This window comes from Bradyrhizobium sp., assembly GCF_027307225.1.
In the GTDB taxonomy this organism is placed as follows: Bacteria; Pseudomonadota; Alphaproteobacteria; order Rhizobiales; family Xanthobacteraceae; genus Bradyrhizobium.
In genome coordinates this window covers 1-57671 of the sequence record NZ_DAHUXJ010000073.1, presented here as the reverse complement: position 1 = coordinate 57671, position 57671 = coordinate 1, and the positions used below count along the sequence as shown (strand labels likewise).

Below are 57671 nucleotides of genomic sequence, written 5' to 3'. Positions count from 1 at the left end.
GGCCCTGTTTCGGTTGCCTTCGAACGTATCAGCGGCGCTCATTCCGCGCGGTCATGGCCTCTTGCTGCGTGCTCCCCAGATGTCGGATTTCCTGCAATGGGCGCACTTGCGGGAAATCAGCCGCGACTATCTCACGCCCTGGGAACCGATCTGGCCGTCCGATGACCTGACCCGATCGGGCTTCCGGCGGCGGCTGCGCCGATATGCCGAGGATATCGCCGCCGACAGGGCCTACCCCTTCATCGTCTTTCGCGAGGCCGATGGCGTCATGATCGGCGGCATCACACTCGCCAATGTCCGGCGTGGCATCGTCCAGGCCGGTACGATCGGCTATTGGGTCGGACAGCCCTATTCGCATCGCGGCTACATGACGATCGCATTGCGCGTGCTATTGCCGTCGCTATTCGGCGAGCTCAATTTGCACCGCATCGAAGCCGCCTGCATTCCGACCAACGCGCCCTCGATCCGGGTGCTGGAGAAGTGCGGCTTTACCCGCGAGGGCGTGGCGCGGCGCTACCTCTGCATCAACGGCGTCTGGCAGGATCACCTGCTATTCGGCTTGCTGCACGAGGATTTCCGCGGCTGACGGAGTGACGTTAATTTGACATTCGCTGCGGATGGTTGGAATCGGACCACTTGTTTCCAAATTGTGACGGACGCCTTGGGTTTGCCGCCATTGCGCTGTTATAAGCGCCGGGCCGTCGTTCGGCGGCGGATTTTATTGGGGATTTTCGACTGATGCGGCATGGGCGGATTTGGCAGGCGACGGCGGGCTTGGCAGGCCACAAGCGCACCGTGCTGGCATTTGCGGCCGCCGCGGCCTTGCTGACGGGATGCGGCGGCACCACTTTCAACAACCCCTTCAGCTCGACGGCAGTGCCGCAGGAAGATCTCCCGACCATCAGCGATCGCTTCGATCAGCTCTTCGGCGGGCGCGGAAAGGTTTCCGAAGTCGCGCCGGACGGCACGGAGGTCGACTGTCCTCCGGTGAGAATTCGCGCCGGCGCATCCACCTACGGGGTGGCGCCTCCCGGCAAGCAACCGGTGGCGAGCGAGTTGAATTTTCAGGCGACGATTACACGAACCGCGCGTGATTGCCGGCGCAGTGGCAATGGCCAGATTGCGGCACGGATCGGCATTCAGGGCCGCGTGATCGCCGGGCCTGCCGGCGCACCGGCGACGGTCGAGGTTCCGGTTCGTGTTGCGGTCGTGCAGACCGGCGTTCAGGAGAAGGTGCTGATGACGAAGGTGTACCGGACCACGGTCGCGATGAGCGAGGAAGGCGGCCTGTTCAGCCTGGTCGGTGAGGACCTAGTCTACAACATGCCGGCAAACCTCACGAGCGACTCCTTTGTCTTTTACGTCGGCTTCGACCCGCAGGCGATCACACCGCCGGCCAAACCGTCGCGACGCAGATAGCATCGGTTGTCAGGCGCAAAGAAAAAGCCGGCGCTAAATTAGTTCAGCTTTGCGCGAACCTCGGTAATTCCCCTGGCGAGGAGATCGTCGGCGACCCCGCCCTTCACCGTCTGCGACAGGATGGTGGAAGCCGCCGTCACCGCGGCATCGGCGGCCGCGGCGCGCACATCGGCGAGCGCCTGCGCTTCGGCAAGCGCGATCTTGCTCTCGGCCGTCTTGGTTCGCCGGGCCACAAAATCTTCCATCTTGACCTTGGCTTCGGAAGCGATCCGCTCGGCGTCGACCTTCGCAGTCGCGACGATATCCTGCGCTTCACGCTCGGCGCTGGAGCGCCGGGCCTTGTACTCTTCGAGCACGCTTGCCGCTTCCTGCTTGAGGCGGCGGGCGTCGTCGAGTTCGGCCTTGATGCGTTCGCTGCGGTGATCAAGCGCCGTCAGCACGGTGCGATGCGCGCCGACATAGGCAAATATGCCCATCAGGATGACGAAGCCAACGGCGACCCAGAATTCCGGTTCGGCGAACATCGAACTTATCCTTTCAGCGACGCATCAACGGCCTGTCCGACCGATGTGCCGTCGGGGACAACGCCGGTCAGCCGCTGGACGATCGCGGCGGCCGTATCGGTGGCGATGCCGCGCACGTTGCTCATCGCGGCCTGACGCGTCGAGGCGATGGCCTTCTCTGCATCCGCCAGCTTTTGCGACAGGCGCTCTTCCAGAGTTTTGCGCTCGGCTTCCGACTGTGCGTTCAGCTTCTCGCGGGTCTCCGCGCCGATCGCCTGAGCACGGGAACGGGCGGCGGCCAATTCGCTCTCATAGGCCTTGATCGCGCTGTCGGATTGCTCCTTCAGCTTCTGGGCTTCCGTCAGGTCGCCCTCGATCGTGTTCTGGCGGACGTCGATCACGCCCCTGACGCGCGGGAGCGCAATTCGTGAGACGATCAGATACAGTGCGACAAAGGCGATCGCCAGCGATACCAGCTGTGAAGCAAAGGTGCTCGTCTGGAACGGCGGAAACGGGCGCGCTCCGCCTTCGGCCTCGGTATGGGACGAGGTGCCGCCGGCCGGCCCCTTGGCCCCGCCATGACCTTCAGCCATGGGCTACTCCTTCAAGCCAGGGATGGCCTTACAGCGCGAACAGCAAGAGAAGCGCGATCAGCAGCGAGAAGATGCCGAGCGCTTCGGTCACCGCGAAGCCGAAAATCAGGTTGCCGAACTGGCCCTGAGCAGCCGAGGGGTTACGCACCGCAGCGGCGAGGTAGTTGCCGAAGATGATGCCCACGCCGGCGCCAGCGCCGCCCAGGCCCATGCAGGCAAGACCGGCACCAATGTACTTCGCAGCAATCGGATCCATGAAACGAACTCCTTCTTGAGGTTTGGTTGAGGGGCTACTTAGTGGCCCGGATGGATAGCGTCGTTGAGATAGATGACGGTGAGGATGGCGAAGACATAAGCCTGCAGGAGCGCAATCAGGAGCTCGAGTGCGGTCAGGGCGATCGTCAGCCCGAGCGGCAGGGTGGCGCCGAGCCAGCCAACAAAGCCGAAGGTGCCGAGCGTGACGATGAAGCTCGCGAACACCTTCAGTGTGATGTGACCGGCCAGCATGTTGGCGAACAGACGCACGCTGTGCGAGACCGGACGCACGAAAAACGAGAAGACCTCGATCGCCACGACCGCCGGCAGGATTGCGATCGGAACGCCCTTGGGCACGAAGATCTTCAGGAATTTCAGGCCGTTCTTGTAGAAGCCGTAGATGATGACCGTGAGGAACACGAGCAGCGCCAGGGCCGCCGTTACAACGATGTGGCTGGCGATCGTGAAGGTGTAGGGAATGATTCCGATGACGTTGGAGACCGCGAGCAGCATGAAGATCGAAAACACCAGCGGGAAGAACTTCATGCCTTCCTGTCCGGCGTTCGACCGTATGGTCGTGGCGACGAACTCGAAGCACAACTCGGCTATCGACTGGATGCGGCCTGGCACAAGGCGCTTCTGCGACACACCGCCGATCATCAGCAACGAGATGATCGCGACCGTGCCGAACATGTAAGCCGACGAATTGGTGAAGGCGATCTCTTGATGGCCGATGTGGCCGATCGTGAAGATCTTTTCGATATTGAATTGTTCGATCGGATCGATCATCCGCGCAGGGTCTCTAGTCTATCGCCGGCCACGCCGGCGTTCTCAAATTGGATCGTTCGGCTTTCCTTAACGGCCGCTCTTGTTTGGAGCAACACCTGCCGACCTGATCACGTTCACCACACCGGCCGTGAAGCCGAGCAGCACAAACACGATAAGCCCGAAGGGCGACGTCGAAAGCAGACGGTCGAAAGCCCAGCCAAGCAGCGCTCCGAGGCCAACGCCGGCGACCAGCTCCGATGAGAGGCGGAAACCCATTGCCATGGCTGACGCCCTGGCATTGCTGTCTCCACTTCCAGCTTCGGGTTGGTCAGTCCTGATGCCTCGGCTGTCCCGAAGTGCGGACAACCGGTGCTCCAGACTTCCGAGCCTTGCGGAAAGCGCGGCCTCGTCGGGGGACGATTTGCTTTCATCTTCGCGGTCATTCGTGCCTTGCGCCATGCTTAAGACCCGAAACGATGATGCGATGAATAAAAACGACGCCCCGTCACCCCTCAAAAGCCGCGCGGACCATACTGATCGCGTTTAATCAAGTCAAGATTGCGTCACAGCCATATATCAGTTTGATATTATTGTATTATTTGGCTTATCCCAAGCTGGATTGGGTACCCGGTCGCCGCACTGCAATAGGTGACTGGCGGATTGGCGATGAATCCGTGTCAGAAACCGTCTTGCATGGGCTTGGGCCGTCTGTTGGGATGATCGGCACCTCGCCCGAATCCAACAAGGCTTGTTGCTGGAACACCGCATGCCACGTCAGATCGATTATTATTTTTCGCTGCAATCCCCGTGGGCCTATATCGGTCATCGATTGTTTCGCGACGTCGTCGCCGCCCACAATCTCGACGTCAACCACAAGCCGGTGGTGCTGGTCGACCTGTTCTCGGAGACCGGGGGTCTGCCGCTGCTCAAGCGCCACCCGGTCCGGCAGCGCTACCGGATGGTGGAATTGCAGCGCTGGCGCGACAAACGCGGCCTGGAGTTCAAGGTTCAGCCGGCCAATTGGCCGTTCAACGCGCGGCTCGCCGACGGCGTTGTGATCGCCGCGATCGAAGCCGGCCACGATGTCGATCCATTCCTGCGCCGCGCCTTTGCAGGTATTTGGGAAGACGAACTCAATCTGGCCGATGCCGCAACGCTGGTTCGGCTCGCCGACGATTGCGGCCTGCCCGGCAAGACGCTGGTGGAGCGATCGGGAACCGACGAGATGGGTCAGAAGTACGAACAGAATCGTCAGGATGCGCTCACGGCGGACGTGTTTGGATCGCCGGCCTATGTGCTGGACGGCGAGGTCTTCTGGGGTCAGGATCGGATCGAACTGCTGGTGGACGCATTGAAATCGGGCCGCGCGCCCTATCGTTCGGTTTGAGGGCAGGGGCGATCAAGAGCAGATAAAGGCTGCGGAGTATCCCATGACCAGATCGGCATTTCCGGCACCGAGCATTGTCCTCGTGTCGCTTCTGGTCGCAGCGAGCAGCGCTGCGGCCGACCCCATGCCTGAAAACGAAAAAGGCCGCTATGCGATGTCGCAGGTAAGCGACGGCGTGGTCCGGCTCGACACGCGCACCGGCGCGGTTTCGAACTGCAACAACAATGGTACCGGCTGGGCCTGTTACGCCGTGCCCGACGAGCGCGCGGCGTATGACGCGGAGATCGGCCGGTTGCAGGCGGAGAACGAGAAATCCAGGGCGGAAATCGAAAAACTGAAAGCCGAACTGGCGTCGCGCGCGCCGACCGTCGAGGGCAAGACGGAGGAGGCGTTGCCGAAATCGGACTCGCTGAAAAAGGCTGAACCGAAGGCCGCGGAGAACCCGCGCAAGATCGAGATCCCGTTGCCCAGCGACCAGGACATGGATCGGGTGATGTCGTTTCTTGAACGTGCGTGGCAACGGTTGGTCGAGATGGCCAATCGCATGCAAAAAGACGTCAGCGGCAAGATTTGAGGCCGCGCCGATTCATGGCTGGCTCATCGTCAATTTCCCGGTCGGCGCTGTCGGCGGTTTCTGCTGGTACCGCCGATCTGAAGTCCCTGAAGTACGAGCGGCGAATTCGACCAGGGACTTCAGATCGATAAAGCGGTACCAGAATCGATAAGTTTGCTGGTGCCCATGACCTTCCGAAGTTCGTGAAAGGTGATTGCTGCGATGGAGCACGAACTTCGGAAGGTGGGCACTAGTTCGATCGTGTCGACGTTGCTCACGGTGCAGACTTCGGGCCGCGGTTTTGTCGATCTTTCCACTGACGTCGCGCAATTCGTCAAGGAGGCGAACGCGTTAGAGGGCCAGGTGACGCTGTTCATTCGTCATACCTCGGCCTCGCTGACGATTCAGGAAAATGCCGATCCGACCGTGCTTGTGGATCTGACCGCTGCGCTCGATCGCCTCGCGCCGGAGGATTTCGGATGGAGCCACGATACCGAAGGCCCCGACGACATGCCGGCGCACGTCAAGACGATGCTGACGGCTACCTCGCTGCAAATTCCGGTCGTGAAGAACCGCCTGATGCTTGGAACGTGGCAGGCGATCTACCTGATCGAGCATCGACTGCGCGCGCATCGCCGCGAGATTGTCTTGCAGTTCGCCGGGGCGGTCGGCCCGGAATAGACGTCGCGGGCAAAACCGGCCGCGAATTGGTCACGTCAACGTGAACTATGGTAAATTGCAACTTTGGGATCGAACGGGAACGCGCGCCCCTGTGGAAAGGGCCTTGCTATGCCGGAAGTCAGCGACATTGCCATTGCGACGCACAAGGACCGGAATTAACCGCCATTTCGGGTAGCGGCATTGATATCTTGCATGCGGTCCTTGGCCGCAGGACAATCGAGCCGCAAAACCGGCTATGCCGGTATCGTCCGCAAGTAACCCATTGCAAGCAATAGATGACCAGCGCCCCCGCCACCCGTCTCGTGATTGCCGACGACCACCCCCTGTTCCGCGACGCTTTGCGCCAGGCGGTGGGAAGCGTCGTGACATCGGCCAGGATCGATGAGGCCGGCAGTTTCGAAGAACTGACCGCGTTGCTCGATCAGGATCCCGATGTCGATCTTGTCCTGCTCGATCTCTCCATGCCCGGAATCTCCGGCTTCTCCGGGTTGATTTACCTGCGCGCGCAGTTCCCGGCCATTCCGGTCGTGATCGTCTCCGCCAGCGACGATGGCGGCACCATTCGCCAGTCGCTGGATTTCGGTGCTTCCGGGTTTATCCCGAAGCGGTTTGGCGTCGACACGTTGCGCGACGCGATCATGAAGGTGCTGGACGGCGATGTCTGGGTCCCGGCGGACACGGATCTGTCGTCGGCGACCGATCCGGAAATGGCGCGTCTGCGCGACCGCCTGGTGACGTTGACCCCGCAGCAGGTGCGCGTGCTGATGATGCTGTCGGAAGGCCTGCTCAACAAGCAGATTGCCTATGAGCTCGGCGTGTCGGAAGCGACCATCAAGGCGCACGTCTCCGCGATCCTGCAGAAGCTCGGCGTCGAAAGCCGGACGCAGGCCGTGATCGCCGCGGCCAAGATCTCCGGCGGCCAGTGGCGGCACGTGGAGTAGATTTGACATTCGCTAATCGCCAGCCGCAGATCGGAACGCGAATGTCAAATCTTAAACTCCAAGTGAATTCGATATTTGCTAGTGGTCTTTCGATTCTAACATTCGAAAATTGTCTGCCGCGAGAGGATACGAATGTTAGAATCGGACCACTAGTGCTCCGATTCCGAAGTTCGTATCATATCGCGGCTCCACGTTTACGAACTTCGGTATCAAAGGAGCACTAGCCAATTATGTGATTCTAGTGCGGTTTAGAATTTGAAGTTCCTATGACGAGGTTACTGCGAAACTGATAGGAACTTCAAATTCACCGCACTAGGCGCGCCGCCGCAACCGTAAAACTACTCCGCCGCGACCGTCTGTTGCGTGCGCCATTGACCCAGCAAGGCGCGCAAGGACGCCGGTTTCACCGGCTTGTTCAGCACCGCGATATTCTCCTCTCGCGCGGCGGCGCGGACATGCGGGCTGCGATCGGCTGTGATGAGAATGGCCGGAATCGTCTCGCCGAATTTCTTGCGGATATCGCGGATCGCGGCAATGCCGTTGCCGCGATCGAGATGATAGTCGACCAGAAGCCCGGTAAGCGGCTTGCCTGCGGCCTCGATCGCGTCGATCGCGGATTCGGGGTCGTTCACCGCGATCACCTGGGTGTCCCAACCTCCGAGCAGCGTTTTCATGCCGTCGAGGATGGCGGCGTCGTTTTCGATGCAGGTGATCAGCGCGCCCGACATCGGCGTCCGTGACAACGGCGTCGCGCTGGTGACGGCCGCTGTGTAGTTGACGGCTTCCGCGGTCGGCACCGTCACCGAAAATGTTGAACCGCCGCTCGTGACGGAGTCGAGGGCGATGCCATGACCGAGAACACGGGCAAGCCGTTCGACAATCGACAGGCCAAGCCCCAGGCCGCGGGCAATGCGCGCGCCCTGTTCGAGCCGGTGAAATTCCTTGAAGATCTCGCCGCGCTTGAGCACGGGAATGCCGACGCCGGTATCGTAGATGCCGATCCGCACGGTTTCGCCGCGGCGCCGGCAGCCGACCAGAACCCGGCCGCGCGGGGTGTATTTGATCGCGTTGGAGATCAGGTTCTGCAACAGCCGCCGCAGCAGCAGGCGGTCGGATTGCACGGGCAGCGAGCAGGACACAAAGGTCAGCTTCAGCCCCTTGGCGCGCGCGATCGGTGCGAATTCGATTTCAAGCGAGCGCATCAGGTCGCCGATCTTGAAACTCGTCACCGACGTCGTCATCGCGCCGGCATCCAGCCGCGAGATGTCCAGCAACGCCCCGAGGATTTCTTCGATCGCCTCCAATGAATCGTCGATGTTCTCGACAAGCCTTGAATCCTCGCCGCCGCTCTGGCGTTCGACGAGGCTTGTAACATAGAGCCGGGCCGCGTTCAGCGGCTGGAGAATGTCGTGGCTGGCGGCGGCCAGAAAGCGCGTTTTGGAAATGCTGGCGTCTTCGGCGGTGCTCTTGGCGAGCGCCAGTTCCGAGTTCAGCCGCGTCAGTTCCTCGGTGCGGTCGCGGACGCGCTTTTCCAGCGTGGCGTTGGCGCGCTCCAGCGCTTCGGCGGCTTCAAAGGACGGCGTGACGTCCGAGAAAGTGATGACCAGACCGCCGCCCGGCATCCGGTTGGAGCGGATCTCGATCACCATGTGCCGGTCGGGCAGGCGCTCGAGATAAGGTTCACCTTCGGCAATATAGGCCTTCAGCCGCTTCTCGACCAGAATGTCCTTGTCAGCCGACTCCGATGACCTGGGCGCCGCCGTAATCGCCGTGATATATTCAAGGATTTCGCGCAGCGGAATCCCGATCTGCACGAGATGCGGCGCCAGCCCCAAAACGTCTCCGAACTGGCGGTTCGAGCAGATCAATTGCAGGTCGGCGTCGAACACCGCGATGCCCTGGCGCACGTGATTGAGCGCGGTCTGCAGGATCTCGCGGTTGAAATGCAGCGCGGCGTGGGAGTCGTCGAGCAGCTTCAGCGCGGCCTTGGCCGAGACCGTGCGCTTGCGCAAGAGCAGCGACATTACGAGCCGCGAGGAGGCCGCGCCGATCGATGAGGCGATCAGGTGTTCGGCATGCTGCAGCAGCTCGAAATCTGCCGGCGCCGATGACGCGAGACGAATGTTTCGTGTCGCCGCAAAGGCTTCGAAGGAATCCTGGGCGCGATCGGGTCCCAGATACTGCGCGACCGTGCTTTGGATGTCCTGCACCGTGACCGTGGTCCGCCAGCGCCGGAAAGTCGGCGTCATCGGTTTCAATACGCTGGGGGCGAACAGGTCCGCCTGCATCCGTTCGATCGAGGACGGTTGGCGCGAGAGCGACAGCAGCACATAGCTGAGGATATTGAGCGAGAGCGACCACAGCACGCCATGGATGAGCTGCGGCAGATCGGAACCGAACAGCGCCTGCGGCCGCAGGGGGGTGATTCCGAGCGGGCCGTTTTGCAGCAATGCCAACCCGCCCGGCGAACTATCCAGGAAGCTCGGCAGGAACAGCGTGTACGCCCACACCGCAAAGCCGACCAGCATGCCGCCCATGGCGCCGCGCGCGGTCGCGCGCTGCCAGAACAGCCCGCCGAAAAAGGCCGGCGCGAGCTGAGCGATGGCCGCAAACGACAACAGCCCGATCGAGACGAGCTCGGCATGGCCCAGCGCGCGATAATAGCAATAGGCCATCGCCATGATGGCGAAGATCGCAAAGCGGCGGGCGCCGAGCAGGAAACGGCCGAAATCCTGCTGCCCATCGGGCGTTTCGCGGCGGCGCTGCAGCACCAGCGGCATGATGATGTCGTTCGAGACCATGACGGAAAGCGCGACGCATTCCACGATCACCATCGCGGTCGCGGCCGATAGACCCCCGACAAAGACGGCGAGGCTGAGGAGCGGCGCGTTACCTTCCAGTGGCAGCGCCAGCACGTACATGTCGGGATCGACCGCGCCAAACGGGAAGGTGATGAGGCCGGCGAGCGCGATCGGGATCACGAACAGGTTGATCGCCACGAGATAAAGCGGGAACAGCCAGCGCGCGCGGCCGACTTCCGATGGCGTGGAGTTCTCGACCACGCTGACATGAAACTGGCGCGGCAGCAGCATGATCGCGCAGAACGACAACAGGATCATGATCACGAAATTGCCGACCGACGGCACATATTCGATGGCGCGCACGGCTTCCGGCGTCTTCATCGCACGCTCGATCAGTTCGTGCGGCGAGAACATCCAGAAGGTGACGAAGGCTCCCGCGGCGATGAAAGCGACGAGCTTGACGATGGATTCGGACGCGATCGCCAGCATCAGCCCGTGCTGGTGTTCGGTCGCGTCGGTCTGCCGGGTTCCGAACAGCACCGCGAAGGCCGCCATCGTCACGGTCGCGATGAGCGCGATATCGCCGATCACCGGAATGGCGGCGACGGTCTGTTCGTCGTTCAGGATCGTCTCGAGCGAGGCAGCGACGGCCTTGAGCTGAAGCGCGATGTAGGGAACCGAGCCGATGATGGCGATCAGCGCCACCGTCGCGGCGACCGCCTGGCTCTTGCCATAGCGTGCGGCGATGAAGTCGGCGATCGAGGTGATGTTCTGCGCTTTGGCGAGCTGGATCACCCGGCGCAGAAGCGGCGTGCAGAATCCGATCATCAGGATCGGGCCGATATAGATCGCCAGGAAGTCGACGCTGGTGCGGGTGGCGAAGCCGACCGAGCCGAAGAAAGTCCAGGACGTGCAGTAGATCGCGAGCGACAGCGGATAGATCAGCGCGCTGGCGCGGCCGCGTTGCGCCGGCGCCGGGCGGTTGCCATAGCTTGCCACCAGGAACAGGAGGCCGATGTAGCCGAAGGCGGCTGCGATCACGCCCCAGTCATGCAGCATCGCTGCTCACTCCCTAAGGTTTCGGCGCGTTCCACGCCGTCGCTCGAGGCGATCGTTCAGGGAAGACTATAGACGGACTGGCCCGGCAAAGCACCGCGCATGATGGCCGCTGGGCCGCCGAGGGGGCTTCATCGGCGGATTAACGTTATTCCGCCGCCAGCGATTTCTGCTTGAGCGGCAGCCCAAGCTGGTCCCAGACCTGCAACAGGGCTTCGGCCAGCTGATCGATCAGCGCGTCCTCGTGGTAGGGCGAGGGCGTGATCCGCAGCCGTTCGGTGCCCTTGGCCACCGTCGGATAATTGATCGGCTGGATGTAGATGCCGTGTTCCTCCAGTAGCAGGTCCGACGCCCGCTTGCACTTTTCGGGATCGCCGACGAACAGCGGAACGATGTGGGTGTCGCTCGACATGACCGGCAGGCCCGCGGCGTTCAGGATCGCCTTGGTGCGGGCCGCGCGTTCCTGGTGGCGCTCACGCTCCCAGTTCGAGGCCTTCAGATGGCGGATTGCCGCGGTGGCGGCCGAGCAGATCGCCGGCGGCAGCGCGGTGGTGAAGATGAAGCCCGGCGCATAGGAGCGCACCGCATCGATGATTTGCGCCGAGGCCGCGATGTAGCCGCCGAGACAGCCGAACGCCTTGGCGAGCGTGCCCTCGATAATGTCGATGCGGTGCATGACGCCGTCGCGCTCGGCAACGCCGCCGCCGCGCGGGCCGTACATGCCGACCGCGTGCACTTCGTCGAGATAGGTCATCGCGCCATATTTCTCGGCGAGATCGCAGATTTTCAACAGCGGCGCGATATCGCCGTCCATCGAATAAAGGCTCTCGCAGACGATCAGCTTCGGCCGGTCGGGACCCGCCGCCCGCAGCAATTCCTCCAGATGCGCCATGTCGCTGTGGCGGAAGATCTGCCGTTCGCAGCCGGCCTGGCGAACGCCTTCGATCATCGAATTGTGGTTGAGCGCATCCGACAGGATCAGGCAGTTCGGAATGAGCTTGGCGATGGTCGAGATGCCGGTCTCGTTCGACACGTAGCCGGAAGTGAAGAGCAGCGCGCCTTCCTTGCCGTGCAGGTCGGCGAGTTCATGCTCGAGCTGTATCAGTGGATGATGGGTGCCGGCGATATTGCGCGTGCCGCCGGCCCCGGTGCCGACGCGGGTTGCGGTCTCGACCATCGCGCCGACCACCTTCGGATGCTGGCCCATGCCGAGATAGTCGTTGGAGCACCAGATCACGACGTTGCGCACGCCTTTCGGCGAATGCCAGACGGCGTGGGGAAAGCGGCCGGCCACGCGTTCAAGATCGGCGAAAACCCGGTATCGCCGTTCGTCATGGAGGCGATTGAGGGCGGTGCGGAAAAACTGGCTGTAATCCATCGCGGAACCTGGAACTTGGGCTGAGAACGAAAGTGAGAGCACCTTTTTAGAGGGTTTCTATAACCGCTGTCGAGCCGCAATCGAATGCCACCTTTGGCCAGAAGACCTTGATTTCCGTCACGTTTCGGTGCGCGTGTGGTTCGGCTTTGCCATGCACCGGCGTTAAGCCACGGCGCTTCCTCGAGCTTTTCCAACATTGGGATGCGGCTGCGCTCCGGACGGCCCGCGATTCAATTGAATTGGTTTAGCGAGAATTGAAACAATTGTTGCAATGGCGGCCGGCCGGGGCCTAGGATTGACAATGGACCACGGCCCGCTGACCGAACGCATCATCCAGACGTTCGACGACATGCCCTCTCAATTGCAGGCGGGCGCGCGCTACGTGCTCGATCGTCCGCGTGACGTGGCACTGCTGTCGATGCGCGAGCAGGCGCGGCAGGCCGGCGTGCAGCCCGCGACGATGACGCGGCTCGCCAAACGTCTCGGCATGGATGGTTATGACGAGGTGCGCGAGCTTTATGCCGCTGCCGTGCGCGACGGCGGTCTTGGCTTTGCCGGCAAGGCCGGCGTGCAGGTCATCAGTCAGAAATTGAAGGGCGACAAGGCGCTGGCCGCCGACATGCTGGCGTCGATCGGTCATCAAATCCAAAAACTGGCGACGCCCGCTGGCTTGGACCGGCTGGTGAACGCCGCCAGGGCGCTGGCGTCAGCCCGTCGGATCTATTGCCTTGGATTGCGGTCGAGCCACTCGATCGCCTGGCATCTCCATTATGTGCTGAGCCTGGTTGGCGACCGCTCGGTTCACATCGAGGGTATCGGCGCTACCGGTTCAGATGTGCTGGCGCGCGCAACGCCCAGGGATGTCCTGCTGGTCGCAAGCGTGATGCCCTATACGCGGCTGACCATCGAGCTTGCGGAATATGCGGTCGCGCAAGACATCCCCCTGATCGCGGTCACCGACAGCGAGGTCGCGCCGCTGGCGCAGATTGCGCAGCACACCATCATCGTTTCGACCGAGAGCCCGTCGTTCTTTCATGCGATGTCGCCGGCCTTTGCCGCGGCCGAGGTGCTTGGCGCGATCATTGCCGGTCGCGGCGGCGACGCAGCGCTCGCTTCGCTGCGGCACTCCGACGGGCATCTCGCCGCACTCAACACCCACCTCAAATCGAGAAACAACAAGAAGCCGTCATGACCCACATCCTTCATCGCTCCGCCAATGCCAAAATGCCGGTCGCCGTCGGCGGCAAAGGCATCGAATTGTTCGACCAGAACGGCAAGAGCTATATCGATGCATCCGGCGGCGCCGCGGTGTCCTGTCTCGGCCACGGCCATCCCGACGTGATCGCAGCGCTTCACAAGCAACTCGACGGACTGGCTTACGCCCATACCGGCTTTTTCACGACCGAAGTCGCCGAACGCCTCGCCGACCGTCTGGTCGAGACCGCGCCCAAAGGCATCGACCATGTCTATCTCGTCAGCGGCGGATCGGAGGCCATCGAAGCAGCGCTGAAAATGGCGCGGCAATATTTCGTCGAGAAGGGCGAACCGCAGCGGCGGCACATCATCGCGCGGCGTCAGAGCTACCATGGCAACACGCTGGGGGCGCTTGCCACCGGCGGCAATGAATGGCGCCGCTCGCAATTCCGGCCGCTTCTGATCGAGACCCATCATATTGATCCCTGCTTTGCCTATCGCTGGCAAAGGGCCGGCGAGAGCGATGCCGACTACGCGGCGCGCGCCGCGCAGGCGCTCGAAGACAAGATCCTCGAACTCGGGTCCGATCAGGTCATCGCCTTTGTCGCGGAGACCGTGGTCGGCGCGACTTGCGGTGCGGTGCCGCCGGTTGCCGACTATTTCAAACGCATCCGCGCCATCTGCGACCGATATGGCGTGCTTCTCATTCTCGACGAGGTCATGTGCGGCATGGGCCGCACCGGAACGCTGCATGCATGCGAACAGGATGGCGTTGTGCCGGACCTGATGGCGATCGCCAAGGGGCTGGGCGGCGGTTATCAGCCGATCGGCGCCACCTTGCTCAGCGACAAGATCTTTGAGGCCTTCTCCAAAGGCTCGGGCTTCTTTCAGCACGGCCACACCTATATGGGCCACCCGATGGCGGCGGCGGCCGGGGTTGCCGTGCAGGACATTATCCGCCGCGACAAGCTCCTGAACAACGTGATGGCGATGGGCAGCCATTTGCAGCGGCGCCTCGAAGAGCGTTTTGCCAATCATCACCACGTCGGCGACATCCGTGGCCGCGGCCTGTTCCGTGGCGTGGAACTCGTCTCCGAAGTCGATTCCAAAAAACCCTTTGCGCCGGAATTGAAGCTCAACGCGCTAGTGAAGCGCGAAGCCATGGTGCGCGGCCTCTGCGTCTATCCGATGGGCGGCACCATCGACGGCGTGCAGGGCGACCACGTTCTGATCGCGCCGCCCTTCATCATCAACAAGGAGCAGGTCGACACGGTTGTCGAACGACTGGGCGATGCGGTCGATGCCGCGATCGCTGCGGTCAAATAAGGATCGCGGAACGCGTTATTCGAAGAGGGGAGTACATCATGAAGAGATCCGTCATCAGCCTCGCGCTGGGCCTGCTGTTGTTTGCGCCGTTGACAGCCTCGGCCCAGAGCCTGGGTCCGACACTGCAGAAGATCAAGGATGCCGGCACGATCACGATAGGCCACCGCGACTCCTCCGTGCCGTTTTCCTATCTCGACAACAATCAGAAGCCGATCGGGTTTTCGCTCGAACTGTGCGATCTGGTCGTGGCGAAGATCAAGACGAAGCTGAACAAGCCGGATCTCAAGATCGCCTACCAAGCGGTCAACTCGTCGAACCGCATTCCGCTGGTCAAGAATGGCACCGTCGATATCGAGTGCGGCTCGACCGCCAATACCATCGCGCGTCAGCAGGAGGTCGCCTACTCCGTGATCTTCTACGCGCCGCAATTCAAATGGATTGCGCTCAAATCCTCCAATCTGAAAACCACCGACGACCTCAAGGGCAAGGCGGTAGTCGTCACGCAAGGCACCAACACCTCGCAGTTCGTCGCCAAGCTCAACGCCGCGAAGAATCTCGGTATGAAGATCCTGCAGGGCAAGGACCACGCCGAGTCGTTCCTGCTGGTCGAGACCGGCCGTGCCTCGGCCTTTATGGAAGACGATATTCTGCTGGCCGGGCTAAAAGCGAACGCTCCGTCGCCGGACAATTTCGTGTTCTTGAGTGACGCTTATCCGAGCGATCCCTACGGCGTCATGATGGCCAAGGGCGATGGCGAGTTCAAAAAGCTGGTCGACGATGCGTTGGTCGCGGCGATGAAGTCCGGCCTCTACGACAAGCTCTACACGAAATGGTTCGAGAGCCCGATTCCGCCGAAGAACATCAATTTGAAATTCCCGCAATCGGAAGGACTGAAAGCGCTGATCAAGAACCCGAGCGACAAGGCCGTCGGGCAGTGACACAAGGCGCGAGGAGCGGCGACGGTTGTTTTCCCCCTCTCCCCGCAAGCGGGGCGAAGTAATCGGAGTTTCAGGAGGCGGACGCCGATGTCCTTGCTGTTCGAGACGACCCCCGACGGCGTTGGGCGATATATCGACTGGATCTGGAGCGGCCTTGCCTGGACGCTGTCGCTGGCGTCCGGTGCCTGGATCATCGCACTTGTCGTCGGCACGCTGGTCGGCGTCGCGCGCACGCTACCGGGTGGAATCTGGCCGAGGCTCGGCAGGGTCTATGTCGAGACCTTCCGCAACATCCCCCTCCTGGTACAGATGTTCTTCTGGTATTTCGTGCTGCCGGAGATTCTACCCGCGCGCCTTGGACTTGCCATCAAGCAAATGGATCCGCCGTGGAGCGGCTTTGTCCCGGCGCTGGTTTGCCTCGGCCTCGTCACCGCGGCGCGGATCGCCGAACAGGTCCGTGCCGGAGTCCAGGCGCTTCCGACCGGACAACGTGCGGCGGCCTCCGCGCTCGGCTTCGGCCGCGGTGGCATGTACCGCCTGATACTGCTGCCGCAGGCGTTTCGCATCATCCTGCCGACGCTCACCAACGAATTCATGACGATCTTCAAGAACACGTCGGTGGCACTGACGATCGGGCTGGTCGAACTGACCGCGACCGCCCGCGAAATCAACGAGAACACCTTCCGCACCTTTGAAGCCTACGGCGTCGTCACGCTCGTCTATCTCGTCATCGCGCTGCTCGCCTGGTCGTTGATGTACTGGATCGAGCGGTCGGTGCAGCTGCCGAGCCTCGTTAGCGGGAGTGCGCGGAAATGAAGGTCGATCTTTCCGCCGTCGCGTCCGTTGCGCCGTTCCTGCTGTCGGGACTTCTGTTCACGATTCAGATCACGGTGGTTGGCGTGGCCGGCGGCATCGTGTTTGGCAGCCTGCTGGCGGTAGCGCGGCTCTCGCCCAACCGTTTGCTTTCGGCCTTCGCGACCGCCTACATCAATCTGATGCGATCGATCCCGCTGATCATGGTGATCTTCTGGGTCTTCTTCCTCGTGCCGTGGGCGATCGGATGGCTGGTGAACCATGGTCGCCCGGTTGCGGTCGGCGCGTCGTTGACGATTTACGCGACGTTCGTATTGTTCGAGGCGGCCTACTACGCCGAAATCGTGCGCGCCGGCTTCCGCTCGATTTCGACCGGGCAGTACGCGGCCTGCGAGGCGCTCGGGCTCTCCAGGTTTCACGCCTATGTTTACATCCTTTTTCCGCAGGCCATCCGCAACGTGCTGCCGATCCTGCTCACGCAGACCATCATCCTGTTTCAGGACACCTCGCTGGTTTACGTCATTTCCGCGACCGACCTCCTGGGTGCAGCGACCAAGATCGCGCAGCGCGACGGCAGTCTGGTCGAGATGTATCTGACCGTCGGCGTCGTCTATTTCCTGTTCTGTTACGCCGCCTCGCAGCTTGTGAAATGGCTGCAAGGCCGCCTCGCTTATGGAGCCCGCTGATGATCTCGATCAGCCATGTGTCGAAATCGTACGGCTCGTTTCAGGTCTTGAAGGATTGCAATGCCGAGGTCGCCCGCGGTGAAGTCGTGGTGATCTGCGGTCCATCAGGCTCGGGCAAAAGCACGCTGATCAAGACGGTGAACGGGCTCGAGAGCATCGACGCCGGCGAAATCAAGGTCGGAGATTTCCTCCTGGCACCCCGTGTCACTCATATGGCGGCGCTGCGCCGCTCGGTAGGCATGGTGTTCCAGAGCTTTGAGCTGTTTCCGCACCTGAGCGTGCTCAGCAACGTGACGATTGCGCAAACCAAGGTCTTGAAGCGGCCGAAGGCCGTCGCGGAGGAGAAGGCACGCGCCCTGCTGGCGCGGGTCGGGCTCTCCGCCCACATCGCGAAATACCCGGCTCAGCTCTCCGGCGGACAGCAGCAGCGCGTGGCGATTGCGCGGGCGCTGGCGCTCGATCCGGAAGTGATGCTGTTCGACGAGCCGACGTCGGCGCTCGATCCGGAGATGGTCAACGAGGTGCTGGACGTCATGACGTCGCTCGCCAAGCAGGGCATGACCATGATCTGCGTCACCCACGAGATGGGCTTCGCCCGCAACGTCGCCAACCGGGTGCTGTTCATGGACGGGGGTGAAATCGTCGAGACGGCGGGTGCGGCAAAGTTCTTCAATGCGCCGGCCTCCGAGCGCGCCAAGGCCTTCCTCGCCCGAATCCTCAAGCACTGACCGGTCGATCGAAACGCGACGCCTTGCCCACGCCCTGCGGTCTGTCTTACGATCCCCCATCAAACCGCCGCCGATCGCGCGGGGAAACAAAAAGATCGGGGTAAACGTCATGACAACGCGCCGCGAATTTCTCAAAACAGGCACGCTTGCCGCGAGCGGCATTTTCTTTTGCGGCTGCGGCCTCTCGCGCCGCGCCCATGCCCAGCAGCCGGCGCGGCAAAAACTCCCGGTCACGGTGAACGGCAAGCGGGTCAAGACCATCGACGTACATTCGCACTGCAATTTCCACGAGGCAGGCGCGCTGCTCGGTGATGAGGGGCGCAGGCGACCGGCTAGCCCGGTCAACGGGGCCGAGGAGACCTTTATCGATCTGAAGCAGCGACTTGCGGCGATGGACGCGCAGGCCGTCGATATGGAAATCCTGTCGATCAATCCGTTCTGGTATGACAAGGAGCGCGATCTCGCCGCGCAAATCGTGAAAATCCAGAACGAGAAGCTTGCCGAATTCTGCGCGGCGCATTCGGACCGCTTCGCGGCGTTCGCCTCGCTCACCTTGCAGGCGCCTGATCTCGCCGTTCAGGAACTCGAGACCGCGATCAGGAAGCAGGGCCTGAAGGGCGCCGCGATTGGCGGCTCCGTCAACAGTGTGGATTTTTCCGATCCAAAATTCCACCCCGTCTGGGCCAAGGCGGAAGAGCTGGGGGTGCCCTTGTTCATCCATCCGCGCGGCATACCCGAACTCAGGAGCAACCGGTTCGCCGGCAATGGCTGGCTCGACAACATGATCGGCAATCCGCTGGATACGACGATCGCGCTGTCGCATTTGATCTTCGAGGGCACGCTCGATCGCTTTCCCGACCTCAAGATCGTCGCCGCGCATGGCGGCGGTTATCTCGCGTCCTATGCCGATCGCGCCGATCATGCCTGCTTGGTCGGCCCCAAGAAGTGCAATCCCGATATCAAGCTGAAGAAGAAGCCTACGGAATATCTGAAGCAGGTTTACTTCGACTCGCTGGTCTTCACGCCCGAGGCGATCCGACATCTCGCAGCCCAGGTCGGCGCGAGCCAGATCATCCTCGGCAGCGACTATCCCTATCCCTGGCAGCTCAGCCCGGTGGACCACATCTTTGCGTGCACGTCGCTCAGTGACGAGGAGAAGGCCGATGTTCTCGGCCGGACCGCAGCAAAGCTGTTCAATCTGCAAGCCTGAGGGTTCGAGGCGCTGCCAGCGCGACGCCCGTGAGCCGGGGGCGCTTACGAAAGCGCCGGCGTTGCGCGGCTTATGTCGTCTTGTAGTGAAACATGCCGTCGGTCTCCTCGACGGTGAGGCGGCCCTCGACCAGCATGTAGTTCACATGCGCGACCAGTTCGCCGGCGGCAAACCCCATCTGGTGGGCGTCGAGCACATGCTTGTGGAATACGACCGGCACCAGCTCCGCCGATGTCTTCGGCGTTTCCCGGCAGGCATCCGCGATCAGCCGGCAGCGCTCTTCATGGTGATCGGCGAGCTGCTTGATCCGCGTCTTCATCCCGTAGAACGGCACGCCGTGTCCGGGCAGCACCAGGAGATCATAGGGCAGGGTGGTGGTGAGGCTTGCCAGCGAAGCGAGATATTCGCCGAGCGAGTTCTGCTCGGGCTCGACCGCCCAGACGCTGACGTTGGGGGAAATCCTGCTCAGCACCTGATCGGCCGACAAGAATAGCTTGTCGGCGGCGCAATAGAGCATCACCTGGTCGAGCGCATGGCCGCCGCCGGTGATGACCTTGAAGCGGCGCGTGCCGATCGAAATCTCATCGCCATGCGAGATGCGGCGGTAGGACGCCGGCAAGGTCGACACCCGCATCAGATAGTCCTGGCCGCGCCCGAGCAGTTTGTCGGTCAGGTTCTCGTCCATGCCATGGCGGCGGAAGAACAGGCGCTGCGCCTGCTTGCGTTCTTCGGTGCCGCGGTTCTGGTGATAGACCGATTGCAGATATTCGACCTGCGACATGTAAAGCGGGCAGCTGAAGCGCTCGACCACCCAGCCGGCCAGTCCCACGTGATCGGGGTGCGAGTGCGTGACGATCAGCCGGCTGATTGTCAGGCCGGCGAGGGGGCCCTCGAACAGAGCGGTCCAGGCGGCGATTGTTTCCTCATTGCCGAAGCCGGAATCCACCATCGCCCAGCCGTCGCCGTCGGCGAGCAGGTAGATGTTCACGTGGTTGAGGCGAAACGGCAGCTTCAGGCGCACCCAAAGCAGGCCCGGCATGACCTCCACCACCTGGTCGGGGCCAGGATGGTTTTCCCAGGGGTAGCGCAATGCCTCTGCCGAGGACTGGATGGCGTCGTTCTTCATCGTTTCGGGTCTTTCCTGTTATCGACTTAACCGCACTATCGGCGCGGCGCCAGCCGAAAACGCGGATGCTGCACCGGCAAAAGCTGAGGACCTCCAGTTGTCGACGGGCTCTTGGGCCGTCAAATCCAATCATGGCTGAATGCTGCCAGACGTTGGGAGGCGAACACGCTCGGCTTTTCGCGGCCCACAAAAACAAAAAGGCCGGCACGAGGCCGGCCTTTTCTAACCGAGTGATCTTGCGAAGGATCAGTACTTCGCGACCACCGGACCTCCCCAGTTGAAGCGGTAGTTGATGCCAGCCTTCACGACGTGGTCATCGGTGCGGAAGCTGCCGAACGGCACCAGCGCGGCGGGCGTGCTGAAGCTCGAGCTGCCGAAGTTGTAGTACTGATACTCGATCTTGCCCGACCAGTTCTGGGTGAACATGTATTCGAGGCCGCCACCGACGGTCCAGCCGTTGCTGCGGTCGCCCGTGAGGCCGAACGCAACCGGCGCGCCCGCGCCGCTCACCAGCGACTCGTTGTTGTCGGCGAAGGCGTAGCCGCCTTTCACGTAGAGCAGGCCAGGACCCCAAGTGTAGCCGAAGCGGCCCGTGACGGAGCCGAGACCACGCTGGTTGTTGTTGTAGATGCTGCCATTCGGGAAGATGCTGCTGCCGTTGTTGCCGCCAATCCAGGAGTACTCGGCTTCCGCACCGATCACCCAGTTCGGAGCGAACTGATAGTCGGCGCCGCCCTGCAGACCACCAAGGAAACGGCCGTTGCCGTTATTGCCGGTAGCCAGGCCGCCGAAATTGGTGTTGCTCGAGAACACGCCGCCGAGATGGCCGCCGATGTAGAAGCCGGTCCAGTTATAGAGCGGAGCGGCATAGGCGGGCGCCTTGGTATAAACCGGCGCGCGCTGGCGCGCGGGAAGGTCGGCGGCAAGTGCTGGCACGGTCGCGCCGAGGGCGACAAGAGCCACAGTTGCGAGAAGAAACTTTTTCATTGTTGGTCTCCAGAGAATAGTCCGTTTGTCAGATCGCGCGCCTTCTGCGCCCGTCCATGGCGCGCACTTAGACAGCTTTTGAGCAAAAAGCTGTCACTGAGAGGACACACTCGGGGATAACCCAACATATTGGGGAGCAACACGAATTCGTGCTTAATGATGGGCTAATGAAGTCTTAGTGACGCCTTAATTTCCGGTCGTCCGACACAGCCGGCTGGTCACAGTGGGAACCTTTCATGGCGCGGCCGAAAAATGAAAAGAGGTCCCGAAATCGAGAGCGTTCGAAGGCGAAGCCTTCGAAATCTGCTCGGTGAGGTGCGGGGTGTCCGCGGTACTCGCAACGGCCGGCGAACTAAAAGACGCGCGTCCAATTCGTCAGGGGCACTTTCGCATCTGCGCCGGCGGTCGTCCGGACGGGCTCAATCTACATCGACGCGCCGTCGTATGTTGGCTGGCTGGTGCTGCCGGACAGGATTGAACTGTCGACCTCTCCATTACCAATGGAGTGCTCTACCACTGAGCTACGGCAGCATGCCCCTGGATCAGAATCGGCCGAAAAGGGCTCTACGGAGCGGGCGATCCTTGCCACAAGGCCAGGGAGCGCGCAAGCGCGGGAAATCCCGCCGTCAGCCGAAATAGCCGCAATTGACCCCCATAACGGAATACTGCCTTGTTCCTGCAGCGATTGCTGTCGGAGCGGGCCAAATGCGAGATGGCGGCAGAGGCAAGCAGGTCGACCATGAACGATGACGCAAATGGAAGCGGGCGGCCGGCCGGCGAGGCCAGGCGGGACAAACGCGAGGATCGGCTGAAACTGGCATTGCGGGAAAATCTCAAGCGGCGAAAGTCGCAAGCCCGCGAGCGGGCGGATTCCACGGTGTCGTCTCCGGCTTCCGATGAGATGCCTCGCGACGGAGAGTAAATCCCGGGCAAATAGCCGGTTGGCCGCCGCCGCCCGGCAGGGAATATCTTCGACGCCACGGGTTTTCCGGATGAGGTGGTGAGAATGTCAGAACAGTCCATCATGGGACAAGAAGCGAACGGGAGCGCCAGCCTCGCCAGCGCCTTCCCTCGCTACGAGCAGACTTTTCCAACACTGACCGCGCAAGAGATCGCGCGGATCCGCCGGTTCGGCGAGGAGCGCAACTACCGGCACGGCGAAGCCCTGTTCGAGACCGGCAAGCAAGGGCCCGGCATGTTCGTCGTGCTGTCCGGCAACGTCGCCATCACCCATCGCGACGGGTTTGGCCGTGTCACGCCGATCATCGACCAGGGGCCAGGCCAGTTCCTCGCCGAGATCGGTCAATTATCCGAGCGCCCGGCCCTCGTCGATGGCCACGCGGAGGGCGACGTCCGCACGCTTCTCATCTCGCCCGAACGCCTGCGCGCGCTGATGGTTGCCGAAGCCGATCTTGGCGAACGCATCATGCGCGCGCTGATCCTGCGTCGTGTCAGCCTGATCCAGGGTGGTGCCGGGGGGCCGGTTCTGATTGGTCCGGCGAATTCCGCCGGCGTCATCCGCCTGCAGGGTTTTCTTACCCGCAACGGCTATCCGCATCATCTGCTCTGCCCGCATGCCGATGCCGACGCGGCCGAGGTGATTGCGCGATATTCACCCTTGCCGGAAGATCTGCCGCTCGTGGTCGTGCCGGACGGGACGGTGCTGCGCAACCCGCGCGAAGCCGAACTCGCCCGCGCCATCGGCATGGTGCGCGCGGTTCCGAAAGACAAGATTTACGACGTGGTCGTGGTCGGCTCGGGTCCGGCCGGAATGTCGACCGCGGTCTACGCCGCCTCGGAAGGTTTGGCGGTCGCGGTCTGCGATACGCGGGCGTTCGGTGGGCAGGCCGGCGCCAGCGCCCGGATCGAAAACTATCTTGGTTTTCCGACCGGCATTTCCGGGCACGCGCTGATGGCGCGCGCGTTCAACCAGGCGCAGAAATTCGGTGCCGACATCATGATCCCGGTCGAGGTGAAGTCGCTCGATTGCTCGCGCGCGGACGGTGCGTTCGGCCTTGTGCTCGACAATGGCGACGTGGTGCGCTCGCGCTCGGTCGTGATCGCGAGCGGCGCGCGTTACCGGCGGCCTGAAATCGCAAGCCTCGCGGATTTCGAGGGCCGCGGCGTCTGGTACTGGGCTTCGCCGATCGAGGCGCGTCTGTGCACCGAACAGGAGGTCGTGCTGGTCGGCGGTGGCAACTCGGCCGGTCAGGCGGCGGTGTTCCTGTCGGGTCATGCGCGCAAGGTCAACATGGTGATCCGCGGCGGCGGTCTCGGCGCGAGCATGTCTCGCTATCTGATCGAACGTATCGAGGCAGCTGCCAATATCGAACTGATCTTCAATGCGGAGGTCACCGGGCTCGAGGGCAGCATGGAGGCCTCGCTCGAACGGGTCCGTTGGCGCAGCCGACTCGCGCCCGAAGAGATGCAGTTTGATGCCCGCAATCTGTTCCTGTTCGTCGGCGCCGATCCCGCGACCGGATGGCTTGAGGGATGCGGCGTGACTGTCGATCGCGCCGGCTTCGTCGTCACGGTCGCGCAAAATGGTGGCGCGCATCCGGCCTCGGCGCTTGAAACCTCGGTGCCCGGCGTCTTCGCCGTTGGCGACGTCCGCTCGGGTTCGGTCAAGCGCGTCGGAGGTGCGATCGGCGAGGGCGCCCAGGTGGTTGCCGCCCTGCATGCCTATCTCAACGACTCGGCACGGCCAGCCCTGTAGGTGCTGGCCGGCTTGCCGTAGCAATTGCAACGGATCGGCCGTAGCATCACGCCATTCAAAGCAGGGGGGAGTGCGCCATGACGCTGGGTTTAAGCTTGCAGGCTGTCACGATATTGCACGTCGTCATCAGCCTGATCGGGGTGGTTTCGGGCCTCGCTGTGTTGTTCGCCCTGTTCAAGTCGCAATCGAAGCCGGGCATGACCGCGCTGTTTCTGATTTCCACGATCCTCGCCAACGCCACCGGCTTCATGTTCCCGTTTACGAAGCTGTTGCCCTCGCACGTCATTGCCATCATCTCGCTGGTCTTGCTCGCGATCGCCTGCTTTGCACTTTACGGCAGGAAGCTCTCCGGCGCCTGGCGGCCGGTCTACCTGACTACCGCGATCACCTCGCTCTACCTCAACGTCTTCGTGCTGGTGATCCAGAGCTTCCTGAAGATCGGCCCGCTGCATGAGCTGGCGCCGAGCGTGCCGCCAAGTGAACCGCCGTTTGCGGTCACGCAAGGCGCGGTTCTTGTGCTCTTTATCCTCGCCATCATCGCTGCGGTTCGGCGTTTCCGCACGGCTTGACTGCGACAGGGCATTCAAGGCTAGGCCGGCGCATCCCGTCCGCTCAGACAACCCTGCGCCGCGATTCGCCCGGCAGGGCCTGTTGAAGGGCCGTCTCCCATCAATTCGCCGCAAAGGTAAAGGCGTTTGGTTCTCATGAATTGAACGATTTGGGTTAGACGCTGCATTCGCCCTATAGCTCGCCCCATTGAAAAACAGGCATTGGCATGGATCGCATTCGCATCATCGGCGGTAACGCGCTCAACGGTACCATTCAGATTTCCGGCGCCAAGAATGCCGCACTGCCCTTGATGATCGCGGGTCTTTTGACTGACGAGACGCTGATCCTGGACAATGTTCCGCGGCTCGCCGACGTCGCGCAGTTGCAGCGGATTCTCGGCAACCACGGCGTCGATATCATGTCGGCCGGAAAGCGGCCCGGCGACCGGGAGTATCAGGGTCAGACGCTGCACATCTCTGCCGCCAACGTCATTGACACCACAGCTCCCTATGAACTGGTGTCGCGGATGCGCGCCAGCTTCTGGGTCATCGCACCGCTGGTGGCGCGGATGCGCGAAGCCAGGGTATCGCTGCCCGGCGGCTGCGCCATTGGCACGCGGCCGGTCGATCTTTTGATCATGGCGCTGGAAAAGCTCGGCGCCGACATCGCGATCGATGGCGGCTATGCCGTTGCGAAAGCGGCTGGCGGACTTAAAGGCGCGGAGATCGATTTCCCCAAGGTGACGGTCAGCGGTACCCATGTCGCACTGATGGCGGCAACGCTGGCGAAGGGGACGACCGTCATCACCAACGCCGCCTGCGAGCCGGAAATTCTCGACGTCGCCGATTGCCTCAACAAGATGGGCGCGCGCATCACGGGTGCCGGCACGCCGCGGATCGTCATCGAGGGCGTGACCAAGCTTCACGGCGCGCGGCACACGGTGCTGCCCGATCGCATCGAGACCGGCACTTATGCGATGGCGGTCGCGATGGCCGGCGGCGACGTTCAATTGAGTGGCGCGCGGGCGGAACTGTTGCAGGCCGCGCTCGACGTCTTGTCGCAGGCCGGCGCGGTAGTGACCGCCAATAACGAAGGCATTCGCATCGCCCGCAATGGCGCCGGTATCAATCCGGTGAAGGTGTCGACCGCGCCGTTCCCGGGCTTTCCGACCGATCTCCAGGCCCAGCTGATGGCGCTGATGACCTGCGCCAGGGGTGCCTCCGAGATCACCGAGACGATTTTCGAGAATCGCTTCATGCATGTGCAGGAGCTGGCGCGGTTCGGCGCACGGATCCAGCTCGATGGCGAAACGGCAACCATCCACGGCATCGGCCAGTTGCGCGGCGCACCGGTGATGGCCACCGACCTTCGCGCCTCGGTGTCGCTGGTCATCGCGGGGCTCGCCGCCGAGGGTGAGACCATGGTCAACCGCGTCTACCACCTCGACCGTGGTTTTGAGCGGCTGGAGGAAAAGCTCTCGGCCTGCGGCGCCCGCATCGAGCGCATCAGCGATTAGGCGTAAACCCTAGACGTTCTTGGAAATGAGGAATCTCGGTATGCCACGCGGCGGGTAACCGCCGACCGGGGATGGATAAAGGTTGACGGCGATTTGGCCTCGCGCCATGGCGCAGAAGCCTTTATTTAGGTCTTTAACGTCCTTTGCCAGAAAGCCGCTATGCCCGTCCTGCTCGATACCACCAGCGCCGATTTTGCGACGGAATTCGCCGCGTTCCTGGTTATGAAGCGCGAGGTCGCGGCCGATGTCGAGGCGGCCTGCCGCCGCATCGTCGACGACGTGGCCGCCCGGGGCGATGCCGCCCTGATCGATGCGACAAGCCGGTTCGACCGGCTCGACCTCGACGCCTCAAAGCTTCGCGTCAGCGCGGGCGAAATCGAACGGGCCGTGACGGCGTGTGACCGCGAGACCGTCGCTGCGCTCGAGCTGGCGCGCGAGCGCATCGAGACTTTCCACCGCCGGCAGTTGCCGAAGGATGAGCGCTTTACCGACGCGCTCGGCGTCGAGCTCGGCTGGCGCTGGAGCGCGATCCAATCGGTCGGACTCTATGTTCCGGGCGGTACCGCAGCCTATCCGTCGTCGGTCCTGATGAACGCAGTGCCGGCAAAGGTGGCCGGTGTCGATCGTGTCGTGATGGTGGTGCCGTCGCCGGACGGCAGGCTCAATCCGCTGGTGCTGGCGGCTGCGAAGCTTGCCGACGTTTCGGAGATCTATCGCGTCGGCGGTGCGCAGGCCGTTGCAGCATTGGCCTACGGCACGGCGACCATCGCGCCGGTCGCCAAGATCGTCGGGCCCGGCAATGCTTATGTCGCAGCCGCCAAGCGACTGGTCTTCGGCAAGGTCGGCATCGACATGATCGCAGGACCGTCCGAGGTCCTGATCATCGCGGACAAATCCGCAAATGCCGCGTGGATCGCCGCCGATCTGCTGGCGCAGGCCGAGCACGATGCCAATGCGCAATCGATCCTGATCACCGATGATGCCGATCTGGCGAGCGATGTCGCGCGCGCCGTCGAGATGCAGCTTTCGACCCTGCCACGGGCGGAGATCGCGCGGGCGTCCTGGCGGGATTTCGGCGGCATCATCAAGGTGAAGACAATCGATGAATCGGTCCGCCTGGCGGACGCGCTCGCCGCCGAGCATCTGGAAATCATGACGGCGGATCCTGAAAGCCTGGCGGCGAAGATCCGCAATGCCGGCGCGCTGTTTCTCGGACCGCACACGCCGGAAGCGATCGGCGATTATGTCGGCGGCTCCAATCACGTGCTGCCGACGGCGCGCTCGGCGCGATTCTCTTCCGGCCTCGGCGTGCTCGACTTCATGAAGCGAACGTCGGTGCTCAAATGCGGGCCCGATCAGTTGCGCCAGCTTGGCCCGGCGGCGATGACGCTAGGCCAAGCCGAGGGCCTCGAGGCCCATTCACGCTCTGTCGGGATACGCCTCAACCTGTCATGACCACGCCGCCGCCACGAGACGATTCCAAAAACCGCATTGTCGCGGTGACGCTCGATGAGGAATCGATCGGCCGTTCCGGTCCGGATATCGAGCATGAGCGTGCGATTGCGATCTATGACCTGATCGAGCAGAACCTGTTCGCGCCGGAAGGCGTCAAGGACGGACCGTTCGCGCTGCATCTTTCCATCACCGGTAATCGCCTCGCCTTCGATATTCGCCGCGAGGACGGCGGCCCGGTGGTGGCGCATCTGTTGTCGCTGACGCCGTTCCGGCGAATCGTGAAAGACTATTTCATGATTTGCGACAGCTACTATCAGGCAATCCGCACCGCGACGCCGGACCGGATCGAGGCGATCGACATGGGCCGCCGCGGCATCCACGATGAAGGATCTCACACCCTGCAGGAGCGGTTGAAGGGCAAGGTGCGGGTCGATTTCGAAACCGCCCGCCGCTTGTTCACGCTGATCTGCGTCCTGCACTGGAAGGGGTAGCGCATGACCCCGACCCGAAGGGCCGCGTTGGCGCAAAGTGGGCATCGACTTTCTATTGCGACAAGCGCAAGGCGCGTTGGCGCGGAGGTCATGCGCCAACCGAACGAAATCTGATGGCGGCGCCGCCCTCGCGCGCTCCGCAAGCCGTGCTGTTTGCCTGCGCGTTCAACAGTGTCCGCTCGCCGATGGCGGAAAGCCTGCTGCAGCGGATGTTCCCGCAGGCGCTGTATGTCCGCTCGGCCGGCGTCAGGAAGGGAGAGCTCGATCCGTTCGCGGTCACCGTGATGGCTGAGTTGGGGCAGGACATCTCCCAGCACAGGCCGATGACATTCGAGGAGCTGGACGACTGGGAAGGTCTCAATTTCGATCTCATCATTACGTTGTCGCCGGAAGCGCACCACAAGGCGCTTGACCTGACGCGAACGCTCGCGGCCGACGTCGAATACTGGCCGACGCCAGACCCGACCGGCAACGACGGTAGCCGCGAACAGAAACTCGATGCCTATCGCGAGGTTTGCGACGGCTTGCTGCTTCGTATCCGCAAGCGGTTTTCGAAGGTCAGCGCGGCGAGCGGCTGACGAGGGATATAGAGCCGGGCGAATCGGTTCCGCAGCCGGCACCCGCTGAGACAATCCGCGAGGCCGCGGTGCATCTTCGTGACCTCGGGATGTCAGCGCCGCCGTGCATGCTTCAAGGGATTCCGGGCCGTTGATGCCGCGCCGTTTGTCGCGGCCGCGACGAATGCATGGTTGTCTCGGCGTGAGCCTTCCGATAGGTTCCGCGCGCATTCAGCGCTTTCCTCCAATCCTCGCCGACCCCGCCCGCATGCTTGGCCGCCCCAAACTGGTTCTCGCTTCAGGTTCGCCGCGACGTCTCAGCCTGCTCAACCAGGCCGGAATCGAACCGGATGCGTTGCGTCCGGCCGATGTCGATGAAACGCCCCGGCGTGGCGAGCTGCCTCGCGCCTGCGCCAACCGGTTGGCCCGCGCCAAGGCCGATGCCGCGCTCAAGTCGGTGCATCTCGACGATGAACTGCGCGGTTCCTTCATTCTTGCCGCCGACACGGTAGTCGCGGTCGGCCGGCGCATCCTGCCGAAGGCCAACCTGGTCGATGAGGCCGCGCAATGCCTTCGGCTGTTGTCGGGCCGCAATCACCGCGTCTACACCGCAATCTGCTTGGTGACGCCAAAGGAATCGTTTCGCCAGCGTCTGATCGAAAGCCGTGTGCGCTTCAAGCGGCTCTCGGAAGACGACATCCAGGCCTATATCGGCTCCGGCGAATGGCGCGGCAAAGCCGGTGGCTATGCCGTGCAGGGCATCGCCGGGTCGTTCGTGGTCAAGCTGGTCGGCTCCTATACCAATGTCGTCGGCCTGCCGCTTTATGAGTCGGTGACGCTGCTCGGCGGCGAGGGGTTCCCGATTCGCTTCGGCTGGTTGAATGCCAGCTAAGCGGTCCGGCAATGCGTCGGCGGAGAGGACGAAGGCGAGGCCGTGCCCAATCTGCGGCAAGCCTTCCATCAAGGAAAACCACCCGTTTTGTTCTCCCCGCTGCCGGGATGTCGATCTCAATCGCTGGCTGTCGGGCTCCTATGCGATCCCGGCGCGCCCCGATGAGGACGACGACAACGATTGATCGAATTATAAATCGTTGATGGTTTTCAATGATTTATCAGGCGTCCCAATGCTGATCTTCAGGCGGTGGCGGATGCGCTTCGCGGCCGGTCTGAATCGCAGCTTGGCTGCGCCAAGCCGTTCCGGCTTCGCCCTTCGGGCTAGGCCGGACAGGCAGGCGAAGCGTGGTGGACAGGACAGATTGTCCTTACTATAAACCGCCGCTCCCTCCCGCCTTTCAGGCGAACGGGAACGCCCAGGTAGCTCAGTTGGTAGAGCATGCGACTGAAAATCGCAGTGTCGGTGGTTCGATCCCGCCCCTGGGCACCATGAGCTTCTTTGCCACCTTGCCGCCGTTGGCCGCCTATGAGCAATTGGCAAACGCGGCTTCTCTTTCAGTCTCATCGATGACTGGTTGCGGTGCTGCGGCTTTGCCGGTGGCAATCGTTGTGACTTCCTCCCATCGCGCCAGGAAGGCATCGACGCAGGCGGGGTCGAATTCATATCCCCGCTTTTGCAGAAGATAGTCGCGCGCGGCCGCAAGCGGCATCGCGTCCTTATAGGGCCGCTTTGTTGTCAGCGCGTCGAATACGTCCGCCACCGTCACGACCCGGGCCGCGGCCGGAATCTCCGTTCCCTTGAGACCGCGCGGATAACCGCTGCCGTCCCAACGCTCGTGATGGGCGATGGCAATGATCGCGCCGAGCTGAATGAGTTCGCAATGACTGTCGGCGAGAATACGCCCGCCAATTTCAGCGTGAGTCCTGATGACAGTCATCTCGGCCGCATCCAGCTTGCCCGGCTTCAGCAGAATGTTGTCGGGGATGGCAACCTTTCCGACGTCGTGGAGCGGTGCCGCGAGATAGATGTCCCGGCAAAGTCGCGGCGGCAGCCCAAGCTGTTCGGCGATGAGGCGGCTGTACCGGGCGACCCGCAGCGTATGTTCACCGGTGTCGTTATCGCGGTATTCCATCGCGAGCGCCAAACGGAGAATGATCTCCTCCTCGCGCTCGTGAAGTTTTTGCGTGGCCGTCGCGACTTCGCCTGCCAAATGGACGGCACGGTCGTTGAGTTTTCGAACCGCGACGCCAAGCCGGATCAGGTTGCGCAACCGCACCTGCATCTCGAGGCTCTGCGCCCGCTTGGGCAGAAAGTCGGTAGCCCCGGCTTCGAGCGCCTTCATCCTCACTTCGTCGATCTCCATCGAGGTGATCATCGCAATGGGGATGTCGGCAAGGGACGGGACCGCGCGAAGCGCCCGGATCAGGGAGATGCCGTCCATGTTCGGCATTTCATAATCCACCAGCGCGAGATCGAATTCGCCGTTGTGCGCCGCCGCGAGCGCGTCCAACGGATTCAGGAAGGCGGTTACGCGAACCGTGCCTTCGGCCTCGATATGCCGCTTCAGAAAATCGAGGACGGAGCGGCTGTCATCGACGAGAAGCGCTTGGGTCAGCATCGGTTGGTATCGCCGCCGGCTTGGAATTCAGTGGGGAAACGTCGAAGAAGCGCCCGCACCGTAGTCCAATCGGCTTAACGCGGCGCTAAACGGCCACGCACAAGTTTCGGCCCGCTCGCTCAGGCATCGCGAGGAAAAATTTGCGAGTTCCTTTCTGCGGCCAGCAGCACTAGACGCATGAGTCTGCATCATTGCAGCATTGTGGAAGCCGCATTGCTCACTGCTTCAAGCTCGCGCGGAAAACCTTGCGCGCCCGCGGTAAATTGCGTTCCGCCGATGAAATCCGAAGCTGCTCCCGTAGTTTTACCGAACGTCCCATTAGAGGTTTGCTAACCAGCGATTGTAACAGTCATTTCACGGATTCGTACAACGCAAACGCGACTTCACATCCGCGGGGAAACACCAAGATGCATAATCCGACGGAGCCAAAACGCTCGCTCCGACTGCCCGCCGATTGCAGCATATCCGCCATCCGCAGCGTCTATGATCTGATCCGCGATGCCTTCGGCCGCCAGCATTCGCTTGAAATCGACTGCTCGAGCGTCACCAAGGCCGACGTCACCTCGATCCAGCTCCTGCTCTCTACGGCGAAGACCGGCCAGTCGCAGGGACGCTCGGTCGTCCTGACCGCGTTCTCACAGAACTTTCACAATACGCTTCGCCGCTGCGGGTTCTTGAATCCGGCGGTGTCGGACAATCCGTTCAACAACAAGAAAGAAGGCGCGTGATGGCCACGGTGTTGACGGTCGACGACTCCCCAAGCATTCGCCAGATGATCAAGGTCACGCTGGAGCCGGCCGGCCACAACGTCATCGAAGCCGGTGACGGCGCGCAGGGCCTCGCCATGGCGCAGTCGAAGCGGCCGGACCTTGTCATCACCGATCTCAATATGCCGACGATGAACGGCCTCGAATTGATCCGAGCGCTGCGCAAGCAGCCAACGCTTACCGGCTTGCCGATCGTGTTTCTGACCACGGAGTCAAATGAGGCGGTCAAGCAGGAAGCCAAAAGTGCGGGTGCGACGGGGTGGATCACCAAGCCCTTCAAGCCGGAGCAACTGCTCGCAGTACTTGCAAAGCTGGTGCGGTAAATGAGCGCACTCGATCCGACCGAAGTATTTCGTCAGGAAGCATCCGAACTCTTCGAAACATTGGAAGCTGCGCTGCTCGATCTGTGCCAGCGTCCAGACGACCGCGAACTGGTCGATTCAGCTTTCCGCGCCCTGCATACGATCAAGGGCTCCGGCGCGATGTTCGGCTTCGACAAGGTCGCCGCTTTCACCCACGAATTCGAGACCGCCTTCGATCTGGTGCGCAAGGGCGAGGTCAGGCCGACCCAAGAGCTGATCTCGGTGGCGCTGTCCGCCAAGGACTATATCCGTGCGCTGATCGAATCTCCCGATACGACAGACTCCATTATCGGCGACGCCATCCTGGACGACTTGAAGCGGTTCGTTGCGCCGGCGGCTGCGGCCGTTGCTCAGGTGCAAACCGCGCAGGCGGATCTGCCCGCTCCCGTGCCAGAGCCGGGGTCGGCCGGCTGGCAACTGCATCTGGAGTTCGATTCCCACATCCTCTGTAACGGCTCGAATCCGATCGACCTGCTCGAGGACCTTTGCAAGATCGGGCCATGTTTCGTCGTTCCGGTCACCGACGGCGTCCCGCTGCTCGATGAACTCGAGCCGGAATATTGTTACCTGAAGTGGGACGTCACGCTGCACGCCGATTGCGACAAGGCCGCGATCGACGATGTCTTCATGTTTGTTGTCGATGAGATGAAGCTCACGCTGACGCCGTTGACGCAGGCGGAACTGCCAATGGTTGCGCCGTCGCTGCTCGCTGACGCTGCTCCGGTCGAGCCGAAGGCGCCTGCTGAGCCCGTCGCCGCAGCGAATGCGCCCGAACCGCCCGCGGGCGAGGTCAAGACAGCCGAGCCCAAGCGCGACGAGCCGAAGCGTGCTGACGACCGTGGCATCGCGACCGTTCGCGTGCAGGCTGAGCGGCTGGACGAGTTGATGGACCGCGTCGGCGAACTCGTGATTGCGCAGGCGCGGCTCAGCCAGCTGGCCGCCAACGGTTCCGATCTCTCGATCAAGATGATTGCCGAGGAAATCGAGCGGCTGGCTGCCAGCCTGCGCGACACCACCATGGGTGCCCGCATGGTGCCGATCGGCTCGTTGTTCGGGCGCTTCCGCCGGCTGGTTCATGACCTCTCGCGCGATCTCAAAAAGCCGGTCGAATTCGTCACCTCCGGCGAGGACACCGAGCTCGACAAGACCATGATCGAGTGCCTGGCCGATCCCCTGGTGCATCTGATCCGCAACGCGATCGATCACGGCATTGAGGACAATGCCGCCCGCGCAGCGGCCGGCAAGACCGAGCCGGGCCGGATCGAATTGCAGGCGGTGCATTCAGGTGCGCAGGTGCTGGTCACCGTGCGCGACAATGGCGGCGGCCTCAATACCGCGCGCATTCGCGCCAAGGCTGAAGAACAGGGTCTGATCGCGCCGGGCGCGGCGTTGACCGACAACGAGATCCACCAGTTCCTGTTTCATCCGGGCTTCTCGACGGCGCAGACAGTGTCGGCGCTGTCCGGACGCGGCGTCGGCATGGATGTGGTCAAGCGCACGATCGAGAACATGCGCGGCTCGATCGATATCTCGACCAAGCCGGGCCAGGGTACGACCGTCACATTGCGGCTGCCGCTGACGCTGGCGATCATCGAAGGCCTCCTGATCCGCGTCGGCGAAGGCCGCTATATCATTCCGCTCTCGGCAGTCGAGGAGTGCGTCGAGCTGATGGCTGGGGACCAGCGCTCGCGCGGCCGCAGCTTCCTCAACGTGCGGGGCGACCTCGTCCCGTTCCTGCGCCTGCGCGAGATCCTCCAGATGTCCGGCGCGGCCGAACCGCATCAGAAGACCATCATCATCTCCACCGGCGAAACCCGCGTCGGCCTGGTTGCCGACCAGATCATCGGCAATCACCAGACCGTCATCAAGTCGCTGTCGAAGCTGCACTCCGACGTCACGATCTTCTCTGGCGCGACCATCCTGGGCGACGGCACCGCGGCGCTCATCCTCGATGTCGTGCAGCTCGTTGCTCTGGCGCAGTCCCAGGTCGAGAAGCAGCAAATGAACGAGGCCGCCTGATGACCGCTTCGCAGATGCAGGACACCGCAGCCAGTCAGGACGGCGAGATTCAGGTGGTCATGATCGGCCTCGGCGACGAGAAATTCGCGCTCGATGCCGGGCTTGTGCGTGAGATCATCGATCCCGTCCCGGTCACGAAGGTTGCCGGTGCGAAAGCCTTCGTGCCGAGCGTCATCAACGTCCGGGGCAACGTGATTCCGCTCGCCGATCTCCGCATCCGCTTCGGCATGCCGTTGACGGAGGATTCCCCGGATACCCGCATCGTGGTGGTCGAGGTCTCGATCGACAATGAGCCCGTGCTGGTCGGTGTCACCGCGGACAAGGTCTACGAGGTCACCGAGATCTCGCGCGGCAACGTGCAGCAGACGCCGCGCGTTGGCATGCATTGGAAGCCGGAGTTCATCCGCTTCATCACCAAATGGCGTGAAGAGTTTGTGATCGTACCGAACATAGACCGCATCTTCAGCTAGTGCCCCCAGAGGCTCTCCAATGAAACTCTTCGACAATCTGACGATTCCGCGCAAGCTCATCCTGGCCTTGGGCCTCATGCTTGCATCGATCATGGCCGCCAATGCCGTGATTTACCTGAAATCGGGGGAAGTGCAGCAGACGACGCAGTGGACACAGCACACGCAGGAGGTCCTCGCGGCTGCCAATGGCGCGCTCAGCGGCATGATCAACCAGGAGACAGGTTATCGCGGCTTTCTGATCGGCGGCGAAGAGAAGCTCCTCGGCGCGTACAGAAAGGGGCAGTCAGATTTCGACGCCATCGTCGCCAAGGGCAAGGAACTGACCGCAAACAACCCCGTCCAGATGTCCAGATTTGATGAGGTACAAAAGGCGGGCGAGAACTGGCGCAAGGACATCGCAGAGCGCGCCATCGGGCTGATGCGTAACGAGCAGACCCGCAAGGAAGCGCAGGATATGGAAAGTAGCGGTGCCGGAAAGGCGGCCATGGCCGTGGTCCGCACGAAGGTCGCCGAGATCATCGGAACAGAACAAGCCCTGATGACGGCGCGTCACCAGGCGCAGGACTCAGCTTTCGATATCATGACCAAGGTGATCATTATCGGCACGGGCGCCAATCTGATCATCGCGTTCGGGATAGGATTCTTGCTGACTCGTACCGTCGCGCGTCCAGTATCGGCCGTCGCCGCAAAGCTGGCGAACCTCGCAACGCCCGTTGAGACGGGTCGCCGTGACGAAGTGGGCAAGATGGAAGGCAGCGTGCTCGCCGTCGAGAGCGCCTTTCAGGACATTGCCCGGACCGTGAGTGCCGTCGCCGTCGGCGATCTAACGCAGACGATCGAGAAGGCGTATGGCGGCCAGACCGAGCAACTCAGCGACAAGCTGAAGTCGATGACCGCTAACCTGCAAGCAACAGCGTCGCTTGCCGATCAGATTGCGCAGGGCAATCTTCTCGTCGAGGCCAAACGGCTGTCGGACAAGGATACGCTTGGCATCGCGCTGGAGCGCATGGTCGAGAAACTCCGTCAGATCGTTGCGGAAGCGTTGACTGCGGCGCAGAACGTCTCCGCAGGCAGCCAGGAACTTTCCGCTAGTGCAGAGCAACTGTCGCAGGGCGCGACCGAGCAGGCCTCGTCTGCCGAAGAAGCTTCATCTTCGATGGAGGAGATGGCGTCGAACGTGAAGCAGAATGCTGAAAACGCCAACCAGACCGAGAAGATCGCAGCGCAGTCTGCGAAGGACGCCGAAGCGAGCGGCGCCGCGGTCGGCCGCGCGGTAACCGCGATGCAGACGATTGCGGAAAAGATCACGATCGTGCAGGAGATCGCCCGCCAGACCGATCTGCTCGCCTTGAACGCCGCGGTGGAAGCCGCACGCGCCGGCGAGCATGGCAAAGGCTTTGCGGTGGTCGCATCCGAAGTGCGAAAGCTCGCCGAACGCAGCCAGGCCGCAGCTGCCGAGATTGGTACGCTGTCGACCGACACCGTCAAGGTCGCGCAGGAAGCCGGCGCCATGCTCTCGAGGCTCGTGCCGGACATCAAGAAAACCGCGGATCTCGTCGTCGAGATCACGGCCGCGTGCCGCGAGCAGGACGTCGGCTCGACGCAGATCAATCAGGCGATCCAGCAGCTCGACAAGGTCGGTCAGCAGAACGCCAGCGCATCGGAGCAGGTGTCGTCGACCTCCGAGGAACTCGCGTCCCAGGCCGAGCAGCTGCAGTCGACCATCTCCTTCTTCCGCATCGAGCAACGCCACGAAGCAATGTCGGCGGCGATGGCGCCGATGGACCGCTCCGTGAACCAGCTCAAGGCCAAGGCGGCGACCATGGCCGCGGCCGATCGCAGGGGCAAGAAGGCGCCGCCGGCCAAGCCGGTTCGTGCCGCCAAAGCGGTGAGCGGCGGCGGCTTCGCCCTTGCGATGAATGATGAGGCCGATGAGCGTGATGCAGATTTCTATCGCTAACGACGTCTCTGGCGGGGGCCAGAGCGCCGAGAATGTATCCTGAATTGAACGCGTCTCGGGGCTGAGACGAGAGGGGGTTGAAGATGAGATTTTCTGTCAAGGCAAAGCTGGCGTGTGCGTTCGGTGTCATCATCATTCTGTCTGCCGTGGCGGGCACGATGGCCTACACCAAGCTGAGCGACATGATGGCGAGCATGAGCGACCTGGTGTCGCGCGCCAACCGCATCGAATTGGCCGGTGAGTTGCAGAAGCAGCTTCTGTTGCAGAACCGCGCCGAGAAGGCGTTGCTGTCCGCCGAGAACGATGCGGAGGCGGAGCGATTTAACGCCGAGATGATCAAGTACCGTTCCGTCGTTTCCAAGACGAGGGGTGACATCTACGCGTCTGCCGACGAGGCCGGCAAGCAGATCCTTGACCGTTTCGCCGCGGATCATGGCCGGGTCAACACGACCGAAGACGAGACCGCAAGACTCATGAAGACCGACAAGGTGAAGGCGGTTGAGAGTTCCATCGGCGCGGGGCGCAAGGCGATGGACGACACGCTCGCCGTCGCGGAAGAATATGTGGTGCATGTCAAGAAATTGATGGGCGAACAGAACGAAGTAGCCAGGCAGGAAGCCAGCCGCGGCCAGTTCTTCGTACTTTGCCTCATTATCGCTTCGCTTGTCGTTGCCGTCGTCGCAGCCCTCTGGATCGCCCTCAGCATCAGCCGGGCACTCGGGCGGGCCGTCGGTCTTGCCGGCGCGGTGGCCAGTGGCGATCTCAACCAGACCATTACTGTCTTCAGCAATGACGAGATCGGTGACCTGATCAAGTCGCTCAATGTGATGACGGAAAAGCTTCGTCAGATCGTATCGGAAGCCTTGACGGCCGCGCAGAACGTATCTGCCGGCAGCCAGGAACTTTCCGCCAGCGCCGAGCAGCTGTCGCAGGGCGCGACCGAGCAAGCGTCTTCCGCGGAGGAGGCATCGTCCTCGATGGAGGAGATGGCCTCGAATGTGAAGCAGAACGCCGAAAACGCCAATCAGACCGAGAAGATCGCGGCGCAGTCTGCGAGAGACGCCGAAGCCAGCGGCGCGGCGGTGGGTCGCGCGGTCGAGGCCATGCAGACGATCGCAGAGAAAATCACCATCGTGCAGGAGATTGCCCGGCAGACCGACCTGCTTGCCCTCAACGCTGCCGTGGAAGCGGCACGCGCCGGCGAGCACGGCAAAGGCTTTGCGGTCGTTGCATCCGAGGTGCGCAAGCTCGCCGAGCGCAGCCAGTCGGCCGCCGCCGAAATCGGCACGCTCTCGACCGAGACCGTGAAGGTTGCGCGGGATGCAGGTGCGATGCTCGCCAAGCTCGTGCCCGACATCAAGAAAACCGCCGAGCTCGTGGTCGAGATTACCGCGGCCTGCCGCGAGCAGGACGTCGGCTCGGCTCAGATCAACCAGGCGATCCAGCAGCTCGACAAGGTCGGACAGCAGAACGCCAGCGCTTCGGAGCAGGTTTCATCAACTTCCGAAGAACTCGCGTCCCAGGCCGAGCAGCTGCAGTCGACCATCTCCTTCTTCCGCATCGATCACGGCCACGAAGGGACGAGGACGGCGCCGATTGACCGCGCCGTGAGCCAGCTCAAGGCCAAAGCAGCGAGCATGGCGGCGGCTGACCGCGGCGGCAAGAAAGCACCGGCAGCAAGGCCAGCTCGCCTCGCCAAGGCAGCGAACGGCGGTGGCTTTGCCTTTGCGATGGATGATGCAGCCGACGAGCGCGACGCCGAATTTGTCCGCTAGGAATTCGGCGCGGCCTTTCGAAGCCGCGCCTCTCGCAAGGCTCAAGGGTTGAGGAACGCAATATGGCTGAGCAGGCGCAGTATCTGACCCTTGGTCTTGCAGGCGAGACGTTCGGGATAGGTATCCGAAACGTCCGCGAGATTCTGGACATGCGGCCGATCTCGCGGTTGCCGCATGCGCCGCACTTCCTGCTCGGGATCATCGACGTGCGGGGCAGCGGCTATCCGATCGTCGATCTGCGGCTGAAGCTCGACCTGCCAAGCGTGCCGGCAACCGATGCCACCCGTATCATCATTCTCGACGTGCCGATCGGCGATCGCGTGGTCGGCGTCGGCTTTGTGGCCGATTGCGTCTATGAAGTCACCGGTATCGATGAGAACTCAATGGAGCCGGTGCCCGCCGTCGGCGGCCGCTGGCAATCGGCATACATTGCCGGGATCGGGCGCAAGGGCGACAAGTTCGTTATCGTCTTCGATCTCGAGCGCCTGATGGCGCATGACGGAATGCCGGCAGAGAAGGTCCAAGTTGACGCGCCGGTTGCGGCGTGAGTGCTGTGAACATTGCAATGCCGGCAAGCGCGTTACATCTGTCAGACCGGCATTTCCGCTCGATCGCCCAATTGATCGAAGGCCAGGTCGGCATCAAGCTGCCGCCCGGCAAGCGCTTGATGCTGGAAGGACGGCTGCACAAGCGTGTCCGCGCGCTCAACTATTCCGGCGTCAATGAGTATGTCGAGACGCTGTTCGAAGCGGATCAGCTTGATTCCGAGCTCACGCACCTCATCGATGCCGTGACCACCAACAAGACGGATTTCTTCCGCGAGCCGGCGCATTTCACCTTCATGAGAGAGGCTGCCGTGCCATCGCTGCTCAAGGCACACAGCCGCAATCAGCTCAAGGTCTGGAGCGCGGCCTCTTCGGCCGGAATGGAAGCCTATACCGCCGCTATCGTGCTGGACGACATGACAAGGACCGGCTCGCGCTTTGCCTTCCGCATCCTCGGCACCGATATCTCGAGCGCCATGCTGCAACAGGCCCGGGCTGCGATCTATCCGCGCGAGACGATTTCGCCGGTCCCGCCCGAATTCGTCAAACGCTACTTCCTGCGTTCAAGAGACCCGCTGTGCGACGAGGTGCGCGTGGTACCGGAGCTGCGGCGAACGACTCATTTCATGCGCATGAACCTGATGGATGCGAAATATCCTGTCGATCGGGACGTCGACATCATCTTCTGCCGCAACGTGCTGATCTATTTCGAGCGCGAGACCCAGCGCAAGGTCGTCGAGCAACTGTGCTCGCATTTGCGGCCGGGCGGATATCTGATGGTCGGACATTCGGAGTCGATGGTGCACAGCGTCGTGCCGGGGCTGAAACAGGTTCAGCCGACAGTGTTCAGGGTCTAGGAGACGCCAGGATGGGGAGCCAACCAGTTCGCGTGCTGATCGTGGACGATTCGGCGTCGGTGCGGCAGATTCTCTCGACAATTCTGTCCGAGGATCCCGGCATTGCCATCATGGGTACCGCCTCGGACCCGTACGCGGCTGCCCGCCGCCTGCAAAATGAAGTGCCCGATGTCATCATTCTCGACATCGAGATGCCGCGCATGGATGGCATCACCTTCCTGCGCAAGATCATGGCGCAGCATCCGATCCCGGTGATCATCTGCTCATCGTTGACGGAGGAAGGCTCGAACCTGATGTTCGAAGCCTTTGAGGCCGGAGCGGTCGACATTGTTCCCAAGCCGCGCATCGATACGCGCCAGGCGCTGATCGAATGTTCGGGCCGGCTGCGCGACTCCGTGAAATCGGCGGCCGGTGCGCGGGTGCGGCCGCGGCAGGCGCGCCGCTCGCCGATCGAGAAGAAGCTGACGGCCGATGCCATCATACCACCGCCGGTCCAGGGACGCTCGCGACCCGTGACGGAGCGCATCGTCTGCATCGGCGTGTCCACCGGCGGCACCGAAGCCCTCAACGATGTGCTGGAGGTGCTGCCGCCGAACTGTCCGGGCATCCTGATCGTGCAGCACATGCCGCAGGGATTTACCGCGGCCTTTGCGAGGCGGCTCGACGGCGTCTGCCAGATCAACGTGAAGGAAGCCGAAGACGGCGAGCCGGTCCAGCCCGGGTGGGCCTATATCGCACCAGGCTCGCGCCACATGCTGCTGCAACGCACGGGGCTGCGCTACCACATCGCCATCAAGGACGGACCGCCGGTGTCGCGGCACCGGCCATCCGCGGACGTGCTGTTCCGCTCCGCCGCGCAGTATGCCGGCCGAAATGCGCTCGGCATCATCATGACCGGCATGGGCGACGATGGCGCGCGGGGGCTGATGGAAATGCGCAAGCTGGGTGCGACCACGCGCGCGCAGGACGAAGAAAGTTGCGTCGTGTTTGGCATGCCGAAAGAGGCGATCGCGCTGGGCGCCGTCGAGAAGGTTGTTTCGTTGAGCCAGATCCCGCGCGAGATCATGCTCTGGAATCAAGCGGGGCAGCCCGCATTGGCGGATTGAGCGTGCGATGTTCGTCACCGACGAGGGCGATGCAATCAACGCCGCGATGGCTGCCGCGGACGACGTCTCGTCGCGCATCGAGGAAAGCTTTACCCGGGCGGGCCAGGACCTCGGCCGCGGTCACGCGATTTTCAAAGGCCTGAGCCAGGCGCTGACGTCGATGTCGGAGGAACTCTCCGGCGCGCAGATCGAAGAGGCTTCCGAAGCACTCCACGATATCGCGGACGGGCTGAACGGTTTGGCGCAGGCGTTGCCGGCCGAAAGCAGGCTGCTGGCAGGTCTTATCAAAGCCGCGAGCGAGGCGTCCGAGCTGCTCAAGCCGCTTTTCAAGCACGTCCAGATGATCGCGATCATTGCACGCAGCGCGCGAATCGAGGCGGCCTCGCTGGCGGAGGATCGCGAAGGCTTTCTGGCCTTCACGAAGGAAGCCCACGAGCTTGCCAAGGCAGTGCTGCAATCGCTGGAAGCATGTGCACGAGATCAGGACTTGCTCTCCAAGGCGGTTGAGATTGCTCTTGGCAGGCAGAACGATTTCGAACTCGGCTATCACGCGCAGCTCATTTCCGAAGCTGGCGAGCTGACCACCGCTTATTCCAGCATGCAGGAACAACGTGCGAAAAGCGTGCATCTGGCCGATCTCGCCGGCCGGAGCGCCAAGAAGGTAGCCGAGTCGGTCGGCCGCTCCATCGTCTCGCTCCAGGCCGGCGATAGTACGCGTCAGCGCCTGGAGCATTTCCGCCAAGGCCTCGCGCTCGCCGGCGTTTCCGCGCCAAGCCTGGCGCCTCCGACCGCTGCCGCCGCCGATCCGGGTGTGATCTGTGCCCTCGAGGCGATGCAGCTGAAGGACACTGAAAGTGAATTACGGCAGCAAATCGGACAGATCCTGGGCGCGCTGTCGGCAATTACGTCCGATGCCGCCGGTGTCGTCGACCAGGGCCGCTCGCTCTACGGCAGCGGCAGCGGCGACTCGTCTCCCTTCCTGGTCCGCATCCGGCAGATCCTGGCTCATGCTTCGGTCCTGATAGTAACCTGCGAGAGCGCCGGCAGGTCGGTCGATGACGCGTTGACGCTGGTGGAAGACACGCTTCGCAAGTTTCGCGATACGATCGCTGGGCTTTCCGAGGCTGTGGTCGACATCACCTTGATCGGTATGAACGCGTCATTGAAAGCCGGCCACCTCGGCCGCAGGGGTAATGCCTTTGTCGTGATCGCCAATGAGCTCAAGGCGACCGCGGACCAGATGTCCGTTGGAGCTACGCGCTTGAAACCGGCGCTCGAAGGTATCGAAACTTCGGCGCAAGAGCTGCGCACGTTGCGGCTGCGCAGCGATCCTGCCCAACTGACAAGGCTCGAGCCGCAGCTTCTGCACGCCCTGCAGGAGATCGAGGCGGGTAACAACCGGCTCGCTGAGCTGATCCGCCGCCTCATCGAAGACGGCGGAAAGTTCGAGAATCTGATCGGCTCGGCTTCGCAGCTGATGACAAAGCTCGGTGAGAATGCCGCGGCGCTGCCTCGGCTGGCGGATCGGCTCGATGCGGTCGACGCCGGCAAAAAGACATCACTCGCCGCCGCCGATGAGGCCGTTCTCGCCGGCTTGTTCACCGCCTACACCATGGAGCGCGAGCGCGAGGTGCATTGGCTGTTGCTCAGGACCTTTGGCCTCGCGCCAAAGATGCCGGCCAGCCAGCCGGCAGCGGCGATCGACGACGTGTTGCTGTTTTGAGGAAGCAGAGACAAGCGTTTCAGAACTGATCGACGGCAGCGGTCATCGAGTCAGCTGACGCCATATTTCGCGAACAGGTCCGGTGCGAACTTCAATCCGAGTCCGGCCCCACCTGGCACGGCGATTTCGCCGTTGACCGGCATCGGCGGATTTTCGTACAGGCGCCAGGTCCACGGCATATATTCGACGACCAGCCCGTTCGGCACGGCCGCGACCAGGTGGACATGGATTTCCGGCAGCAAATGACTGGCCACAGGCTTGTTGAAAGCCTCCGCCATACCGGCGACCTTCATCCATTGCGTCACACCGCCGACGCGCAGCAGATCGATCATGGTGATGTCGCTTGCGTGATGCGACAACGCCTGCCGATGCGGCTCGATGCCCCAGAGGTATTCGCCGGCGCAGATCGGCGTCGTCAGCGCATCGGCGATTTTCGCGTGTCCCTGATGATCGTCGCATGTCGTGGGGTCCTCGAGCCATCCGAGGCCCAGATCTTCGATGCGATGACCGATCGAGATCACCTCGGCGACGCTCCAGCGCTGATTGATATCCACCATGAGGTTGACGTCCTCGCCCACGGCTTCACGGACCAGGCGAATGCGCTCGATTTCCTGGCGCGGCGTCAGCCCTTCCACCGCCATTTGCGTCTTGATCTGCCGATAGCCCTTTTCGACCAGCGCGGCTGCCGCGCGTTGCAGTTTGTCGGTGGGTGTCGTGCGCGACAGCGCGCCGCTGGCATAGGCCGGCACCTTGTCGCGTGCACCGCCCAACAGTCGCGCCAAGGAAACGTTGCAAGCCTTGCCGCGGATGTCCCATAGCGCGGTGTCGATCGCCGAAATCGCCAGCATCGCGATGCCGGAGCCGCATGACGCCGATGCGGCGCGCAGCTTGGCTGTCGCCTGTTCGACGCGCAGCGGGTCGTCGCCCTTGATCAACTCGCCGAAATCCTCGAGCGCGGCGCGTAGCGGTCGTACCAGTTTGCCGCCGAATGCCGTGACGCCGATGCCTTCGATGCCCTGGTCGGTCTGCACCTGTACCGTGAAGAATTCGCACATCATGCCGGTCATGTAGGGCGCGCCGACCAAAGGTTCTTCCGGCGGCAGACGGACGAAATTGACCTTGATCTGTTGAATCTTCATCTTGTCCTTTCACGTCGCTCCCGCACCGCCTTTTATTGTTATGCAATTGACGCTGCGGATCATGGGCAGCACGAAGCATGGCGGTGGCCGAGACGATAAGAGCCGTGACCAAATCGGGAGGTCAAGATGCGCAAGCGCAGGGGTAACCTGCTTTTGCCCTGGCTACCCCGCAACGCCCTGCCGGCCGGTGATCGCCATCAGCGTCCCCGTCATTGTCGCCACGAGCTTTTCCTTCGAACCCTCGAATGCAAATGCTCGCGCATCGCAGATGGTCAGCGTTCGCCCGGGCTTGATCACCTCGGCCCGGAAGATGAACCGCTCGCCTTTGGCAGGAGCGAGCAGATTGGTTTTGAATTCGACGGTCAGCACCGCGGCGTCGGGCGGCATCAGCGTGAACGCGGCGTAGCCGCAGGCACTGTCGAGCGCAGTGGTGATGATGCCGGCATGGATGAAACCGTGCTGTTGGGTGTAAGCGCTGTTTGGCAGCATGGCCAGATGGACTTCGCGCGGCCCCAGATGAACGATCTCGATGCCGAGCGTCGCCATCACCTGCTGCCGCGCAAAACTCGAGCGCACGCGCTCGCGGAAATCGGGATCCTGTGCCTGAAACATCTGCCTTTCCGCCTGCCGATTGCGGCGTCGGCGGACATCATGGTCTATATGTGAGCGATATCAAACTCCCGCCTGGTATTTCCCCGGCGGTGCCGGTTGCCAAGGCCGCTGGCCCGGCGTCCTCACCGCTCCGGCCGGATGGATGAGACCGCGACGGCGGCGGGCGCGTGAAGGAGGCTTTCGAGTGCGTTCGATCAACATTGCGGCGGGCCAGCTCGGTCCCATCGCCAGAAATGAAACGCGGACGGAGGTGGTGGCGCGGCTGTCGGCGTTGATGCGCGAGGCGCAGTCCGCCGGCTGCGATCTCATCATCTATCCCGAACTGGCGCTGACGACGTTCTTTCCGCGCTGGTACATGGAAGATCAGGCAGAGATTGATTGCTTCTTTGAGCGGGAGATGCCGGGGCCGCAGACGCGGCCCTTGTTCGACCTCGCCGGCGAACTCGGTATCGGCTTTTGCCTCGGCTACGCCGAACTGGCACTCGAGGATGGCCGCCTTCATCGCTACAACTCGTCGATTCTCGTCGACAAGAGCGGCCGGATCGTTGCAAAATACCGCAAGGTTCATTTGCCCGGCCATGCCGAACACGAGCCGTGGCGCAAATTCCAGCACCTCGAGAAGCGCTACTTCGAGCCCGGCGCCGGCTTTGGCGTCGTCGATGCGTTCGGCGGCGTGATAGGCATGGCGATCTGCAACGATCGTCGCTGGAGCGAGACCTATCGTGTGATGGGGCTGCAGGGCGTCGAGGTGGTTCTGATCGGCTACAACACGCCGGTGCACAATCCGCCCGCACCGGAGCATGACGAGCTTTCACTGTTCCACAATCAGCTGGTGATGCAGGCAGGCGCCTACCAGAACGGCACCTGGGTGGTTGGCGTCGCCAAGGCAGGTATCGAGGAAGGTGTCGATCAGATCGGCGGGAGCTGCATCATCGCGCCGTCAGGTGAAGTCGCAGCCGCCTGCACCACCAGGGGCGACGAGATCGCACGTGCGTGCTGCGATCTCGATCTGTGCAATTCCTACAAGCGCACCACCTTCAATTTCGACGTTCATCGCCAGCCTCATGCCTATCGGCTGATTGTCGAACGGAAGGGAAGACACCTGATGGCGGACGGAACGGCCGTGCCTTCGGCGTGATCAACATCGAGGAACCGGAGGAATACAACCGGATTGTCGGCGATTTTCTCGCTCAGGTCGAAAGCGGCCGATGGCCGCAGCGCGATCCCCGCGCGGTCTCATCCTCGATCACTTGAATGAATAAGTTATCGCTGAATCAATGGTTTAAGAGGCGTTCCGCTAAGCGGAACACAATCGTTGACGATGATTATAAATCGCGCCAATCTTTGTTGGGCCCGTGATCCAAACACGAATCTCAAACAGCGACGCGGGCAGGGAGCGCTATGAGGCGATGAGCAAGGATATGCCACGCTCATCTGATCGGAATCGACTGGATCAGGACGAAGCTGCCGCGGATGCGCTGGAGCAGGCGCGCCGGATGGCGCCCGGACCCGAGCGAAATGAAGCCCTCAAATTGGCGGGCGCGCTTCGCCGCAATGCCGACGAGCGGGGCCTGGTTTTTGCCAAGCGAGGCCGGCCGCGAAAGTTGTGAGAGCGCCTGGCCCGGCGTGTCGGGGCAGGTGCGTATGACAGCTCTGTGAAGCAGCGGAATTAGGTCGCGTTTTTTTGGCGCTTTCGGCCCCAGGATCGGGGCCGCGCAGATCACGGAACATCCTGATCCGACAATAAATTTTATATTAGTTGTGGCAGTGCGGCAGGCTTTCCATCATTCGCGGAGCAGTGGACGTGCGCGTTTCCGGCTGCGGGCTAGGACCGATCTGGTTTTCGCGCTTTCGATCTCGTTGGGCGTCTGCTCGCGTTGGGTGTCTGGAAGGATACAAGCGTTTATCATGAAGCTATCCATCCGGACCTGGCGGGGAATAGGGGATTCCTCGCCGAGATCGTTGAATCCTGATTGCAAGTCGCTACGCTGCCGCCGAAGCCTCGGCTGGCTTTCGAGAGGATAGCGCCGTGTGGATCGTTCTGACCGCGCTGCGGCGCCCATACACCTTCGTGGTCCTCGCGGTGCTGATCGCGCTGTTCGGCCTCCGTGCCGCGCTGACGACCCCGACCGATATTTTCCCCAATATCAACATCCCGGTCATTGCCGTCGTCTGGAGCTATAACGGCCTGCCGCCGAACGACATGTCCGGGCGCGTGATCTACTATTACGAGCGCTACATGACCGCGCAGGTCAGCGACATCGAACACATCGAGTCGCAGTCGCTCGCCGGCTATGGCGTGGTCAAGATATTCTTCCAGAAGGACGTCAACATCGCCGCCGTGATGGCGCAGGTGACGGCGGCCTCGCAGACGGTGTTGAAATTGCTGCCGCCCGGCATCACGCCGCCTTATGTGCTGAGCTACAACGCCTCCAGCGTGCCGATCCTGCAATTGGCGCTGTCGAGTAAGCAACTGCCCGAGATGCGGTTGTTCGACCTCGGGCAGAACTTCATCCGCCCGCAACTCGCGACCGTGCGAGGCGCCGCCGTGCCGTCGCCCTATGGCGGCAAGGTTCTGCAGGTGCAGATCGATCTCGACCAGCAGGCGATGCAGGCGCACGGCGTCTCGGCCGAGGACGTCGTCAATGCCGTTTCGGTGCAGAACCTGACTCTGCCCGCCGGCGATCAGAAGATCGGCAAGTTCGACTGGAACGTCTCGCTCAACGCCAGCCCCGTCAATCTGGAGAAGATCAACGACCTGCCGGTGAAGAAGGTCAACGGCACCGTGATCTTCGTGCGCGATGTCGCCTACGTTCACCAGGGCTCGCCGCCGCAGACCAATCTCGTGCGGGTAAACGGCGGGCACGCGGTGCTGATGACCATCCTGAAGGCTGGAGCGGCGTCGACGCTGGACGTGATCGGCGGCGTCAAGTCGCTCATGACCCGCGTCAAGGAAAGCCTCCCGTCGAGCCTTCACCTCGAAGCCGTCGGCGACCAGTCGGTCTTCGTCAAGGCGGCGGTTTTCGGCGTCATTCGAGAGGCGGTGCTGGCGGCGGCGCTTGTCGGCGTCATGATCCTGCTGTTTCTCGGCAGCTGGCGCTCGACCGTTATCATTCTCACGGAAATTCCGCTCGCCGTACTGTTCTCGCTCACTGCGCTGTCGCTGATGGGCGAGACCATCAACGTCATGACACTGGGCGGACTGGCGCTTGCCGTCGGCATCCTGGTCGACGACGGCACGGTGACCATCGAGAACATCAACTACCACCTCGAGCAGGGCAAGGAGATCGAACCGGCGATCCTGGATGGCGCGCAGCAGATCGTGATCCCGGCTTTCGTCACCTTGCTTTGCCTGTGCATCGTGTTCGTGCCGATGTTCCAGCTTGGCGGCGTCGCCGGCTATCTGTTCCGGCCGCTGGCCGAGGCCGTCGTCTTCGCGCTGATCGGCTCGTTCATTCTTTCGCGCACGCTCGTGCCGACGATGGCCAACTACCTGATGAGCGCTCATCATCATGCGATCGAGACCGATATCGGTCATGATCTCCTGCCTGTCCGCTCGCGTAATCCGCTGCTCCGGTTCCAGCAGGGTTTTGAAAGGCAGTTCGAACGCGTTCGCGGCGGGTACCGTGCGTTGCTGGTCAGGGCGATCGGGGCGCCGAAAACCTTCATGGTGGTCTTTCTCGCCTGCGTCGTTGTGTCATTTGGACTGGCGCCGTTCCTGGGGTCGAACTTTTTTCCGGCCGTCGATTCCGGCCAGATCCTGATGCATGTGCGCGGCCAGCCTGGCACGCGGATCGAGGAGATGGCGAGTCTCTTCGAAAACGTCGAGCAGACGGTGCGTACGACCATTCCGCCCGATCAACTCGCGAATATTGTGGACAACATCGGGCTGCCGTTTTCCGGCATCAACATGGCCTATCAGAACACTGGTACGGTCGGTCCCGAGGACGGCGATGCTCTGATCAGCTTGAAGGAAGACCACAGTCCGACGGCCGATTACGTCAAGAAGCTGCGCACGATCCTGCCGCAGAAATTCCCCGGTACCACCTTTTCGTTCCTGCCCGCCGATATCGTGTCGCAGATTCTCAATTTCGGCTTGCCGGCGCCGATCGACGTGCAGGTCGTCGGCAACAAGCAGAAGGCCAACTATGACTACGCCAACGAAGTCATGAAGAAGATTCGCTTGGTGCCCGGCATTGCCGATCTTCGCATCCAGCAGATCTTCAACTATCCGCAGATCAACGTCGACGTCGACCGGACCATGGCCGCCGATGTCGGCCTGACCCAGCGCGACGTGGCCAACAGCCTCCTCGTGACGCTCTCCGGCAGCGGTCAGGTGAAGCCGAATTTCTGGCTCAATCCGGAAAACGGCGTGTCCTATCCGATCGTGGCCCAGATGCCACAATACAGGGTCAACAGCATTTCCGACCTGTCGAACATCCCGATCACGACTTCCGAGAAAGGCGTGGGCGGACAGCGCTATCTGGGCGGGTTGGCGACGATCAGCCAGGGCCCGAGCGCAGGCGTCGTGTCGCACTACAACGTGCAGCCGGTGATCGATATCTTCGGCGATACCCAAGGGCGCGACCTCGGCGCCGTCTCCAAGGACATTTCGAGGATCCTGGACGAAACCAAGAAGGACCTGCCGCGCGGCTCCTATACGGCGATCCGTGGCCAGGTGCACACGATGAACAGCGCCTACAGCCAGCTTTTCCTGGGGCTCGCCGGCGCCGTCGTGCTGATCTATCTCGTTATCGTGGTCAACTTCCAGTCCTGGCTCGACCCGTTCATCATCGTTACGGGGCTCCCTGGCGCGCTGGCCGGCATCGTCTGGACGCTGTTCATGACCGGTACGACGCTATCGGTGCCGGCCCTGACGGGCGCGATCATGTGCATGGGCATTGCGACCGCCAACAGTATTCTCTTGGTCAGTTTTGCCCGCGAAGGTCTGGCAAACGGCCTGAACGCCACGACCGCCGCGCTGGAGTCGGGTTTCACCCGCTTCCGCCCGGTGCTGATGACGGCGCTCGCTATGATCATCGGCATGGTGCCGATGGCGCTGGCGATGGGCGAGGGTGGCGAACAGAACGCGCCACTTGGCCGCGCCGTGATCGGCGGACTTGCGGTTGCGACCGTCGCAACCTTGTTCTTTGTTCCGGTTGTCTTCAGTGTTCTTCACCGCAAGACCAGCGGTTCCGCGACAGCTGACGCGGCCATGGAGTGAGCGAGCTAGTGGAGTGGATTTGACATCCGATACCTACGTAACCGCGAGTCCGAAAAGCGAATGCCAAATCCAAAACTCCACTACAAAGATATGCTTGCTAGTACCGCCGAACTGAAGTCCATGCGCCACAAGCGGCGAATTCGATCAGGGACTTCAGATCGATATTGCGGTACTAGAATCAGTAAGTTTGCTGGTGCCCATGACTTTCCGAAGTTCGTGAAGGTGGGTGCTGCGATGGAGCACGAACTTCGGAAAGTGGGCACTAGCGGTCTTACGATTCTAACGTTCGCCAAATGTTCGCTGCGGGGGATACGAATGTTAGAATCGGACCGCTAGTGGCCTGGGAGAAATGCCTTGCTTGATTCTCATCCGCATCATGTGCCGCCGGAATCGGACACCCGGCCGAATAGGATAGCGCCGCCGCCGAGCCGGTCGCGCTGGATTGGCGGCATCGCGCTTCTCGTCGCGATCGGCATTGCCGTCGCCGGCATCCTGTGGCGCCGGCAGCAGGAAAGCGAGGTCGCGAAATGGACCGCAGAACTCGCCATCCCGACCGTTGCCACGGTGACGCCGAAGAAGGGTGTCACCGGCCAGCAGATCTCGCTGCCGGGTGATATCGAGGCCTGGTACGAGGCCCCGATCTATGCGCGGGTGAGCGGCTATCTCAAAGCCTGGAATTTCGATTTCGGCGCGCATGTCAAGAAAGGCGAGCTATTGGCCGAAATCGATGCGCCGGATCTCGACGCGCAGTTGGCGGCCGCCAAGGCTAAGCTCAATTCGGCCGAAGCGCAGGTCAACGTGAGAAAGGCCGAGCGCAACTTCGCCGAGACGACCTACACCCGCTGGCGCGAGTCGCCGAAGGGCGTGGTTTCCGAACAGGAGACGGATTCGAAGAAGGCCGAGTTCGGGAGCGCCGATGCGCGCTACAAGGCGGCTATCGCGGAGGCCAATGTCAACCAGAGCGAAGTCGACAGGCTCACCGCGCTCGAGCACTTCAAGCACATTAGGGCGCCTTTCGACGGCATCGTGACGCAGCGCAACACCGATATCGGCGCGCTGATCAATGCCGGCAGCGGTGTCGGCGGCGGTACAGGTCCCCAGCTATTCCGCGTTGCCGACGTCAGTCAGATGCGGGTTTTCGTTCAGGTCCCGCAGGAGCAGTCGGCCGATATCCGCAACGGTCTGACTGCCGAGATGACACTGCCGCAATATCCGAACAAGACGTTCAAGGCGGTCGTCGCGACCACGTCGGAGGCGATCAACAAGGCGGCGCGAACCTTGCTGGTCGAGCTCCACGCCGCCAACACCGACAACCTCTTGCAGCCGGGCACCTTCGCCCAGGTCCGTTTCAACCTCGCCAACAATCCCGGCACGCTGCGAATCCCGACCAGCGCCCTGATCTTTCGCGAGCATGGACCTGAGGTTGCTCTTCTTGGCCCCGGAAACAAGGTCGAGCTCAAGTCGATCAAGCTCGGCCGCAACCTTGGAACCGAGTTCGAGGTGCTGGGCAGCCTCAGTACATCCGACAAGGTCATCGACAGTCCGCCGGATTCGTTGTCGCAAGGCGATGAGGTCCGGGTTGCAAAGGAAGCTACGCCTTCTCCGGCTCACGAGGCCGAAGTGAGATGAGCCATCTCCGTTGCCTTTTGACAACAGGGTCCGCCAAAGTTTTTCGGGTGGGTTGACGTCGGTGCAGCGGACGACGTCCAATCATTGGCATTTGCTGTTTGGCGCCTGTCGACAATCTAGCGTCTGGAATAGGTGCATGAGAATCCAACGGTTCGTGTATTTGGTTGCCGCCGCCGGAGCACTGGCAGGGTGCTCGCTCGGCCCCGAATATTTCACGCCCGATGCCGCCGTTCCCGCCCGCTATACGGTGCCGCCCGCCGGCGGCCCGCTGCGATCCGGCGAGCCCAGCGACGAGCTGTGGCAGTGGTGGCGAACGCTGCACGATCCGCAGCTCAACAGCCTGATCGACCTTGCGATCCAGAACAATCTCGACCTCAAGATCGCGCTCGATCGCCTGCAACAGGCGCGGCTGCAGCTGGTCGTGATCGGCGCACAGGCCGCGCCGCAGCTTAATGGCAGCGCCGGGGGCGGCGTTGGGACCGGAACCGACGAGACCAAAGGGAGGGCCGCGCAATCCTTGCGCGACGCCGACAACAGCACCGGGCTGAATAAGATCAGCGCGATCGGCGGGCTCGACTCCGAATGGGAGATCGACATCTTCGGCAAGATTGCGCGCCGCGTCGAGGAGCAGGCTTATACGGCCGAATCGCTGAAGGAAGCGCGCGACTGGGTCTACGTGGTGATGGCTGCCGACGTCACGCGTCTCTACTTCGACCTTCGCGCCCGCCAGGGGCGTTTGCAGATCGTCTATCACAATATCGAAGCCTCCCGGAAGGTGCAGGATCTCGCACAGACCCGTCTGGATCGCGGGTTGACCAATGAACTCGACGTGCTGCTCGCCAAGCGCCAGGTCGAGACCTTGCAGGCGGATGTCGAGCCGCTCAAGGCCCAGATCGCCGCCAATGCCTACGCCATCGCCGTTCTAATCGGCGACTATCCGGGGGCCATTTCCCGCCGTCTGCAGCGCTCCGGCGCCGTCCCGCGCCTGCCGCCCCGCCCCCCGGCCGGAACGCCCGTCGACCTGTTACGCCGCCGCCCCGATATCCGCGAGGCCGAACGGCTCCTCGCTGCGGCCGTCGCCGATATCGGCGCCCGCACGGCGGACCTGTTCCCGAGCGTGGCCATTACCGCCGGCGGCGGAGCGCAAACGGGTCCCCGGTCCGGTTCGACCATTCCCATCACCTGGATCGGATCGGTCGGGCCGACGCTCGACGCCCCGATCCTCGATTTCGGCGCGCTCGACGCCAAGATCGAGATCGCCGATTACCATGCCCATGAGCTTGCGTCGGCCTACAAGGCCTCCATCCTCACTGCGGTCCAGCAGGTCGACGAGGCGAATGCCGTCTACCAGGGTTTCCGCCAAAGCCTGCGCAGCCTCGATCTCGCGCTTGACGCCGCCCGCCAGGCCACCAAGGTCGCGACCGAGCGCTACGACCGCGGCCTGACTGACTTCCTCAACGTCCTCGATGCGGAACGGCAGCAATTCACGCTGGAGCAGCAGCGCGCCGAAGTGGTCCGCCTTGAAGGCGACAGCTTTGTGGCGCTCTATAAGGCGCTTGGTGGCGGCTGGCCGCCGAACGAAGTCATTCCAGCGGTCAGGCATCCGGATCCGGCAGTCGTTGCAGCGGTCAAGCGCCTCGCGCAGGACCCGCCGCATCCGCTGCCGCCGCCACCACCGCCGGGATTGACGCCCTGACCCTGGTGCGGCGAATGTGAAGTTCCTATCAGCGTTGCGGCAAGTCCGTTATAGGAACTTCAAATTTGAAGTCGCACTAGGAATCAATAAGTTACTAGTGCTCCGATTCCGAAGTTCGTATCATATTGCGGCTCCACGTTTACGAACTTCGGAATCAAAGGAGCACTAGCCAACTATGTGATTCTAGTGCGGTTTGGAATTTGAAGTTCCTATGACGAGGTTACCGCGGAACTGATAGGAACTTCAAATTCACCGCACTAGAGCTCCTTTGATTCCCAAGCTCGCATCAGAGGTGCCGCGGCTAGCTTGCGAACTTCGGAATCGGAGCTCTAGTGCCCACTTTCCGAAGTCCGTGTTACATCTCGGCAGGACCATTCACGGACTTCGGAAAGCTATGGGCACTAGCAAACTTGTTGATTCCAGTGCCACGTTGCGAACTTCGGAATCGGGACACCAGAGACCGAGATTTTCCAGTGGCCCCGTGATTCTAACATTCGTAAAGGAGCCCGCCGAGAAGGGGAACGAATGTTGGAATCGGACCACTGGGTAAGGGAGCGAGCCGTTGACGAACAAGGCTGACACCCGTGCACAAACCATCGTGCTCGTCGAGGACGAGCAGGAGATGGCAAAAGAGGTAAAGGGCGAGCTCGAAAGCAAAGGCTATCTGGTGCGGCTCGCCTCGATCGCTGAAGCCGCCGATGCGGCGCGGGTCGGCGATGCCGCGATGATGGTGATGGACCGGATCGTCTTCGGCGAGGACAGCCTCGTGATGCTGGAGGCTCTGCGCAAGGAGGGCATCAAGGTGCCCGTTCTGGTCGTCTCGGCGCTGTCTTCCGTCGATGAGAAGGTCAAGGGCCTGAAGGCGGGCGGCGACGATTATCTGACCAAGCCGTTCGCGATGGTCGAACTTGCCGCTCGCGTCGAGGCGATGTTGCGCCGGCTCGACGACGTACGCACCACGAAGCTGCGCGTCGGCGATCTCGAAATGGATCTGATCGAGAAGAGCGTTCATCGCAGCGGCCTCAAGATCGAATTGCTGCCGCGGGAGTTCCGGCTTCTGGAGTATTTCCTGCGCCATCCCGGACGGGTGATTACCCGCGCCATGCTGTTGCAGGAAGTCTGGCAGTATCACTTCTCGCTTGAGACCAATGTCGTCGACGTCCACATCAGCAACTTGCGGAAAAAGATCGACACCAAAGGTATGCCCTCGCTGATCGTCAATATCCGCGGGGCGGGCTTCATGCTAAACGCGAATGCTTGAATTTTTCCGTTCCTCGGCGGTACGCGTCGCGCTCGCCTTCGTGCTGGTCACGACCGTGGCGACCACGGCGGTGTTCGCGCTGGTTTACTTCCAGATCGGAGAGACCAACGAGGCGAGAAACCGGCTCATTCTGGAGACGGAAGCAGCCAAGAGCGTCAACCGTCCGGTCGAGCAGTTGCGGGGTGCATTCGAGGTCAGGCTGACCAACGACCTGCGGCGCATCGACTATGCGGCGCTGTTCGACGCCGATCACAGGTTCCTGTTCGGCAATGTCGACGCGTTGCCTGCCATTCCCGTGGATGGGAAGTCGCACTTCGTGCCGGCCACGCGCGTTCCCGGCAGCGACAACCGGATCGAACCGGCCATTTTCGTCGCGCTGCAGCGGCCCGACGGCAACATCATGCTGCTCGGCCGAAGCCTGCTCGAAACCCTGGCCTTCGGCCGGATCGTGCAAAGGGCGCTGCTCGCCGGCCTGGCGCCGATGCTGCTTCTGGCGCTTGCGATCGGTGCCTATTTCGCGCGCCGCTCGTCGCGCCGTCTGACCGTCATCCATGATACCATCGTACGGATCATGAAGGGCGATACGGATTTGCGGCTGCCGATCGGGTCGGGGCGCGATCCGATCGACAAGATATCGCGTGACGTCAATCTGATGCTCGACGAGATCGTGCGCCTTTTGGTGCAGCTGAAAGGGGTGGGCGACAATATCGCCCACGACCTGCGCAGCCCGCTTTCGGTCGTTCACGCCCAGCTCGAGCGCGGACTTGAGAACTCAGCCGATGCCGAACTGCGCACGGTCGTGAAGCAGGCGCTGTCCCATATCGACAAGGCCATGCTGGCGGTGGCGGCGCTCTTGCGCCTGGCCGACGTCGAATACAGCCCGAAATCGCGTAATTTCCGGCAGATCGATCTGTCGGCGATCTGCGCCGACCTGTTCGAGTTCTACGAGCCGCTGGCCGAGTCGAAATCGATCCGGATGACCCTGGAAAGCCATTCGCCAGTCCAGATCCTTGGCGACGGCGACCTGATGCGCGAGGCCGTGTCGAACCTGATCGGCAACGCGATCAAGTTCACCCCGGATAATGGCTCGGTCAGCATTGCGGTGATTCGGGAAGACGGATCGCCGGTCGTGCGCGTGCGCGACAGCGGCATCGGCGTCGAGCCGGCGGAGCGCGACAAGATATTTCAGCGCTTCTACCGCACATCGAGCGGACATCGGGTTCCCGGCAGCGGGCTCGGCTTGAGCATCGCGGCCGCCATCGCCAACCTGCATGAGCTCGAACTGCGCTTTACTGATAATAATCCCGGCGCGGTGTTCGAAATGGTCGGCCGCAAGCAGTAGGTGCGAGTTTTGCTCCGCGAACCGCGGTGGTAACATCCTGTTAACCAAGAATTGGCAAAGCTCGAAGCGGGCCATTCCCGCAGAATAATCGGCCAATCCGAAGGCGACAGGCATGCAGACCACGGCGTTGGCCGGTACTTCCCCGAGCACTGAAGAGGAGGGCTCGATCGTCCAGCAAAGCTTGCGCGAGGGCATGCAATTGTTCCGCGATGGACGTGCAACGGAGGCCATCGCCGCCTTCCAGCGCGGACTTGCCGAAGCCGAAAAGGCTGGAACCGAACCCGCCGAGACGATGTCCGATCTCTACGCCAAGCTCGGCAACGTCGCCGCCGCAAGCGGCGATTTCCAGCTCGCGAGCGCCAACTACCAGGCGGCCTTGAAGATCGCCCCGCATCTGACCGACTGCTGGTGCAGCTTCGCCGGCCTGCATTTGAGGGGCGGCCAGCATCAGATGGCCGTCCAGCTCTACCTTCAGGCGCTGAAGCTCAACCCGAGGCATTGGGCCGCGCGCGCCGACATGGTTCACGCGCTGATGATGGGCAAGCAATACGTGATCGCCAAAGCGGTCCTCATCGAGCTGAAGGGCGAGCGTCCGCAGGATGCCCGTATCCACCACCTGCTTGGCAAGACGCTGTTCGAATTGAACGAGATCGAGCCTGCGATCGCGAGCTTCCGGGACGCGGTTGCGCTCAATCCGCAGGATGCCGAGAGCATCAACTGGATCGGCGCGATCAAGCAGTCGCTGGGTGACGACAAGGCCGCCCAGGCCGCCTATGCGCAAGCCGCGCGGATCCAGCCGCTGATCAAGCGCCCGGCCGCAAAGCGGCCGGCGGAATTTCGCGTGCTGGCCCTGTATGCGCCGTTCGGCGGCAACACGCCGACCGAATATCTGTTCCAGGATGCGTTCTTCGATACCGATACGCTTTCGCTGTTTCCCGATCGCGAATATGAGGCCGCGGCACGCGCGCAAAATATTCAACTCGTCGTCAACCTGGTCTCGGACGCCGACCAGACCGAAGCGTTGTTGCCGCTCGCCGCCGACCTAGTCGACCGGCTTGGCCTGCCCGTCGTAAACCATCCGCGCAAGGTGCAACAGACGACACGCGATGCCGTCGCGCGGCTATTGGCCGGAATTCCGGGATGTCGCGTGCCACAAGCCTTGCGGTTGAAGGCTGGCGCCAACCGCACCGTTGCGGCGTTGGAAGCGATGCTGTCGTTCTCGTCGAGTTGTCTTGCCCGGCCCGTGGGCACCCATGGCGGCGATGACTTCGAGAAAGTCGAGGATCTCGCGGCATTGCCGGCGTTCTTGTCGCGGCGGCCGGAGCACGACCACTATCTGATCGAATATATCGACTATATTTCCGCCGACGGTCATTTTCGGAAATACCGCTTCATCTTCGTCGGCGATGAGATCCTGCCCTATCACCTCTGCATCGGACGTGACTGGAAACTCCACCACATCAACACCGACATGGCGAACCAGCCGTGGATGCAGCAGGAAGAAGCGGCATTCCTGGACAATTGTGCGGCAGTGTTCGGACCGGCACAGATGCAGGCCCTGCAAGCCATTCGCGAACGCGTCGGTCTCGATTATTTCGGCATCGATTGCGGGCTGGACGTGGCGGGCAATGTCGTCGTGTTCGAGGTCAACGCCTCGATGCTCGTTCACGCCCGCAACGAGGGCTTTCTCTACAAGGACCCCGCGGTGCGCCGGATCAAGCTCGCCTATGACGCGATGCTGCGGAAGCTGGCTAAATCGCGCTGAGGGGCGGTGCGATTATTCCAGTCGTCCGTGAAAAATCCCGAAGCGACTGGCTGGCAATAGAAATTGCTGGAATTCGTGCAATTGGATTTGCCAGAAATTGGGACCTGGGTGCCGATTTTCTTGCAAATTGCGGTTGGGGATTCCCTCGAATCTGAAGCCGTGATTCTCTGCTGCTCGAGGTGATGAGCGGAGGGCTTCGATGCGGCCACGGGAGCGGCGGGACAGCGGCGAGCAGGATCTGTTTCGTTCGCGGCTCGATCAGGTCATCGACATGGATCA

General features: G+C 62.3%; 52 protein-coding genes and 2 tRNA genes (1 of these 54 running past the window's edge). 40 read left to right on the top strand and 14 right to left on the bottom strand.

Translation table 11 applies throughout. The features are described 5' to 3' along the window. Positions 1–586, top strand: partial view of a GNAT family protein gene (locus tag M6D32_RS12765; protein WP_298256599.1) — the 3' portion only. Its footprint begins 2 nt before the window's first position; the window shows 586 of its 588 coding nt (coding positions 3–588); its start codon straddles the left edge of the window (only 1 of its three bases is visible, at position 1); its stop codon occupies positions 584–586. A gap of 188 nt (positions 587–774) precedes the next feature. Continuing rightward, positions 775–1419, top strand: coding sequence for a hypothetical protein (locus tag M6D32_RS12760; protein ID WP_298256597.1), 645 nt, complete (start codon positions 775–777; stop codon positions 1417–1419). A gap of 38 nt (positions 1420–1457) precedes the next feature. On the opposite strand, the gene M6D32_RS12755 is transcribed toward M6D32_RS12760, so the two are convergent. The 5 genes from M6D32_RS12755 to M6D32_RS12735 form a co-directional block, all read right to left on the bottom strand. Then, positions 1458–1943, bottom strand: coding sequence for an ATP F0F1 synthase subunit B (locus M6D32_RS12755; protein ID WP_298256595.1), 486 nt, complete (start codon positions 1941–1943; stop codon positions 1458–1460). Between the two features lie 5 nt (positions 1944–1948). Then, a complete protein-coding gene (locus M6D32_RS12750) occupies positions 1949–2515 on the bottom strand; it encodes a F0F1 ATP synthase subunit B (protein ID WP_298256593.1) in 567 nt (188 codons plus the stop codon). Between the two features lie 28 nt (positions 2516–2543). Further along, complete coding sequence (locus tag M6D32_RS12745) at positions 2544–2771, bottom strand: F0F1 ATP synthase subunit C (protein WP_024510090.1); 228 nt, start codon at positions 2769–2771, stop codon at positions 2544–2546. A gap of 38 nt (positions 2772–2809) precedes the next feature. After that, a complete protein-coding gene (locus M6D32_RS12740) occupies positions 2810–3559 on the bottom strand; it encodes a F0F1 ATP synthase subunit A (protein ID WP_298256589.1) in 750 nt (249 codons plus the stop codon). 66 nt (positions 3560–3625) lie between these two features. Further along, the gene (locus M6D32_RS12735; RefSeq protein WP_298256587.1) at positions 3626–3997 is read right to left on the bottom strand and encodes an AtpZ/AtpI family protein; all 372 of its coding nucleotides are present in this window, start codon (positions 3995–3997) and stop codon (positions 3626–3628) included. A gap of 307 nt (positions 3998–4304) precedes the next feature. Here M6D32_RS12735 and M6D32_RS12730 point away from each other — a divergent pair, with 307 nt between their 5' ends. The 4 genes from M6D32_RS12730 (at position 4305) to M6D32_RS12715 (ending at position 7100) form a co-directional block, all read left to right on the top strand. Next, complete coding sequence (locus M6D32_RS12730; RefSeq protein ID WP_298256585.1) at positions 4305–4925, top strand: 2-hydroxychromene-2-carboxylate isomerase; 621 nt, start codon at positions 4305–4307, stop codon at positions 4923–4925. Positions 4926–4968: 43 nt separating this feature from the next. Beyond that, positions 4969–5499: a hypothetical protein gene (locus M6D32_RS12725; protein ID WP_298256583.1), complete on the top strand. Its 531-nt coding sequence runs from the start codon at positions 4969–4971 to the stop codon at positions 5497–5499. Between the two features lie 201 nt (positions 5500–5700). After that, positions 5701–6159 (top strand): secondary thiamine-phosphate synthase enzyme YjbQ, encoded by a 459-nt coding sequence (locus tag M6D32_RS12720; RefSeq protein ID WP_298256581.1) that lies wholly within the window; start codon positions 5701–5703, stop codon positions 6157–6159. Between the two features lie 275 nt (positions 6160–6434). Continuing rightward, entirely contained in the window at positions 6435–7100 is a 666-nt protein-coding gene (locus M6D32_RS12715) for a response regulator transcription factor (protein WP_298256579.1), read from the top strand. Positions 7101–7438: 338 nt separating this feature from the next. Here M6D32_RS12715 and M6D32_RS12710 read toward each other — a convergent pair whose 3' ends face one another. After that, complete coding sequence (locus tag M6D32_RS12710; protein WP_298256576.1) at positions 7439–10960, bottom strand: PAS domain-containing hybrid sensor histidine kinase/response regulator; 3522 nt, start codon at positions 10958–10960, stop codon at positions 7439–7441. A gap of 145 nt (positions 10961–11105) precedes the next feature. Next, complete coding sequence (gene hemA, locus M6D32_RS12705) at positions 11106–12335, bottom strand: 5-aminolevulinate synthase (protein ID WP_298256574.1); 1230 nt, start codon at positions 12333–12335, stop codon at positions 11106–11108. A gap of 301 nt (positions 12336–12636) precedes the next feature. On the opposite strand from hemA, the gene M6D32_RS12700 reads away from it, so the two are divergent. From M6D32_RS12700 to M6D32_RS12670, 7 genes are all read left to right on the top strand, one after another. Beyond that, the gene (locus M6D32_RS12700; protein WP_298256572.1) at positions 12637–13527 is read left to right on the top strand and encodes a MurR/RpiR family transcriptional regulator; all 891 of its coding nucleotides are present in this window, start codon (positions 12637–12639) and stop codon (positions 13525–13527) included. Further along, complete coding sequence (locus M6D32_RS12695) at positions 13524–14855, top strand: aspartate aminotransferase family protein (RefSeq protein WP_298256571.1); 1332 nt, start codon at positions 13524–13526, stop codon at positions 14853–14855. Before M6D32_RS12700 ends, M6D32_RS12695 begins: the two co-directional genes overlap by 4 nt. Before the next feature lie 38 nt (positions 14856–14893). Continuing rightward, positions 14894–15793, top strand: a complete 900-nt coding sequence (locus tag M6D32_RS12690; RefSeq protein WP_298256568.1) for a transporter substrate-binding domain-containing protein — start codon at positions 14894–14896, stop codon at positions 15791–15793. Between the two features lie 87 nt (positions 15794–15880). Beyond that, positions 15881–16609 (top strand): amino acid ABC transporter permease, encoded by a 729-nt coding sequence (locus tag M6D32_RS12685; protein ID WP_298256566.1) that lies wholly within the window; start codon positions 15881–15883, stop codon positions 16607–16609. Further along, positions 16606–17292, top strand: a complete 687-nt coding sequence (locus M6D32_RS12680) for an amino acid ABC transporter permease (RefSeq protein ID WP_298256563.1) — start codon at positions 16606–16608, stop codon at positions 17290–17292. The genes M6D32_RS12685 and M6D32_RS12680 overlap by 4 nt, the downstream gene beginning before the upstream one ends. Continuing rightward, positions 17292–18020, top strand: coding sequence for an amino acid ABC transporter ATP-binding protein (locus M6D32_RS12675; protein ID WP_298256561.1), 729 nt, complete (start codon positions 17292–17294; stop codon positions 18018–18020). The genes M6D32_RS12680 and M6D32_RS12675 overlap by 1 nt, the downstream gene beginning before the upstream one ends. Before the next feature lie 109 nt (positions 18021–18129). After that, positions 18130–19230, top strand: a complete 1101-nt coding sequence (locus tag M6D32_RS12670) for an amidohydrolase family protein (protein ID WP_298256559.1) — start codon at positions 18130–18132, stop codon at positions 19228–19230. A gap of 70 nt (positions 19231–19300) precedes the next feature. On the opposite strand, the gene M6D32_RS12665 is transcribed toward M6D32_RS12670, so the two are convergent. The 3 genes from M6D32_RS12665 to M6D32_RS12655 form a co-directional block, all read right to left on the bottom strand. Next, positions 19301–20356 carry an MBL fold metallo-hydrolase gene (locus M6D32_RS12665; protein ID WP_298256557.1) on the bottom strand — a complete coding sequence of 352 codons (1056 nt, stop codon included), beginning with the start codon at positions 20354–20356 and terminating at the stop codon, positions 19301–19303. Between the two features lie 246 nt (positions 20357–20602). Continuing rightward, a complete protein-coding gene (locus M6D32_RS12660; protein ID WP_298256555.1) occupies positions 20603–21343 on the bottom strand; it encodes an outer membrane beta-barrel protein in 741 nt (246 codons plus the stop codon). Between the two features lie 456 nt (positions 21344–21799). Then, positions 21800–21874, bottom strand: a tRNA-Thr gene (locus M6D32_RS12655). A 208-nt stretch (positions 21875–22082) separates the two neighbouring features. On the opposite strand from M6D32_RS12655, the gene M6D32_RS12650 reads away from it, so the two are divergent. The 10 genes from M6D32_RS12650 (at position 22083) to M6D32_RS12605 (ending at position 30011) form a co-directional block, all read left to right on the top strand. Beyond that, complete coding sequence (locus M6D32_RS12650; protein WP_298256654.1) at positions 22083–22265, top strand: hypothetical protein; 183 nt, start codon at positions 22083–22085, stop codon at positions 22263–22265. Between the two features lie 102 nt (positions 22266–22367). Further along, positions 22368–24059 carry an FAD-dependent oxidoreductase gene (locus tag M6D32_RS12645; protein ID WP_298256652.1) on the top strand — a complete coding sequence of 564 codons (1692 nt, stop codon included), beginning with the start codon at positions 22368–22370 and terminating at the stop codon, positions 24057–24059. Positions 24060–24136: 77 nt separating this feature from the next. After that, on the top strand, positions 24137–24628 hold the full coding sequence (locus tag M6D32_RS12640) for a hypothetical protein (RefSeq protein ID WP_298256553.1): 492 nt from the start codon (positions 24137–24139) through the stop codon (positions 24626–24628). Between the two features lie 206 nt (positions 24629–24834). Beyond that, positions 24835–26124, top strand: a complete 1290-nt coding sequence (gene murA / locus M6D32_RS12635) for a UDP-N-acetylglucosamine 1-carboxyvinyltransferase (protein ID WP_298256552.1) — start codon at positions 24835–24837, stop codon at positions 26122–26124. A gap of 159 nt (positions 26125–26283) precedes the next feature. Further along, positions 26284–27579 carry a histidinol dehydrogenase gene (gene hisD, locus M6D32_RS12630; RefSeq protein WP_298256549.1) on the top strand — a complete coding sequence of 432 codons (1296 nt, stop codon included), beginning with the start codon at positions 26284–26286 and terminating at the stop codon, positions 27577–27579. Beyond that, positions 27576–28070: a UPF0262 family protein gene (locus M6D32_RS12625; RefSeq protein ID WP_298256547.1), complete on the top strand. Its 495-nt coding sequence runs from the start codon at positions 27576–27578 to the stop codon at positions 28068–28070. Before hisD ends, M6D32_RS12625 begins: the two co-directional genes overlap by 4 nt. 113 nt (positions 28071–28183) lie before the next feature. Next, positions 28184–28648, top strand: coding sequence for a low molecular weight phosphatase family protein (locus tag M6D32_RS12620; RefSeq protein WP_298256545.1), 465 nt, complete (start codon positions 28184–28186; stop codon positions 28646–28648). Between the two features lie 247 nt (positions 28649–28895). Next, the gene (locus M6D32_RS12615; protein ID WP_298256650.1) at positions 28896–29519 is read left to right on the top strand and encodes a Maf-like protein; all 624 of its coding nucleotides are present in this window, start codon (positions 28896–28898) and stop codon (positions 29517–29519) included. Further along, positions 29509–29703, top strand: coding sequence for a DNA gyrase inhibitor YacG (yacG, locus tag M6D32_RS12610; RefSeq protein WP_298256543.1), 195 nt, complete (start codon positions 29509–29511; stop codon positions 29701–29703). The genes M6D32_RS12615 and yacG overlap by 11 nt, the downstream gene beginning before the upstream one ends. 232 nt (positions 29704–29935) lie before the next feature. Beyond that, positions 29936–30011: transfer RNA gene (locus M6D32_RS12605), tRNA-Phe, on the top strand. A 34-nt stretch (positions 30012–30045) separates the two neighbouring features. Here M6D32_RS12605 and M6D32_RS12600 read toward each other — a convergent pair. Next, a complete protein-coding gene (locus M6D32_RS12600; RefSeq protein ID WP_298256541.1) occupies positions 30046–31140 on the bottom strand; it encodes an HD domain-containing phosphohydrolase in 1095 nt (364 codons plus the stop codon). A 407-nt stretch (positions 31141–31547) separates the two neighbouring features. Between M6D32_RS12600 and M6D32_RS12595 the strand changes: the two genes are divergently transcribed. The 10 genes from M6D32_RS12595 (at position 31548) to M6D32_RS12550 (ending at position 42724) form a co-directional block, all read left to right on the top strand. Further along, positions 31548–31868 carry an STAS domain-containing protein gene (locus M6D32_RS12595; RefSeq protein ID WP_298256539.1) on the top strand — a complete coding sequence of 107 codons (321 nt, stop codon included), beginning with the start codon at positions 31548–31550 and terminating at the stop codon, positions 31866–31868. Next, positions 31868–32230: a response regulator gene (locus tag M6D32_RS12590; protein WP_298256537.1), complete on the top strand. Its 363-nt coding sequence runs from the start codon at positions 31868–31870 to the stop codon at positions 32228–32230. The genes M6D32_RS12595 and M6D32_RS12590 overlap by 1 nt, the downstream gene beginning before the upstream one ends. Continuing rightward, complete coding sequence (locus M6D32_RS12585) at positions 32231–34288, top strand: chemotaxis protein CheA (RefSeq protein ID WP_298256535.1); 2058 nt, start codon at positions 32231–32233, stop codon at positions 34286–34288. Beyond that, positions 34288–34758, top strand: coding sequence for a chemotaxis protein CheW (locus tag M6D32_RS12580; RefSeq protein WP_298256533.1), 471 nt, complete (start codon positions 34288–34290; stop codon positions 34756–34758). Before M6D32_RS12585 ends, M6D32_RS12580 begins: the two co-directional genes overlap by 1 nt. Positions 34759–34777: 19 nt before the next feature. Continuing rightward, positions 34778–36718, top strand: a complete 1941-nt coding sequence (locus tag M6D32_RS12575; protein WP_298256531.1) for a CHASE3 domain-containing protein — start codon at positions 34778–34780, stop codon at positions 36716–36718. Positions 36719–36801: 83 nt separating this feature from the next. Then, positions 36802–38493 (top strand): methyl-accepting chemotaxis protein, encoded by a 1692-nt coding sequence (locus tag M6D32_RS12570; protein WP_298256529.1) that lies wholly within the window; start codon positions 36802–36804, stop codon positions 38491–38493. Positions 38494–38555: 62 nt separating this feature from the next. After that, positions 38556–39041, top strand: a complete 486-nt coding sequence (locus tag M6D32_RS12565; protein ID WP_298256527.1) for a chemotaxis protein CheW — start codon at positions 38556–38558, stop codon at positions 39039–39041. Positions 39042–39058: 17 nt separating this feature from the next. Beyond that, complete coding sequence (locus M6D32_RS12560; protein WP_298256648.1) at positions 39059–39895, top strand: CheR family methyltransferase; 837 nt, start codon at positions 39059–39061, stop codon at positions 39893–39895. A gap of 11 nt (positions 39896–39906) precedes the next feature. Beyond that, positions 39907–41001 carry a chemotaxis response regulator protein-glutamate methylesterase gene (locus tag M6D32_RS12555; protein ID WP_298256525.1) on the top strand — a complete coding sequence of 365 codons (1095 nt, stop codon included), beginning with the start codon at positions 39907–39909 and terminating at the stop codon, positions 40999–41001. A 7-nt stretch (positions 41002–41008) separates the two neighbouring features. Further along, positions 41009–42724, top strand: a complete 1716-nt coding sequence (locus M6D32_RS12550) for a chemotaxis protein (protein WP_298256523.1) — start codon at positions 41009–41011, stop codon at positions 42722–42724. 50 nt (positions 42725–42774) lie between these two features. On the opposite strand, the gene M6D32_RS12545 is transcribed toward M6D32_RS12550, so the two are convergent. Together M6D32_RS12545 and M6D32_RS12540 are read right to left on the bottom strand one after the other, a co-directional pair. Continuing rightward, on the bottom strand, positions 42775–43863 hold the full coding sequence (locus M6D32_RS12545; protein ID WP_298256521.1) for a mandelate racemase/muconate lactonizing enzyme family protein: 1089 nt from the start codon (positions 43861–43863) through the stop codon (positions 42775–42777). A gap of 162 nt (positions 43864–44025) precedes the next feature. After that, on the bottom strand, positions 44026–44475 hold the full coding sequence (locus M6D32_RS12540) for a PaaI family thioesterase (protein ID WP_298256519.1): 450 nt from the start codon (positions 44473–44475) through the stop codon (positions 44026–44028). 193 nt (positions 44476–44668) lie between these two features. Between M6D32_RS12540 and M6D32_RS12535 the strand changes: the two genes are divergently transcribed. Continuing rightward, on the top strand, positions 44669–45613 hold the full coding sequence (locus M6D32_RS12535) for an N-carbamoyl-D-amino-acid hydrolase (RefSeq protein WP_298256646.1): 945 nt from the start codon (positions 44669–44671) through the stop codon (positions 45611–45613). A 292-nt stretch (positions 45614–45905) separates the two neighbouring features. On the opposite strand, the gene M6D32_RS12530 is transcribed toward M6D32_RS12535, so the two are convergent. Further along, entirely contained in the window at positions 45906–46199 is a 294-nt protein-coding gene (locus M6D32_RS12530) for a hypothetical protein (RefSeq protein WP_298256517.1), read from the bottom strand. 305 nt (positions 46200–46504) lie between these two features. Here M6D32_RS12530 and M6D32_RS12525 point away from each other — a divergent pair, with 305 nt between their 5' ends. The 6 genes from M6D32_RS12525 (at position 46505) to M6D32_RS12500 (ending at position 57392) form a co-directional block, all read left to right on the top strand. Beyond that, positions 46505–49699, top strand: a complete 3195-nt coding sequence (locus M6D32_RS12525) for an efflux RND transporter permease subunit (RefSeq protein ID WP_298256515.1) — start codon at positions 46505–46507, stop codon at positions 49697–49699. A gap of 354 nt (positions 49700–50053) precedes the next feature. Further along, positions 50054–51328 (top strand): efflux RND transporter periplasmic adaptor subunit, encoded by a 1275-nt coding sequence (locus M6D32_RS12520; RefSeq protein WP_298256513.1) that lies wholly within the window; start codon positions 50054–50056, stop codon positions 51326–51328. Between the two features lie 160 nt (positions 51329–51488). Further along, positions 51489–53024 (top strand): efflux transporter outer membrane subunit, encoded by a 1536-nt coding sequence (locus tag M6D32_RS12515; RefSeq protein ID WP_298256511.1) that lies wholly within the window; start codon positions 51489–51491, stop codon positions 53022–53024. A gap of 562 nt (positions 53025–53586) precedes the next feature. Next, entirely contained in the window at positions 53587–54285 is a 699-nt protein-coding gene (locus tag M6D32_RS12510) for a response regulator transcription factor (protein WP_298256509.1), read from the top strand. Next, positions 54278–55627: a HAMP domain-containing sensor histidine kinase gene (locus M6D32_RS12505; protein ID WP_298256507.1), complete on the top strand. Its 1350-nt coding sequence runs from the start codon at positions 54278–54280 to the stop codon at positions 55625–55627. Before M6D32_RS12510 ends, M6D32_RS12505 begins: the two co-directional genes overlap by 8 nt. Before the next feature lie 112 nt (positions 55628–55739). Continuing rightward, positions 55740–57392, top strand: coding sequence for a tetratricopeptide repeat protein (locus M6D32_RS12500; RefSeq protein ID WP_298256505.1), 1653 nt, complete (start codon positions 55740–55742; stop codon positions 57390–57392). Positions 57393–57671 lie beyond the last annotated feature (279 nt).

Excerpts from the sequence above, each read along its gene's own strand:
- M6D32_RS12675 (WP_298256561.1), top strand. The coding sequence starts at position 17,292 with ATGATCTCGATCAGCCATGTGTCGAAATCGTACGGCTCGTTTCAGGTC.
- M6D32_RS12545 (WP_298256521.1), bottom strand. The coding sequence starts at position 43,863 with ATGAAGATTCAACAGATCAAGGTCAATTTCGTCCGTCTGCCGCCGGAA.
- M6D32_RS12695 (WP_298256571.1), top strand. The coding sequence starts at position 13,524 with ATGACCCACATCCTTCATCGCTCCGCCAATGCCAAAATGCCGGTCGCC.
- M6D32_RS12570 (WP_298256529.1), top strand. The coding sequence starts at position 36,802 with ATGAGATTTTCTGTCAAGGCAAAGCTGGCGTGTGCGTTCGGTGTCATC.
- M6D32_RS12740 (WP_298256589.1), bottom strand. The coding sequence starts at position 3,559 with ATGATCGATCCGATCGAACAATTCAATATCGAAAAGATCTTCACGATC.
- M6D32_RS12555 (WP_298256525.1), top strand. The coding sequence starts at position 39,907 with ATGGGGAGCCAACCAGTTCGCGTGCTGATCGTGGACGATTCGGCGTCG.
- murA (WP_298256552.1), top strand. The coding sequence starts at position 24,835 with ATGGATCGCATTCGCATCATCGGCGGTAACGCGCTCAACGGTACCATT.
- M6D32_RS12715 (WP_298256579.1), top strand. The coding sequence starts at position 6,435 with ATGACCAGCGCCCCCGCCACCCGTCTCGTGATTGCCGACGACCACCCC.
- M6D32_RS12735 (WP_298256587.1), bottom strand. The coding sequence starts at position 3,997 with ATGGCGCAAGGCACGAATGACCGCGAAGATGAAAGCAAATCGTCCCCC.
- M6D32_RS12580 (WP_298256533.1), top strand. The coding sequence starts at position 34,288 with ATGACCGCTTCGCAGATGCAGGACACCGCAGCCAGTCAGGACGGCGAG.
- M6D32_RS12685 (WP_298256566.1), top strand. The coding sequence starts at position 15,881 with ATGTCCTTGCTGTTCGAGACGACCCCCGACGGCGTTGGGCGATATATC.
- M6D32_RS12585 (WP_298256535.1), top strand. The coding sequence starts at position 32,231 with ATGAGCGCACTCGATCCGACCGAAGTATTTCGTCAGGAAGCATCCGAA.
- M6D32_RS12650 (WP_298256654.1), top strand. The coding sequence starts at position 22,083 with ATGAACGATGACGCAAATGGAAGCGGGCGGCCGGCCGGCGAGGCCAGG.
- M6D32_RS12750 (WP_298256593.1), bottom strand. The coding sequence starts at position 2,515 with ATGGCTGAAGGTCATGGCGGGGCCAAGGGGCCGGCCGGCGGCACCTCG.
- hemA (WP_298256574.1), bottom strand. The coding sequence starts at position 12,335 with ATGGATTACAGCCAGTTTTTCCGCACCGCCCTCAATCGCCTCCATGAC.
- M6D32_RS12645 (WP_298256652.1), top strand. The coding sequence starts at position 22,368 with ATGGGACAAGAAGCGAACGGGAGCGCCAGCCTCGCCAGCGCCTTCCCT.
- M6D32_RS12500 (WP_298256505.1), top strand. The coding sequence starts at position 55,740 with ATGCAGACCACGGCGTTGGCCGGTACTTCCCCGAGCACTGAAGAGGAG.
- yacG (WP_298256543.1), top strand. The coding sequence starts at position 29,509 with ATGCCAGCTAAGCGGTCCGGCAATGCGTCGGCGGAGAGGACGAAGGCG.
- M6D32_RS12660 (WP_298256555.1), bottom strand. The coding sequence starts at position 21,343 with ATGAAAAAGTTTCTTCTCGCAACTGTGGCTCTTGTCGCCCTCGGCGCG.
- M6D32_RS12640 (WP_298256553.1), top strand. The coding sequence starts at position 24,137 with ATGACGCTGGGTTTAAGCTTGCAGGCTGTCACGATATTGCACGTCGTC.
- M6D32_RS12595 (WP_298256539.1), top strand. The coding sequence starts at position 31,548 with ATGCATAATCCGACGGAGCCAAAACGCTCGCTCCGACTGCCCGCCGAT.
- M6D32_RS12615 (WP_298256650.1), top strand. The coding sequence starts at position 28,896 with ATGCTTGGCCGCCCCAAACTGGTTCTCGCTTCAGGTTCGCCGCGACGT.
- M6D32_RS12665 (WP_298256557.1), bottom strand. The coding sequence starts at position 20,356 with ATGAAGAACGACGCCATCCAGTCCTCGGCAGAGGCATTGCGCTACCCC.
- M6D32_RS12600 (WP_298256541.1), bottom strand. The coding sequence starts at position 31,140 with ATGCTGACCCAAGCGCTTCTCGTCGATGACAGCCGCTCCGTCCTCGAT.
- M6D32_RS12710 (WP_298256576.1), bottom strand. The coding sequence starts at position 10,960 with ATGCTGCATGACTGGGGCGTGATCGCAGCCGCCTTCGGCTACATCGGC.
- M6D32_RS12690 (WP_298256568.1), top strand. The coding sequence starts at position 14,894 with ATGAAGAGATCCGTCATCAGCCTCGCGCTGGGCCTGCTGTTGTTTGCG.
- M6D32_RS12620 (WP_298256545.1), top strand. The coding sequence starts at position 28,184 with ATGGCGGCGCCGCCCTCGCGCGCTCCGCAAGCCGTGCTGTTTGCCTGC.
- M6D32_RS12700 (WP_298256572.1), top strand. The coding sequence starts at position 12,637 with ATGGACCACGGCCCGCTGACCGAACGCATCATCCAGACGTTCGACGAC.
- M6D32_RS12505 (WP_298256507.1), top strand. The coding sequence starts at position 54,278 with ATGCTTGAATTTTTCCGTTCCTCGGCGGTACGCGTCGCGCTCGCCTTC.
- hisD (WP_298256549.1), top strand. The coding sequence starts at position 26,284 with ATGCCCGTCCTGCTCGATACCACCAGCGCCGATTTTGCGACGGAATTC.
- M6D32_RS12565 (WP_298256527.1), top strand. The coding sequence starts at position 38,556 with ATGGCTGAGCAGGCGCAGTATCTGACCCTTGGTCTTGCAGGCGAGACG.
- M6D32_RS12625 (WP_298256547.1), top strand. The coding sequence starts at position 27,576 with ATGACCACGCCGCCGCCACGAGACGATTCCAAAAACCGCATTGTCGCG.
- M6D32_RS12670 (WP_298256559.1), top strand. The coding sequence starts at position 18,130 with ATGACAACGCGCCGCGAATTTCTCAAAACAGGCACGCTTGCCGCGAGC.
- M6D32_RS12550 (WP_298256523.1), top strand. The coding sequence starts at position 41,009 with ATGTTCGTCACCGACGAGGGCGATGCAATCAACGCCGCGATGGCTGCC.
- M6D32_RS12745 (WP_024510090.1), bottom strand. The coding sequence starts at position 2,771 with ATGGATCCGATTGCTGCGAAGTACATTGGTGCCGGTCTTGCCTGCATG.
- M6D32_RS12680 (WP_298256563.1), top strand. The coding sequence starts at position 16,606 with ATGAAGGTCGATCTTTCCGCCGTCGCGTCCGTTGCGCCGTTCCTGCTG.
- M6D32_RS12575 (WP_298256531.1), top strand. The coding sequence starts at position 34,778 with ATGAAACTCTTCGACAATCTGACGATTCCGCGCAAGCTCATCCTGGCC.
- M6D32_RS12590 (WP_298256537.1), top strand. The coding sequence starts at position 31,868 with ATGGCCACGGTGTTGACGGTCGACGACTCCCCAAGCATTCGCCAGATG.
- M6D32_RS12560 (WP_298256648.1), top strand. The coding sequence starts at position 39,059 with ATGCCGGCAAGCGCGTTACATCTGTCAGACCGGCATTTCCGCTCGATC.
- M6D32_RS12540 (WP_298256519.1), bottom strand. The coding sequence starts at position 44,475 with ATGTTTCAGGCACAGGATCCCGATTTCCGCGAGCGCGTGCGCTCGAGT.
- M6D32_RS12720 (WP_298256581.1), top strand. The coding sequence starts at position 5,701 with ATGGAGCACGAACTTCGGAAGGTGGGCACTAGTTCGATCGTGTCGACG.
- M6D32_RS12755 (WP_298256595.1), bottom strand. The coding sequence starts at position 1,943 with ATGTTCGCCGAACCGGAATTCTGGGTCGCCGTTGGCTTCGTCATCCTG.
- M6D32_RS12730 (WP_298256585.1), top strand. The coding sequence starts at position 4,305 with ATGCCACGTCAGATCGATTATTATTTTTCGCTGCAATCCCCGTGGGCC.
- M6D32_RS12725 (WP_298256583.1), top strand. The coding sequence starts at position 4,969 with ATGACCAGATCGGCATTTCCGGCACCGAGCATTGTCCTCGTGTCGCTT.